Annotated in this window: 43 protein-coding genes and 1 pseudogene; 25 read left to right on the top strand and 19 right to left on the bottom strand. The window is 71.8% G+C overall.

Annotated features, from left to right (window positions below; genetic code table 11):
• From ACGFI8_RS21760 to ACGFI8_RS21745, 4 genes and pseudogenes are all read right to left on the bottom strand, one after another.
• Window positions 1–338 (bottom strand): annotated as a pseudogene (locus ACGFI8_RS21760) (hypothetical protein); the annotation flags it as partial.
• Complete coding sequence (locus tag ACGFI8_RS21755; protein WP_392807353.1) at window positions 335–1,213, bottom strand: carbohydrate ABC transporter permease; 879 nt, start codon at window positions 1,211–1,213, stop codon at window positions 335–337. The gene ACGFI8_RS21755 and the pseudogene ACGFI8_RS21760, both read right to left, overlap by 4 nt.
• On the bottom strand, window positions 1,210–2,157 hold the full coding sequence (locus tag ACGFI8_RS21750; protein ID WP_392807351.1) for a carbohydrate ABC transporter permease: 948 nt from the start codon (window positions 2,155–2,157) through the stop codon (window positions 1,210–1,212). Before ACGFI8_RS21750 ends, ACGFI8_RS21755 begins: the two co-directional genes overlap by 4 nt.
• A 1-nt stretch (window position 2,158) precedes the next feature.
• Window positions 2,159–3,526, bottom strand: coding sequence for an ABC transporter substrate-binding protein (locus ACGFI8_RS21745; RefSeq protein WP_392807348.1), 1,368 nt, complete (start codon window positions 3,524–3,526; stop codon window positions 2,159–2,161).
• A 267-nt stretch (window positions 3,527–3,793) separates the two neighbouring features.
• Between ACGFI8_RS21745 and ACGFI8_RS21740 the strand changes: the two genes are divergently transcribed.
• From ACGFI8_RS21740 to zwf, 3 genes are all read left to right on the top strand, one after another.
• The gene (locus tag ACGFI8_RS21740; RefSeq protein WP_392807347.1) at window positions 3,794–5,218 is read left to right on the top strand and encodes a dihydrolipoyl dehydrogenase family protein; all 1,425 of its coding nucleotides are present in this window, start codon (window positions 3,794–3,796) and stop codon (window positions 5,216–5,218) included.
• 81 nt (window positions 5,219–5,299) lie between these two features.
• The gene (locus ACGFI8_RS21735; RefSeq protein WP_392807345.1) at window positions 5,300–5,806 is read left to right on the top strand and encodes a DUF421 domain-containing protein; all 507 of its coding nucleotides are present in this window, start codon (window positions 5,300–5,302) and stop codon (window positions 5,804–5,806) included.
• A gap of 94 nt (window positions 5,807–5,900) precedes the next feature.
• The gene (gene zwf / locus ACGFI8_RS21730; RefSeq protein ID WP_392807343.1) at window positions 5,901–7,391 is read left to right on the top strand and encodes a glucose-6-phosphate dehydrogenase; all 1,491 of its coding nucleotides are present in this window, start codon (window positions 5,901–5,903) and stop codon (window positions 7,389–7,391) included.
• Window positions 7,392–7,422: 31 nt separating this feature from the next.
• Here zwf and gnd read toward each other — a convergent pair whose 3' ends face one another.
• The 3 genes from gnd to ACGFI8_RS21715 all read right to left on the bottom strand — a co-directional run bounded on the left by gnd (window position 7,423) and on the right by ACGFI8_RS21715 (window position 10,545).
• Window positions 7,423–8,454 (bottom strand): phosphogluconate dehydrogenase (NAD(+)-dependent, decarboxylating), encoded by a 1,032-nt coding sequence (gene gnd, locus ACGFI8_RS21725; protein WP_392807341.1) that lies wholly within the window; start codon window positions 8,452–8,454, stop codon window positions 7,423–7,425.
• Between the two features lie 12 nt (window positions 8,455–8,466).
• On the bottom strand, window positions 8,467–9,540 hold the full coding sequence (gene tal, locus ACGFI8_RS21720) for a transaldolase (RefSeq protein ID WP_392807340.1): 1,074 nt from the start codon (window positions 9,538–9,540) through the stop codon (window positions 8,467–8,469).
• 258 nt (window positions 9,541–9,798) lie between these two features.
• Window positions 9,799–10,545, bottom strand: a complete 747-nt coding sequence (locus ACGFI8_RS21715; protein ID WP_392807338.1) for an MIP/aquaporin family protein — start codon at window positions 10,543–10,545, stop codon at window positions 9,799–9,801.
• Between the two features lie 173 nt (window positions 10,546–10,718).
• Here ACGFI8_RS21715 and ACGFI8_RS21710 point away from each other — a divergent pair, with 173 nt between their 5' ends.
• On the top strand, window positions 10,719–10,922 hold the full coding sequence (locus ACGFI8_RS21710) for a hypothetical protein (RefSeq protein ID WP_392807336.1): 204 nt from the start codon (window positions 10,719–10,721) through the stop codon (window positions 10,920–10,922).
• 77 nt (window positions 10,923–10,999) lie between these two features.
• On the opposite strand, the gene ACGFI8_RS21705 is transcribed toward ACGFI8_RS21710, so the two are convergent.
• Together ACGFI8_RS21705 and ACGFI8_RS21700 are read right to left on the bottom strand one after the other, a co-directional pair.
• Entirely contained in the window at window positions 11,000–11,776 is a 777-nt protein-coding gene (locus tag ACGFI8_RS21705; protein WP_392807335.1) for an SDR family oxidoreductase, read from the bottom strand.
• A 23-nt stretch (window positions 11,777–11,799) separates the two neighbouring features.
• The gene (locus ACGFI8_RS21700; RefSeq protein WP_392807333.1) at window positions 11,800–12,237 is read right to left on the bottom strand and encodes a hypothetical protein; all 438 of its coding nucleotides are present in this window, start codon (window positions 12,235–12,237) and stop codon (window positions 11,800–11,802) included.
• A 210-nt stretch (window positions 12,238–12,447) separates the two neighbouring features.
• Between ACGFI8_RS21700 and ACGFI8_RS21695 the strand changes: the two genes are divergently transcribed.
• Window positions 12,448–13,155 carry a DUF2795 domain-containing protein gene (locus ACGFI8_RS21695; protein WP_392807331.1) on the top strand — a complete coding sequence of 236 codons (708 nt, stop codon included), beginning with the start codon at window positions 12,448–12,450 and terminating at the stop codon, window positions 13,153–13,155.
• Window positions 13,156–13,291: 136 nt separating this feature from the next.
• Here ACGFI8_RS21695 and ACGFI8_RS21690 read toward each other — a convergent pair whose 3' ends face one another.
• From ACGFI8_RS21690 to ACGFI8_RS21680, 3 genes are all read right to left on the bottom strand, one after another.
• Complete coding sequence (locus tag ACGFI8_RS21690; RefSeq protein ID WP_392807330.1) at window positions 13,292–13,948, bottom strand: SGNH/GDSL hydrolase family protein; 657 nt, start codon at window positions 13,946–13,948, stop codon at window positions 13,292–13,294.
• Window positions 13,949–14,206: 258 nt separating this feature from the next.
• Complete coding sequence (locus ACGFI8_RS21685) at window positions 14,207–15,289, bottom strand: amidohydrolase family protein (protein ID WP_392807328.1); 1,083 nt, start codon at window positions 15,287–15,289, stop codon at window positions 14,207–14,209.
• 59 nt (window positions 15,290–15,348) lie between these two features.
• The gene (locus ACGFI8_RS21680; RefSeq protein ID WP_392807326.1) at window positions 15,349–15,726 is read right to left on the bottom strand and encodes a hypothetical protein; all 378 of its coding nucleotides are present in this window, start codon (window positions 15,724–15,726) and stop codon (window positions 15,349–15,351) included.
• A gap of 129 nt (window positions 15,727–15,855) precedes the next feature.
• On the opposite strand from ACGFI8_RS21680, the gene ACGFI8_RS21675 reads away from it, so the two are divergent.
• Window positions 15,856–17,019: an epoxide hydrolase family protein gene (locus tag ACGFI8_RS21675; RefSeq protein WP_392807324.1), complete on the top strand. Its 1,164-nt coding sequence runs from the start codon at window positions 15,856–15,858 to the stop codon at window positions 17,017–17,019.
• Between the two features lie 25 nt (window positions 17,020–17,044).
• Here the strand turns inward: ACGFI8_RS21675 and ACGFI8_RS21670 are convergent, their stop codons facing one another.
• The 3 genes from ACGFI8_RS21670 to ACGFI8_RS21660 are packed head-to-tail and all read right to left on the bottom strand — an operon-like array spanning window position 17,045 to window position 20,991.
• Window positions 17,045–18,322 carry a cytochrome P450 gene (locus ACGFI8_RS21670; RefSeq protein WP_392807322.1) on the bottom strand — a complete coding sequence of 426 codons (1,278 nt, stop codon included), beginning with the start codon at window positions 18,320–18,322 and terminating at the stop codon, window positions 17,045–17,047.
• A 44-nt stretch (window positions 18,323–18,366) separates the two neighbouring features.
• The gene (locus ACGFI8_RS21665) at window positions 18,367–20,049 is read right to left on the bottom strand and encodes an FAD-dependent oxidoreductase (RefSeq protein WP_392807320.1); all 1,683 of its coding nucleotides are present in this window, start codon (window positions 20,047–20,049) and stop codon (window positions 18,367–18,369) included.
• 33 nt (window positions 20,050–20,082) lie between these two features.
• Window positions 20,083–20,991, bottom strand: a complete 909-nt coding sequence (locus tag ACGFI8_RS21660; protein WP_392807318.1) for an NADP-dependent oxidoreductase — start codon at window positions 20,989–20,991, stop codon at window positions 20,083–20,085.
• A gap of 251 nt (window positions 20,992–21,242) precedes the next feature.
• Here ACGFI8_RS21660 and ACGFI8_RS21655 point away from each other — a divergent pair, with 251 nt between their 5' ends.
• From ACGFI8_RS21655 to ACGFI8_RS21625, 7 genes are all read left to right on the top strand, one after another.
• Window positions 21,243–21,791 (top strand): RNA polymerase sigma factor, encoded by a 549-nt coding sequence (locus tag ACGFI8_RS21655; RefSeq protein WP_392807316.1) that lies wholly within the window; start codon window positions 21,243–21,245, stop codon window positions 21,789–21,791.
• A complete protein-coding gene (locus ACGFI8_RS21650; protein WP_392807315.1) occupies window positions 21,788–22,627 on the top strand; it encodes a zf-HC2 domain-containing protein in 840 nt (279 codons plus the stop codon). Before ACGFI8_RS21655 ends, ACGFI8_RS21650 begins: the two co-directional genes overlap by 4 nt.
• Window positions 22,624–23,499: an ATP-binding cassette domain-containing protein gene (locus ACGFI8_RS21645; protein WP_392807314.1), complete on the top strand. Its 876-nt coding sequence runs from the start codon at window positions 22,624–22,626 to the stop codon at window positions 23,497–23,499. Before ACGFI8_RS21650 ends, ACGFI8_RS21645 begins: the two co-directional genes overlap by 4 nt.
• Window positions 23,496–24,374: a hypothetical protein gene (locus tag ACGFI8_RS21640; protein ID WP_392807313.1), complete on the top strand. Its 879-nt coding sequence runs from the start codon at window positions 23,496–23,498 to the stop codon at window positions 24,372–24,374. The genes ACGFI8_RS21645 and ACGFI8_RS21640 overlap by 4 nt, the downstream gene beginning before the upstream one ends.
• Complete coding sequence (locus tag ACGFI8_RS21635; protein ID WP_392807311.1) at window positions 24,371–24,961, top strand: hypothetical protein; 591 nt, start codon at window positions 24,371–24,373, stop codon at window positions 24,959–24,961. The genes ACGFI8_RS21640 and ACGFI8_RS21635 overlap by 4 nt, the downstream gene beginning before the upstream one ends.
• Before the next feature lie 104 nt (window positions 24,962–25,065).
• Complete coding sequence (locus ACGFI8_RS21630) at window positions 25,066–26,037, top strand: GlxA family transcriptional regulator (RefSeq protein ID WP_392807309.1); 972 nt, start codon at window positions 25,066–25,068, stop codon at window positions 26,035–26,037.
• Window positions 26,038–26,078: 41 nt separating this feature from the next.
• Window positions 26,079–27,491, top strand: a complete 1,413-nt coding sequence (locus ACGFI8_RS21625; protein ID WP_392807307.1) for a DJ-1/PfpI family protein — start codon at window positions 26,079–26,081, stop codon at window positions 27,489–27,491.
• Between the two features lie 8 nt (window positions 27,492–27,499).
• Here ACGFI8_RS21625 and ACGFI8_RS21620 read toward each other — a convergent pair whose 3' ends face one another.
• Entirely contained in the window at window positions 27,500–28,453 is a 954-nt protein-coding gene (locus ACGFI8_RS21620; RefSeq protein ID WP_392807306.1) for a DUF5996 family protein, read from the bottom strand.
• 201 nt (window positions 28,454–28,654) lie between these two features.
• On the opposite strand from ACGFI8_RS21620, the gene ACGFI8_RS21615 reads away from it, so the two are divergent.
• From ACGFI8_RS21615 to ACGFI8_RS21605, 3 genes are all read left to right on the top strand, one after another.
• A complete protein-coding gene (locus tag ACGFI8_RS21615; RefSeq protein WP_392807304.1) occupies window positions 28,655–31,021 on the top strand; it encodes a putative bifunctional diguanylate cyclase/phosphodiesterase in 2,367 nt (788 codons plus the stop codon).
• Between the two features lie 106 nt (window positions 31,022–31,127).
• Window positions 31,128–31,673 (top strand): PadR family transcriptional regulator, encoded by a 546-nt coding sequence (locus ACGFI8_RS21610; RefSeq protein WP_392807303.1) that lies wholly within the window; start codon window positions 31,128–31,130, stop codon window positions 31,671–31,673.
• A 16-nt stretch (window positions 31,674–31,689) separates the two neighbouring features.
• Window positions 31,690–32,103, top strand: a complete 414-nt coding sequence (locus ACGFI8_RS21605) for a hypothetical protein (RefSeq protein ID WP_392807301.1) — start codon at window positions 31,690–31,692, stop codon at window positions 32,101–32,103.
• Between the two features lie 55 nt (window positions 32,104–32,158).
• Here the strand turns inward: ACGFI8_RS21605 and ACGFI8_RS21600 are convergent, their stop codons facing one another.
• Window positions 32,159–32,686 (bottom strand): GrpB family protein, encoded by a 528-nt coding sequence (locus ACGFI8_RS21600; protein WP_392807300.1) that lies wholly within the window; start codon window positions 32,684–32,686, stop codon window positions 32,159–32,161.
• 130 nt (window positions 32,687–32,816) lie between these two features.
• Here ACGFI8_RS21600 and ACGFI8_RS21595 point away from each other — a divergent pair, with 130 nt between their 5' ends.
• Window positions 32,817–33,242 (top strand): FKBP-type peptidyl-prolyl cis-trans isomerase, encoded by a 426-nt coding sequence (locus ACGFI8_RS21595; protein ID WP_392807299.1) that lies wholly within the window; start codon window positions 32,817–32,819, stop codon window positions 33,240–33,242.
• A 48-nt stretch (window positions 33,243–33,290) separates the two neighbouring features.
• Here ACGFI8_RS21595 and ACGFI8_RS21590 read toward each other — a convergent pair whose 3' ends face one another.
• Window positions 33,291–33,800 (bottom strand): hypothetical protein, encoded by a 510-nt coding sequence (locus ACGFI8_RS21590; protein ID WP_392807297.1) that lies wholly within the window; start codon window positions 33,798–33,800, stop codon window positions 33,291–33,293.
• Between the two features lie 36 nt (window positions 33,801–33,836).
• Between ACGFI8_RS21590 and ACGFI8_RS21585 the strand changes: the two genes are divergently transcribed.
• The 7 genes from ACGFI8_RS21585 to ACGFI8_RS21555 all read left to right on the top strand — a co-directional run bounded on the left by ACGFI8_RS21585 (window position 33,837) and on the right by ACGFI8_RS21555 (window position 40,189).
• Complete coding sequence (locus ACGFI8_RS21585; RefSeq protein WP_392807296.1) at window positions 33,837–34,613, top strand: hypothetical protein; 777 nt, start codon at window positions 33,837–33,839, stop codon at window positions 34,611–34,613.
• A complete protein-coding gene (locus ACGFI8_RS21580) occupies window positions 34,610–34,927 on the top strand; it encodes a hypothetical protein (protein WP_392807295.1) in 318 nt (105 codons plus the stop codon). The genes ACGFI8_RS21585 and ACGFI8_RS21580 overlap by 4 nt, the downstream gene beginning before the upstream one ends.
• A gap of 73 nt (window positions 34,928–35,000) precedes the next feature.
• Complete coding sequence (locus ACGFI8_RS21575; RefSeq protein ID WP_392807293.1) at window positions 35,001–35,798, top strand: LPXTG cell wall anchor domain-containing protein; 798 nt, start codon at window positions 35,001–35,003, stop codon at window positions 35,796–35,798.
• Between the two features lie 107 nt (window positions 35,799–35,905).
• Window positions 35,906–37,435: a bifunctional lysylphosphatidylglycerol flippase/synthetase MprF gene (locus ACGFI8_RS21570; protein WP_392807291.1), complete on the top strand. Its 1,530-nt coding sequence runs from the start codon at window positions 35,906–35,908 to the stop codon at window positions 37,433–37,435.
• 56 nt (window positions 37,436–37,491) lie between these two features.
• Window positions 37,492–37,812, top strand: a complete 321-nt coding sequence (locus tag ACGFI8_RS21565) for a PadR family transcriptional regulator (protein WP_392807289.1) — start codon at window positions 37,492–37,494, stop codon at window positions 37,810–37,812.
• Window positions 37,809–38,636 carry a hypothetical protein gene (locus ACGFI8_RS21560; protein WP_392807287.1) on the top strand — a complete coding sequence of 276 codons (828 nt, stop codon included), beginning with the start codon at window positions 37,809–37,811 and terminating at the stop codon, window positions 38,634–38,636. The genes ACGFI8_RS21565 and ACGFI8_RS21560 overlap by 4 nt, the downstream gene beginning before the upstream one ends.
• The gene (locus tag ACGFI8_RS21555; RefSeq protein WP_392807369.1) at window positions 38,633–40,189 is read left to right on the top strand and encodes a dolichyl-phosphate-mannose--protein mannosyltransferase; all 1,557 of its coding nucleotides are present in this window, start codon (window positions 38,633–38,635) and stop codon (window positions 40,187–40,189) included. Before ACGFI8_RS21560 ends, ACGFI8_RS21555 begins: the two co-directional genes overlap by 4 nt.
• 81 nt (window positions 40,190–40,270) lie before the next feature.
• On the opposite strand, the gene ACGFI8_RS21550 is transcribed toward ACGFI8_RS21555, so the two are convergent.
• Window positions 40,271–41,329, bottom strand: a complete 1,059-nt coding sequence (locus ACGFI8_RS21550) for a sporulation protein (protein ID WP_392807286.1) — start codon at window positions 41,327–41,329, stop codon at window positions 40,271–40,273.
• A gap of 224 nt (window positions 41,330–41,553) precedes the next feature.
• Here ACGFI8_RS21550 and ACGFI8_RS21545 point away from each other — a divergent pair, with 224 nt between their 5' ends.
• The gene (locus tag ACGFI8_RS21545) at window positions 41,554–42,093 is read left to right on the top strand and encodes a hypothetical protein (RefSeq protein WP_392807284.1); all 540 of its coding nucleotides are present in this window, start codon (window positions 41,554–41,556) and stop codon (window positions 42,091–42,093) included.
• The last annotated feature ends 6 nt before the right edge of the window (window positions 42,094–42,099 follow it).

Raw genomic sequence — 42,099 nt, 5'->3', positions numbered from 1 at the left:
GTGCTGTCGGTGGTGATGTGGTCGGGGTAGACCATCTCGCGGTACCAGCCGGCGCCCATCACGACGTTGACGCCGGTGGCCGCGCTGATCCGGCGCAGCGCCTCCGGGTCGCGCTTGAGCCCGATGTTCGTCGGGTCGCAGATCGTCCCGCCACCGGCCGCCGCGAACCGCCGGACCTCCTCCACGGCGATCTCCTCGTCGTCGAGGATCGCCTCGTACAGCTGGCGCAGTCCCCACCCGTCGACCATCAGATGATCGTGGGTGAGGGTATTACCCATCGCCTCCGGCTCGATGGGCCCGAGGACGGTCATGACCTTCCCGGTGAAGCTCCCGGTCATTTCACACTCCCTGCAGCGAGGCCGGTCACGATGTACCGCTGGAAGGCGAGCGCGATGAGCACCGGCGGGATGACGGTGAACATCGTCGCCGCGGCCAGCGTCGTCCAGGAGAACTGCTGGAGGTTCTGTAGGCCGGCGACGACCGGCGGCACCGTGAGGCCGTTGGTGAGTACCAGCGAATAGAAGAACTCGCTCCAGGCCTCCAGGAAGACCAGGAGACCCGCCGCGATCAGCCCGGGCCGGGCGATCGGGGTGACGATCACCAGCAGGCACCGCAGCCGGGAGGCGCCGTCGACCTCGGCGGACTCCTCCAGTTCCCGCGGCACGCTGTCGAAGTACGTCTTCAGCAGCCAGATCGCCAGCGGCAGCGTGAACGCGTTGTAGCTGATGATCAGCGCCAGCGACGTGTTCAGCAGCCCCAGCTGCCGGAACGCGACGAAGAACGGCAGCACGATGGCGATCGCCGGCACCACCCGGGAGGCCAGCAGCAGCAGGTACGCCAGCCGCGAGCCGCGGAACTCGTACCGCGAGAAGGCGTACCCCGCCGCGCCGGCGATGACCAGGTTGCTGGCCACCACCGCGACGCCGACGAACAGGCTCCGGCCGATCGCCGGCATCAGCCGGGCGACCGCGTCGGTGCTGGACACGATCCCGCCGTCCTGCCCGGTGGAGAACGGCGCACTGTTGCCGGTGAAGATGGCGACGTAGTTGGCCAGCGTAGGGTCGTGCGGCCACCAGTGGAACGGCTTCGCGCCGATCTCCGAAGGACCCATGAAGCTGCTCAGCACGGTGAAGTACAACGGGAACAGGATCCAGACGAGGAACGCCGCGAACCCGAGATACACCGCCACCGAGGCGAGCCGTGACCGTCTCATTCCACCCCCTCCGTGATGGCGTTCGAGCGGTACAGCAGCTTGACGAACACGAACCCGAGCACCAGGGCGATGCCGCCGAGCACCACGGCCGTCGCCGAGCCCAGACCGGTGTTCGTGTACACGAAGAGCTGCTGGTACAGGTAGATGGACAGCACCGAGGTTGCGTCGCCCGGACCGCCCTGGGTCAGCGCCCAGATGGTGTCGAACTGCATGAACCCGAAGATCGTGTTGACGATCACCACCACCACGATGACCGGCCGCAACCAGGGCAACGTCAGGTGCCGCAGCCGCTGCCAGGCGTTGGTGCCGTCGACCATCGCGGCCTCCGGCAGTTCCTTCGGGATCGTCTGCAGCCCGGCAAGGAACAGCAGCCCGGTGAACGACGCCTGCCGCCAGGCCCCGGCGAGGACCGCGACCACCAGCGCCCCGGTGGTGTTCGACAGCGGCGCGGCGTTGTGGTCGATCAGGCCGAGCGACGTGAGCGCGCCGTTGAGCGCGCCCACCTCACCGTCGACGAACCATTTCCAGATCATCCCGCACATCACCCACGGGCAGGCCCACGGGACGATGAGCAGGCTGCGGGCCAGCCACTGGCCGTGGAAGGCGGTGTTGAGCAGCAGCGCGAAGCCGAGCCCCAGCAGGGTGGAGACCAGCAGAAACCCGACCGCGTAGAGCACCGTCGTGGTGAGCGCGTGCCGGAACTGCTCGTCGGTGAACAGGGTCTGGAAGTTCGCCAGCCCGGCCCACCGCTCCTCGCCGGCGAAGCTGACCCGCTGCAGCGAGTAGACCGTCGTGCGGATCGCCGGCCAGGCCACCAGCCCCAACACGAAGATCAGCGCCGGGCCGGCAAGCAGCATCCCGAACCGGGCGTCGGCCCGGGCCCGCGCCGACTTGCGTCCACGCGGGGTCACCGGCCGGGAGATCGTCTCGGCTGCCGACGTCATGTTAGCGACCCGCGGCGGCGAGGCTCTTGGCGTCCGCGGCGAGCCCGTCGATGGTGTCCTTGATGCCGGCCTGGTTGAGCAGCATCGCCTGCAACCGGTCGCCGACCTTCACCTGGAACGAGGCGTACCACGGCGCGACCCGCGCCGGCACGACGTCGCTCTGGTTGGCGAAGGAGTCCTCCAGCTTCGCCATGTCGTAGTAGTCCGGGAACGCCGCCAGGAAGTCCTTGTCCTTGAACAGCCCCGGGTAGGGGCCGAGCAGCGCCGCCGCCTTGGCCCAGGAGCTGAACGTCGAGTACTTCCCGGCGTCGTCCTTCCAGCCGTAGAACTTCAGCAGCTTCCAGGCGTCCTCGGCCCGTGCGCCGCCCGACTTGGCCCCGATCTGGATGACCTCGCCGATCTGCAGCGTCTTGCCGGTGATGCCCGGGTTGCGGTACAGCATCGTGACGTTCTTCGACTCCGGGCCGTCGGTCGTCCGCACGATCTGCAGGAAGTAGTGGTGCAGCTCGAAGAACGTGGAGTTGCCCTGTGCCATCGCGGTGACGTGCGCGCCCGGGTCGGCGGTGAGCACCTCCTTGGACGTCAGCCCCTCCTGGTACATCGCCTTCCACCACTCCATGACGCTGAGCGTCTTGGCGTCGTCGGCGAAGACCGGGGCGCCCTTGGCGTCGAACGGCGTGATCCCGTCGGCCAGCAGGTAGACGAGGAAGTACTCCTCCAGGAACTGCTTGGTCCAGTAGGCCCCGTAGGGGCTGGCCACTCCGGCGGCCTTGAGCTTCTTGCTCTGCTCGTACACCTCCTCCTTCGTGGTCGGAGGGGCGGCGATGCCGTGCGTCTTGAGGTGGTTCTCGTTGTACATCAGGCTGTGCACTGCGGAGAAGTACGGGACGCTGATGATCCGGCCGTCCGCGAGCCGGTGCCGGGCCGCCGACGCCGGGAACATGTCCGCGAGCATGTCCTCGACGCCGGAGAACTTGTTGAGCGTGCCCGCCCAGCCGGCGTCGACGTACTTGGTCGAGGCGTAGGCGAAGTTGTAGAAGACGTCGATCGCCTGGCCGCCCTGCAGCCGCGTCTGCAGCGCGGGGCCGTAGCCGACGTTCGGGATGAGGGACAGGTCGACACCCACGCCGGACTGGTCCTTGAACGACGAGAGCAGCGTGCGGATCTGATCGGGGTAGGCCTCCCACGCGGTCATCGACAGCGTGCCGGGAGTGTCGTTGGTCTTCGGGGTTGAGGCACCGCCGCACGCAGCGAGCAGCGATGCCGAGGGAACGGTCAGGCCTGCCGCGAGCGCACCGCGCAGCAGGCTTCGACGGGAGATCGACGTGCTGGTGGAGAACAAACCCGGGCTCGGGCGCCGCTCATCCATGTGACCCCTCCGGTCGGCCAGATGGTTCATGTTTATGAACCTAAGTTCTGAGTTGAGCATTAGTACCAGGTCAGCGGGGCGCAAGCAAGAGGCGGCCTGATCGAGACGGGGTCGGTCGGCTGCGCTCCACCCCCGGCGAGGGCACCGAGTTCACCGTGCGGCTCCCGATCGACGGCAAGCGCCCGGAATCGTGACGCCTCGCCGGTTCGAGTCGCGCTGCCGGGGAAGTCACACCGGGCGGCACGTTCGACACTGGAGGGGTGTCTCATGGCGGATACGGCTGATGTCTTTGACGTGATCGTGATCGGTGCGGGGCCGGTCGGGGTGAGCGTCGCTGCACGCGCTGTGCGAGGTGGCCTGACCGCGGTGGTGGTCGAGGAGCGCCTGGCCGGCGGCGAGTGCGAGTACTACGCGTGTATTCCGAGCAAGGCGCTGCTGTGGCCGATGGAGCTGGCGGCCGAGGTGGAGCGGATGCCGGGGCTGCAGCTGCGCGGGCCGATCGACGCCGCCGCGGTGCTGGCCCACCGCGACGATACGGTGTCCCACCGCGACGACGGCCACGTGGTGAACTCGATCGAGAAGTTTCCGGCGACGTTCGTGCGGGGCCACGGGCGGCTGGCGGGGGCGCTGCGCGCCGAGGTCACGACGCCGGAGGGTGGCACGCGCGCGCTGCGGGCCCGGCACGCCGTCGTCATCGCCACCGGCAGCAAGCCGGCGATTCCTGGCATACCCGGACTCCAGCAGGCCCACCCGTGGACCAACCGGGAGGCGACCAGCGTCCAGCAGGTACCCAAACGGCTGGCCGTGATCGGCGCCGGCCCGGTGGCCTGCGAGATGTCCCAGGCACTGCACTCACTCGGTGCCCAGGAGACGACCATGCTGGTGCGCGGCGAGCGGCTGCTCACCCAGGCCGAGCCGTTCGCCGGCGAGCTGGTGCAGCGCTCGTTCCGGGAGTCGGGCATCGACGTGCGCTTCGGTCGTTCGGCCGTCCGCGTCGAGCGGCCGGTCCCCGGTGGCCCGGTGACCGTGCACACCGACGACGGCGGGCAGATCGACGCCGACGAGATCCTCGTCGGCACCGGCCGCCGGCCGGCGGTCGACGACATCGGGCTGGAGACGATCGGCCTGCGCGTGGACGGCCCGATCGAGGTCGACGCCAGCATGAGGGCCACCGCCCCAACCGACGGCTGGCTGTACGCCGTCGGCGACGTCAACGGCCGCAACCTGCTCACCCACATGGGCAAGTACCAGGCTCGGGTGTGCGGCGACGTGATCGCTGCCCGCGCCAACGGCGCCCGCGAGGACGCACCGGGACTGCGCGACACCGCCGACGACCGGGGCGCCCCACAGGTCGTGTTCACCGAACCGCAGGTGAGCATGGTGGGGCGCACCGAGTCGCGGGCCCGGGCCGACGGCTTCACCGTCCGCACCGTGGAGTACGACATCGGCGAGGTCCCCGGCGCCATGGTCCGCGGCGTCGGCTTCACCGGACGGGCGAAGCTGGTTGTCGACGAGGACCGCCGGGTGTTGCTCGGGGCCACCTTCGTCGCCTCGGACATGGCCGACATGCTGCACTCGGCCACCATCGCGGTGAACGCGGAGGTCCCCCTCGACCGGCTGTGGCACGCCGTCCCGCCGTTCCCGACCGTCAGCGAGATCTGGCTGCGCCTGCTGGAGCAGTACGGCTTGTGACCACCCGGCGAGCCGGACGACGGGCGGGCACCCGGCGGCCGTGCGGCGTTTGCCCCGCACCCGGATCGGGTAGCGGCGGTCGTGTCGAAAGTCTTCGGATCCCCGCACGACGTGTGGTGGGTCGCGGCCAAGGCCCTGCTGCTGTACGTCACCGCCGTGGCCTGCTTCCGCATCGGCGAACGCCGGACCCTGGCCGAGATGTCGGCGTTCGACTTCGTCGCGGCCGTCGCGGCCGGCGCCATCGTCGGCCGGGTGCCCAACGCGCACGACGCCGGTTACCTGGCCGGCGCGGCGACCCTGGTCACGGTCCTGCTCGCCCACCGGCTCATCGCCCGGCTGCGTTACCGGCCGCTGCTGGCCAAGCTGATCGACCACCCGCCGCGGCTGCTGGTCGCCGACGGCAAGGTGCTCGACGACGAGCTTCGCCGCAGCGGCTTGACCCGCCGGGACCTGTACGGCCTGCTGCGCCAGCAGGGCGTCGACGAGCTCGCCTCGGTGCGGTTCGTGGTGTTCGAACAACGGGGCCAGGTGTCGGTCGTGCGGCGCGGCGCCGGCGCCGACGCCGAACTCCTGCGCGACCTGTCATGAATCGCAGAGGCGCACTGTGTATGACCCGCCGAGCCGGGGTACGGGTGCGGGACAAACATACGTACACCCGGAACGGTCGGAGTGACCAGGGATCATGAGCGTTCGATATGCGGCGCCCGGCTCCCGTACCAGGGAGTCTGTTACGGCGCGGCGGGAGCGCAACGGCGCGCCCCGCGAGGATCACGTGATCGTGCTGTTCGGCGCCACCGGGGATCTCGCCAAACGCGAGTTGCTGCCGGGGCTGTTCAGCCTGGCGAAGGCGGGCCTGCTGCCGGCCAGGTATCGGATCGTCGGCTCGGCCAGGTCCACGCTCACCGACGACGAGTTCCGCCAGCACGCCAGGGACGCCGTGGCCGAGTTCGGGCTGGCGGAGCCGACCGGCGAGGCGTGGCACGAGTTCGCCGAATCGTTGTCCTTCGGCTCGGCGGTACCGACGGATCCGCAGCCGCTGCTCGACGCGGTGACGGCGGCCGAGAAGGCGATCGGCGGGCACCCACGCCGGCTGTTTCACCTGGCCGTACCGCCGCGGGGCTTCACGCCCACGATCGGCATGCTTGGCGACACCGGTCTGGCGAGCAACGCACGCGTCATCGTCGAAAAGCCGTTCGGCACGGATCTCGCGTCCGCCCGGGCGCTCAACGAGACCATCCACGCCATCTTCGACGAGTCCCAGGTGTTCCGCATCGACCACTTCCTCGGCAAGGAGTCGGTCGACAACATCCTGGCCCTGCGCTTCGCCAACGGGCTGTTCGAGCCGATCTGGAACCGTGACCACATCAGCCACGTACAGATCGACGTGCCGGAGACGATCGGGATCGAGGGCCGCGCCGGGTTCTTCGAGGAAACCGGCACGTTCCGCGACATGATCGTCACGCACCTGCTCCAGGTGCTGGGTTTCGTGGCGATGGAGCCGCCCACCTCCCTGGCGGCCAAGCAACTGCGAGACGAGACGACCAAGGTCTTCGAGGCGATGTCGCCGCTGGACGTCACCAGCGTGGTCCGCGGCCAGTACCTCGGCTACCGCGACGAGCCCGGGGTCGACCCCGCCTCGCAGACCGAGACGTTCATCGCCGCGCGCGTCGAGGTGGACAACTGGCGCTGGTCTGGGGTGCCGTTCTACCTGCGCTCCGGCAAGTCGCTCGGGCAGAAGCGGCAGGTGGTCACCCTCGGGCTCAAGCAGCCGGTCATGCGGATGTTCGCGCTGGATCCGGAGACGACGAACGTCACGCCCAGCAACGAGCTGGTGATCGAGTTCGACGATCCGGGCTGGATCGCGGCCCGCTTCCTGGCCAAGATGCCCGGCGCCGCCATGCGCCTCGGCGAGGCGACCATGACGTTCCGGTACGCGGACTCGTTCTGCACCCAGTACGCGCTGGCCGGCTACGAACGGCTCATCCTCGACGCGATGCTGGGCGACCAGTCGCTGTTCACCCGCGCCGACGGTATCGAGCGGCTCTGGGAGGTCTCCGCCCCGTTGCTGGACGATCCTCCGCCCGTGGAGCCGTACGCCCCCGGATCGTGGGGGCCGGACTCCATCCACCGGCTCATCTCGCCGCACCGGTGGTACCTGCCGGACGGGCGGTGACACCACCGCCCGTCCGCACGCCGGACCCGCGTCAGGCGGCCGGCCGTTCCGCGTGGCCGCCGAACTCGCTGCGCATCGCGGAGAGCACCTTGTCGGTGAACTCGCCGAGCCCGCGTGACTCGAACCGCTCGATGAGCGCCGTGGTGATCACCGGAGCCGGCACGCTCTCGTCGATGGCCGCCTGGACGGTCCAGCGGCCCTCGCCGGAGTCCGACACCCGCCCGGTGAAGTCCTCCAGCTCGGGCGAGCGGGCCAGCGCGTCGGCGGTGAGGTCCACGAGCCACGATCCGACCACCGAGCCGCGCCGCCACACCTCCGCGACCTCGGCGACGTCGATGTCGTACCGGTAGGCCTCCGGATCGCGCAACGGCGCGGTCTCGGCGTCGACGAGACGGTCCGTCTTGCCCACGTTGGCGTGCCTGATGATCGACAGCCCCTCTCCGATGGCGGCCATCATCCCGTACTCCACCCCGTTGTGGACCATCTTCACGAAGTGGCCGGCGCCGTTGGGCCCACAGCGTAGATACCCCTCCGGCGCGCTCCCGTCACGGGTGCGGCTCGGCGTCGGCTCCGCGCTGCCCCGACCGGGGGCGATGCTCTTGAAGATCGGGTCGAGCCGGGCAATCACCTCCTGCTCGCCGCCGATCATCAGGCAGTAGCCGCGCTCCAGGCCCCACACCCCGCCGGAGGTACCGCAGTCCACGTAGTGGATCCGGCGCGCGGCGAGCTGCCCGGCGCGGACGAGGTCGTCGCGGTAGTACGAGTTCCCGCCGTCGATCACCACATCGTCCGGCTCGAGCAGCCCGGCGAGCTCGTCGAGCGTGGCCTGCACCGACGCGGCCGGCACCATCAGCCAGACCACGCGCGGCCGGTCGAGCTTCGCCACCAGGTCCGCGAGCGACGTCGCGCCGGTCATGCCCTCACCGGCGAGCTGCCGCACGGTGCTCTCGGTGCGGGCGTACCCGACGCATCGGTGGCCGTCCCGGATGAGCCGGCGGACCAGGTTGGCGCCCATCCTGCCCAGCCCGACCATGCCGACCTGCATGGGTGTCTGCGTTGTCATCGTGGTTCCCCCTCAGGTGACCGCAGCGCGTTGTACGGAGATCCTGTGCACCAGGTCGTTCCAGGACGCGACGAACGACTTCGCCCCGTCGGACTGCAGTTTCGCGGCCAGGGCGGCAACGTCGACGCCGGCGTCGCGGAACCGGGCCAGGGTCGCCTCACTGTCGCCGCCGTCGGCGGGCATCGGTTCCCCCACCTCGCCGTGGTCGTAGAACGCCTCCAGCGTCGCGTCAGGCATGGTGTTGATCGTGAACGGCGCCGCAAGCCCGTGGACGTACAGCGTGTCGGAGGCCGCCGGGTCCTTGGTCCTGGTGCTGGCCCACAGCAGCCGTTGCATCCGCCCGCCGGAGTTCTGCACGCGCTGCACCCGGTCGGAGTCCATGAGCCGGCGGTACGCCCGGTAGGTGGTGAGCCCGACAGCGAGCCCGAGCTGGTCCTTCAACTCCTCCGGCACGCTCCCGGCGACCGCGGCATCCCAGCGGGACATGAAGACCGAGGCGACCGACCCCACCGCGGGATCGAGTTGGCGCTCGAGCCGGCGTTCGACGCCCGTCAGGTACGCGTCCGCGGCGGCCCGGTACTGCTCGGCCGAGAACAGCAGGGTGACGTTCACGGGTACGCCGGATGCGATGCACTCGGTGATCGCCGGCAGGCCCTCGGCCGTTCCGGGGATCTTGATCAGCAGGTTGGCTCGCGCGGCTCGTGCGTGCAGCGTCTTCGCGGCCTCGATCGTGGCCGCCGTGTCGTACGCGAGCAGCGGCGACACCTCCAGCGACGCCCACCCGTCCACGCCGTCGGTGCGCTCGTGCATTGGCAGGAACTCGTCCGCCGTCCGCCGCAGGTCCTCGAACGCCAGCTCGAAGAACAGTTCCTCGTCGGACAGCCCGGTCCCGGACTTCTCCCGGATCGCGTCGTCGTAGTAGCCGGACTCGATGGCCTTGTCGAAGATCGACGGATTCGACGTGAGGCCGGTGACCGCATACTTGTCGATGTAGTGCTGGAGCTGGCCGGAGTCGAGCATGCCCCGGGTGATGTTGTCCAGCCAGATACTCTGCCCGTGCTCGTGCAGGGTCTGGGTTGCCTTCACGTCCCCCTCCTCGCCCGGTCTGGCAGGGCCATTTGTTCTAGGCGACCTCCCCGGGCACCCCGGGAGACTCACCCGGACCGAGCGATTGTCCCGACCGGCCTGGCGGCATGCGCCGCCCCGCCGTCCGAATGGCTTCGCGGCGGGTAGCCCCGCGCCACCGTTCAGGCGGCGCGGCCGGCTCCCGCCGAGCCGCGGGCCCGGTGCGGCGGGGAGATTGCCCGCCACACCGGGGTGTACTACTGAGGGTTTGCCGACGGATCAGGCCGGGTGCGCGGCGGCGGGGCCGGCCGTTGTGCTGGTCGTCCGGGCAACCGGTGCCATCAATGGGCGTCCGGCGACGAGGACGTCGTAGACGTACACCGCGACGATGCCGCCGACGAGCGGGGCGACGGCGTAGATCCACAGGTCGCCCCACGCGGTGGTGCCACCGCCCAGCGCGACGGACAGTTCGGTGCCGAAGGTCCGGGCGAAGTTCGCCGAGGCACCCGTGATCGGCGCGAACGCGAGGATCGCGGTGCCGTAGGCCAGCCCGACGCCCGCGCCGGCGAACTCGCGACTGGTCCGTTCCTCGACGACCAGTGCGTAGTAGGCCAGCACGAGCAGGAACGCGGCGAGTGCCTCGACGACGAGGCCGACCCACACGGATCGGCCCGACTCGACGGCTGTCGCGCCGCCCAGGCCCCGGGTGATGCCCGCGCCGCCGAACGTGGCCCAGGCGAGCAGGCCGGCGAGGACGCCGCCGACCAGCTGGGCGATCACGTAGCCGGGCACGTCGCGCCAGGCGAAGCGGCCCCGGACCGCCAACGCGATGGTCACGGCGGGGTTGATGTGGGCGCCGGAGACGGATCCGAGGATCCATACAACCAGCGCGAGGGCGGTGGCGTAGGCCAGCGCCGTGCCGAGGGTTCCTCCGGTCGCCGCGAGGGTAGCGGCGGCGCCGAAGTACACCAGGAGCAGGGTGCCCAGTGCCTCAGCGGAGAGGCGCCGGACGAGGGCAGGACTCATGGTCCACCTCCAGAATGGAAGCGCCGATAGCGGTACGTCCAGCATGACACTGTTCCATCGACGACGGCGGATCATGAGGCAGAGTCGATGCCCGGGCGAGGATCGCAGCGACGTATTGACCTCGCTGGCGAGTTTCGGTCCGCGGGCTGACATCGCGGCAATACGATGACCGAATGGCCAACAAAGCCCATAAATCGGATATATCGCGCCACCGTCGGCCTCGGCGCCGGCTCCGTGTCGCGCTCGTCGCGGGCGGGATTGTGCTGGCGTTGGCCGCCGCCGCCGGGTGGGCCGCGGTGCGCACCGCTAGCCTGCGCGACGATCTCCAGGCGGCCGCCGCAGGCCTGACCAACGGCGCCTGGAAATCGGCAGCGTGAGCGATGCGTCCCGGCCCGCGGGAGTGCGGGCCGGGACGGTTCGGACGGCGTCGTTCGACACGGTCGCCGCGCGCCGGTCAAACGCCGCCGGAGACGGTCACATCGGTGCCGGTGACGTACGACGCCGCCGGCGAGACCAGCCACGACACGGCGGCGGCGATCTCGTCGGGCCGGCCCGCGCGGCCGAGCGGGCTGCTCGTGGCGGCCTGCTTCGCACCGGGCGTCGCCGCTGCCATCGCCGTGTCGATGACGCCTGGCGAGACGCTGTTGACACGGATCCCTTCGGGGGCGACCTCGTTCGACAGGCCACGGCTGAACGTCACCACGGCGCCTTTCGTGGTCTCGTACGGCACGAATCCTGATATTCCCGGGATCGCCCGGGCGGCGACCGAGGCGATGTTGACGATGGCGCCACCGGAGCCGCCGTGCGCGGTCGACATCGCCTGCACGGCGTGCCTGGCGCACACCATGGGCCCCACGACGTTGACCCGCATCAGCCGGGTCAGATCGTTGGCGTCCTGCTCATCGATACGTCCCACCTCGCCGAGTGTCCCGGCGTTGTTGACCAGCGCGGTCAGCGGTCCCATCTCCTTGCGCGCCCGGTCGAACAGGTTCGCGACGTCATCCGGTGCCGCCACGTCCGCGCGCACAGCGATGGCCTTTCCGCCGCGCCCGCGGATGGCGGAGACCACCGAATCGGCGCCGGCCTCGTCCGCCGCGTAGTTCACCACCACGCCGTACCCGTCGTCAGCCAGCTTGTTGGCGATCGCGGCGCCGATACCCCGGCTCGCGCCGGTGACGATCACCGCACCCTTGCCCTGCTTCCCCTGCTTCCCCTGCTCAGTTCTCGTCATCTCACCGACCTTCCGTCGCTGATTCACCCGGTGGTGGCTGGGGTGCGACGCTGGTGCGTCGCCACCCAAACCCCGGCGGCGGCCGCGAGGGCGACCGGCCATTCCAGCACGCCGAGCACGGCGAGCGCGCCGACGCCGCCGTAGTACAGCAGCTGCCTGGGCTGCCGGACGGCGGGCCTGATGGTGCGGTCGGTCCACTTGATGTTGGCGAGGGTGGACCGTACGTTCGGCATCTGCATGTGGACGACCGGCACCTTGAGATGCGGCATCGGCACGTCCTGCCAGGTCACCAGCTCGGACTCGGGCGCCTGCCCGGCGCGAGCCGGCTCCGCTCTCCGCTGTCTCGCGCGGGAGGGCGGCGCCTTCTTCGGCGCGGTTTTCTGCCCCGCCTGCCGACCCGGCTCGGTTGCCTTTCGCGGCGTGCCGCGGCGCTGGGCCGCGGTCTGTGTCGTCGTCGTCATGGGTCAGTACCTCCCAAAGCCAGGCGTTTACCCGGACCGCGCGCGATCAACCCGCGGATCGAGCGCGGGATCGGGTGACGGGTTCGGCAGCGGGCTCCGCGACGCCGGGGTGACGACTCCGCACGGCGGCCTGGGCTTGGACAACGCATCAGTGGGTAGCTGCGACATATGACTGCCAACCTGATCGAGGTCCAGCGGTACCTCGGCGATGTGGACTATCCGACGAGCAAGCAGAGCCTTGTCGAAGAGGCCCGTCAGCACGGTGCCGACGAGAAGGTCGTCCGGACCTTGCAGGATCTTCCGCGTGACCGGTTCGCCTCACCGAACGATGTCAAACAGGCCATCGGCAAGGCGACGCAGCAGCGGGACGTCGTGGAGATCCTGATCGCCCAGCACACCGAGATCAAGGAGCTGTTCGCGCGCGTCAGCTCCGCGCAGGGGGCACGGAAGGAGGAGCTGTTCCACGACCTGGTCAGGCTGCTGGCCGTGCACGAGAACGCCGAGGAAGTGGTCGTGCATCCGGCGGCGCGTGACATGATTCCGAACGGCGGCAAGGTGGTCAACGAACGACTCCAGGAGGAGGCGGACGCCAAGCGGGCGCTCGCCGACCTGTACGACCTGGGTGTCGACCATCGGGATTTCGACCGGCGCCTGGGCGTCCTGGCCGATTCGGTCGTGGCCCATGCGACGCAAGAGGAGCAACAAGAGTTCGCGCAGCTGCGCAAGCATGCCGACACCGAGCGGCTGCGCCTGTTGGCGGGCGCCTTCGAAGCGGCTCAGTCAATCGCGCCGACCCGGCCACATCCGGCGGCCGGGGAGTCCGCGATCGTCAACCTCCTGGTCGGCCCGCCGACCGCGGTGTTCGACAAGGTCCGCGACGCGATGCGCGACTGGCGCAAGCGCACGGGCGAGGCATGAGACAGTCAGCCTGACGGGCCGGTGACCCTGCACGTCCGGCCCTGTGCGTCACCGCCGCGGTCGCGCGGCGGTGACCGCGGCGATGAATGTCCCGCCGCAGCGCGGCCCAGCCGGAGAAGGACTGACCGCGTGACCGTCAATGGATTTCATCTGTGATGCCGAGCGCCGCGAGGTATGCGTCGGCGATGATCGCGTGGCCCGGCAGGTTGGGGTGGATGCGGTCGTCGGCCCAGTCCTCGGGCGACGACACGGCCAGCGCCCGGTCGAACGCCTCCTGGGTGCGCACGTGCACGGCATCGAACTCCTTCGCGAGCGCGCCGACGACGTCGCCGTACCGATCGCTCTCCGCGCGTTGCGGGTCGGTCAGATCGGGCTCGATGAGGTACGGATCGGCCAGGATCAGCCGGCAGCCGGTGGCGTCGACAGCGCGGCGCAGCAGGCGGCGCAGTGTCTGCTCGTATTCGTCGATCGGCACCGCCTCGTCGGGGCGGCCGGCGAAGGCGCGCCACACGTCGTTGATGCCGATCATCACCGAGAGCCAGTCGGGGCGCGCGGCCACGGCGTCGCGTTCCCATCGGTCGGCCAGGTCGCGTACGGTGTCGCCGGACACGCCGTGGTTGGTCCACCGCAGGCGCAGCCCGGGGTGGCGGGCGGTGACCAGGGCGCGGACCAGGCTCACGTAGCCGTCTCCGTGCGGTGCGACGCGATCGCGGCGCCCGGCATCGGTGATGCTGTCGCCGATGAACACGATTCGCTGCCCGGCCAACAGGTGCTGGGGAACGTCTACGCTCATCTGTCCTCTCCGTTGCGGTGGTTCCGGCCGGACTCGTCCGGCTCGGGCCCGGTGACGAACCATGATTATCCACGCCACCCGCCCGCTGCTGATGCCGCCTCGAGCGTGCTGGGGACGGACCGGTCACCGCCGACCGGCTCGTCCACGCCCTGTGGGGCGACGAACCCCCGGCAACGCGGCTGGCGCGCTGTCGGCGAAGGCCCGCACGGCGTTGCCGTGCGGGCCTTGTGGCGCTGTGTCGGCGGGCGCTTGCCCAGGTCACCTCGCCAGCTCGGCCGGGGTGTGTTCGACGCCGCCGCACCAGACGCGGGTGATCGAGCGGGTGGCGCGGATGTCGTGCAGCGGGTCGCCGTCGATGAGCACCAGGTCGGCCCGCTGGCCGGCCTCGACGGCGCCGCGGTCGGTCAGTCCGAAGTGGACGGCGGGCAGCACCGTGGCGGCGCGAAGCGCGTCGAGCGGGCTGACACCGGCGTCGACGAGGAGCTCCAGCTCGTGGTGCAGGCTGTCGCCGTGGCTGATGTTCGCCGGCGCCTCGGGCGTCGAGTTCGAGTCGGTGCCGGCCAGGATCGGCACCCCGGCGCGGTAGGCGGTGGTGACGCTGTCCCGGGCCGCCGCGTAGCTGGCGCCCGCGTACACGCCGGCGGCCCGCGCCGCCACACCCTCCATCATGGACAATGTGGGGATCAGCTCCCGGCCGTCGATCGCCATGCGATCCGCGGTGGCCCGGTCCAGCGGTCGATCCAGCGGTACGTGCGTGAGCATGTCGACCTCGGCCCGCAGCGCCATGGCGACGGCCTCCCCGGACGTCGCGTGGGCGACGACGAGCCGCCCCTGCCGATGCGCGGCGGCGACGAGCGCGTCGAGGGTGGCCTGGTCGTGGCTGGGCTCCGGGCTCCCGACAATGATCTTCAGGTAGTCGGAGCCCTCGGCGAGCCGTTCGGCCACGAAGCGTTCCGCCTCGTCGGCGCCGTGCACGATGCCCCGTGCGCCGAGGGCCGGAATGCGGGCGTGCCAGGCGCCCGGGGCGATCGCCGGGGTGCCGGCACTGCGGACGTCGGTCAGTCCGCGGGAGATCCGCATCGAGTCGACCAGCTCCGGCGGCGCGCAGCCCATGTCGAGCGCCGTGGTCACCCCGAACCTCACCAACCGCTCGAGCGTGGGCCGCCGGTCGAGGTGGACGTGGGCGTCGATCAGCCCGGGCAGCGCGACCGCGCCTTCCCCGTCGACGACGCGGGCCTCGCCCGCACCGTTGCCGAACCGTTCTCCGTTGATGACCACCGTGTCCGGCGGGCGCAGCTGCCTTCCGTCGAAGACCCGGACGTTGTGGAGGAGAGTCTTCATCGTGGCAAACTGCCCACTCTTGCCGTCGACGAACCTACGGCTGTGTCACAGCACGACGATCAGGAGTGGGCGGCGTCGCGGGGCTCGCGGGCGAGCGATGCCAGCGCGAGCAGTTGCGCGGCGACCAGTAGCGTGACCGGAAGCAGCCACCACAGCCCGAGGTCGCTGCGGATCGTGACCACCAGCAGCACGATGCCGGCAAGTGCCAGGCCGGCGCAGACCCGGCCGGTGGTGCCGCGCAGCGCTGACCGGCTGCGCCAGATCAGCCAGATCACCGGCAGCCACGCCGCAACCGCGACGACCATGCCGACGGAGTCCACAAGAGACGGCCCATGGGTCCGGCTGATCGAAAACAGTCGCGGCCCGGAGTCCGGCAGCGCGATCAGCAGGCCACCCACCGCCGACCCGGCCAGCCAGACGAGAACGCGACGTGCCACGGGCGCAACGGCCATGGCAGCACGCTTGCACAGTTCGCCGGTGGAGGCAATCACGGCGTCGCGGGTGATTTCGCGTCGCGTCGGAACCTGCCGCCGGTGCCGGCTCTCGTCCGGGGTTACGGTGGCGGCATGGGCGGCGAGGTGGCCCCGTTCACGATCAGTGTCGGCGATGACGCGCTCGACGAGCTGCGGCGGCGGCTGGCGCACGCCCGGTGGCCGGAAGCGGCGACGGCGGCGAGCTGGAGCCAGGGTGTACCGCTGGACTGGCTGCGGGATCTGTGCGGGTACTGGCAGAGCGGCTATGACTGGCGGCGCCTGGAAGACCGGCTCAACGGGCTGCCGCAGTTCACCACGGAACTGGACGGCCTCGACGTCCACTTCATACACCTGCGCTCACCCCATCCGGATGCGCTGCCGCTGATCGTGACGCACGGCTGGCCGGGCTCGGTCGTGGAGTTCCTGGACGTCGTCGGGCCGCTGGTCGATCCCGTTGCGCACGGCGGGGAGGCGCGCGACGCGTTCGACGTGGTGTGCCCGTCGCTGCCGGGCTTCGGGTTCAGCGCCAAGCCCGCCGAGCCGGGCTGGGGGCCGGAGCGGATCGCCCGGGCGTGGACGACGCTGATGACCCGGCTGGGCTACGAGCGCTTCGGCGCGCAGGGCGGCGACTGGGGAGCGATCGTGACTACGGCGCTGGCGGCGCAGCAGCCCGAGCGCCTGGTCGGCATCCATCTCAACATGCTGCTGGCAGGTGACCGCGACCAGCACGCCACCGCGGACCTGACCGACTTCGAGCGGCAGAGCCTGGCCGACGCCGCCGATCACCAGGAATGGGGCAGCGGCTACGCCCTCGAGCAGGCGACCCGCCCGCAGACCGTCGGCTACGGGCTGGTCGACTCCCCGGTGGGCCAGTGCGCCTGGATCGCCGAGAAGTACTGGGCCTGGACCGACCACGACGGTGATCCCCTCGACGCGCTCAGCCGCGACCAGATGCTCGACAACATCAGCGTCTACTGGCACACCGCAACGGCCGCGTCGTCGGCCCGCATCTACTGGGAGAACGGCTTCGCCCGGCCATCGGGCCGCAGCGCTCGCCAGCCCGTGCCGGTCGCCGTGCCGGTCGGCTTCTCGGCGTTCCCGCGGGAGATCTTCCGGCCGTCGCGGCGCTGGTGCCAGCGGTACTATCCCGACCTCCGCTTCTACGAACAGCCGCCGCGCGGCGGCCACTTCGCCGCCTTCGAGCAGCCGGAGCTGTTCGTCGACCAGGTGCGGCGCGCCTTCCGGACGATGCGCTGACGGGTGCCGCCCATCCGTGTGCCGGTCACGGCACTCGTTCGCGGGGCGGCGCGCCGGCCGCCGCCTCGGCGGCGGAGGCGACGGCGTCAATGTCGATGAGCAGGTGGCGGGGGCCGCGCAGGGTCGGGCTGGGCCGGTACGGTGGCGGGTCGGTGACGAGCCGGGGGTGCACGAGCCGGCGGGCCAGCTCGGACAGCGCGACCTGCGCCTCGACCCGGGCGAGCGGGGCCCCGTAGCAGTAGTGGATGCCGCTGCCGAAGCCGAGGTGCTGGTTGTCGGCCCGATCGGGGTCGAAGCGGTCCGGGTCGGGGAAGCGATCGGGGTCGCGGTCGCCGGCGGCGAGCATCAGCGCGAGCGGTGAGCCCTTGGGGATGGTGGTGCCCCCGAGGTCGATGTCTGCGAGGGTACTGCGGCTGGTCAGCATCTGCACCGGCGGTTCGTAGCGCAGCAACTCCTCGACCAACGGGATGATCAGGTCGGTTTCGTGGCGCAGCCGGTCGAGCACATCGGGGTGGCGCAGCAGGGTCAGCACGCCATTGGCGATGAGGTTGACGGTGGTCTCGTGACCGGCGACCAGCAGCAGCACGGCCGTGCTCAGCAGGTCGCCGCGGGACATCGGCGCGTGCGGACCGGTGTCGGTGAGCAGCCCGGAGATCAGGTCGTCGCCCGGCCGGCGGGCGTGGGCATCGACGAGCCCGTCGAGGTACTTGCCGAGTTCGGCCTGTATCCGGCTTCGCCTGCGCTGGCGCTCGGCGAACGTGCCCGTGCCCGGGTCGGTGGTGTCGATGATCGCGTCGGCCCAGTGGTGGAAGCGCGGTTCGTCCTCCCGGGGTACGTCGAGTAGGTGGCAGATCGCCGTCACGGGCAGCGGGTAGGCGAAGTCGTCGACGATGTCGACACGGTTTCGTCCGGCGAACTTGTCGATCAGGCCGTCGGTGACCTCGGCCAGCCAGGGGCGCATGCCCTCGACGCGTCCCGGGGTGCGGGGCGGCCCAAACGGCCGGATGGCCAGCTCTCGGAGCCGGTCGTGCTCGGGCGGGTCGCGGCTGATGAACGACAGCGGCAGCCCGGGCGGGCCCTCCTCCGGTGCGGGTGCGGCGCCGGTCAGCTCGGGGTGGCTGCGGGGGTCGGAGCTGACCCGTGGGTCGTGCAGCAGCGCGACGATCTCGCGGTAGGTGCTGATCACGTAGGTGCCGTCGGACTGGCGCGCCACCGGGGTCGTGCGGAGCTGCGTGTAGAGCGGGTACGGGTTGGCCCGGTTGGCGGGGTCGAGGATCTGCTCGTAGATGCTGGGCTGTGCCATGACGATGCCTTTCGTGGCTGCCACCAGGGCGCCGCCGCTCGGGTTCACCGGTGGTGGACCAGCTGCGCACGGCGCTCGCTCGGATCGTGGCCGGTCACCACGACGGTGGCGTGGCGTTCGCGGATGGTCTTGTCGGGCAGCCGCGCGGGCACCGGTTGCCGGTCGCCGGGGCGCGGCTCGGGCGGGAATGCCGCCGCCCGCTCGATCAGGCCCTGGTACGACTCCAGCCACTTGCCCTGGTTGAACCCGACCGCGGCGGTGATACGCCCCTGGTAGCCGTAGGCGGCCACGAACCGGCGCTCCTCGACCGAGCCCTGGGCGATGACGACCTGGTCGGCGAAGGTCGGCACCCCGACCGACTTGATGTTGGTGCCGAACTGTGCCGACCAGAAGATCGGGCTGGCCAGGTGCGGCCACCGGTCGCCGTGCGCGCTGATCATGTTGTGGGCGGCGACCTGGGCCTGGGCGACCGCATTGCCCCAGTGCTCGAGGGCCAGGAACTGGTAGTCGTACAGCGGGTGTGGGAAACGCGCGACGTCACCCGCGACGAAGACGTCGTCGGTGACCACGCCGTTGACGTCGAACGCCCGGCATCCGGCGTCGCAGCCCACACCCCAGTGGCCGGCGGCCAGACCCGAACCGTGCAGCCATTCGGTGTTGCGGATCGCGCCCAGCGCCACCACGGCCACCTCGGCGTCGACGGTACTGCCGTCGGACAGGCGGGCGCGGCGCAGCCGGCCGTCGCCGTCGCCCTCCAGGGCTGTGACGGTGGCGCCGCAGCGCAGGTCGACGCCGTGCTCACGCTGCAGGTCGGCGGCTACCGCGCCGATCACCCCGCCCAGCGCGCCGGCCAGCGGAGCCGGTCCCCGCTCCACGACCGTGACCGCCAGGTCCCGGTCCCGGCACACGGAGGCGACCTCGGACCCGGTGAACCCGCCGCCGATGACCAGCACCCGCCGGGGCCGGTCGGCCAGCCGGCGGCGCAGGCGGGCGGCGTCGTCGCGGGTGCGGAGCAGGAACACGCCGTCGAGGGCGGCCTCGTCGGGATTGAACCAGGGCCGGGCCCGGGTGCCGGTGGCGATCAGCAGCCGGTCGTAGCCGACCGTGCCGCCGTCGCCGAGGTGGACGCGTTCGCCGGCCAGATCCAGCCCGGTGGCGGGGACGCCGAGCAGCCAGCGGGCGTTGAGCTCGTCGGCGCGGGGCAGCCCGGTGTGGTCGGGGGGCACCCATCCGTCGAGGACCTGCTTGGACAGCGGTGGCCGGTCGTACGGCCGGCACGGCTCGTCCCCGATCATGGTCAGCGCGCCGGTGAAGCCCTCCCGGCGCAGGGTCGCCGCGGCGGCCAGGCCGGCCAGCGACGCACCCACGATCACGATCCGGCCGTGCCGCCGGAACGCCTCGATCGCCGCGTTGCGCAGGCCCGGTACGGGCGTGGATGCCTGGCTCGGCGAGGCCCCCTGCGGCGGAGCCTGCCCCGGCGGGCCTCCCGCCGCCGCGGACGCCGCCGTCCTGGCCTCCGCGGCGGCCTCCCTGTCGTCGATGCTGTCGACCCGGATGGCCTGTACCGGGCACGCCGCCGCGGCCCGCAGCACCCGGTCGCGCTGCGCGTCGTCGGGCTGCGGGTCGTACATCAGCGCCTCGTCGCCACGCATGCGGAACACGTCCGGGGCGAGGAAGGCGCACTGCGCGTACCCCTCACAGCGCGTCAGGTTCACAACAACCCTCATGAGCCGGCCTCCCGGTTCGGACACCCCCGGCGGTCAGGGCCGCAGGACGATCTTGCCTCGGGTGTGGCCCTGCTCCAGCTGCTCGAACGCCGCGCGGACCTCGTCGAGCGAGAACACCGCGGCGATCGGCACGTCCAGGTCGCCGGAGGCGGCCAGCGCGGCGAGTTCGGCGAGGACCGCCGCGTTTCTCGCGCCCTCGCTGCCCTCGGCCTTCACCCCGTACTCCTGCACGGCGGGGAAGTCGATGATCGTATCGATACGCTCCGGCGCCACGCCCAGCTCGACCGCCAGTTGCACGTAACCGTTGCCGTGCGTGTCGATGAACGCGTCGATCGGCGTCTCCCGGAGCTGGCCGGCCAGGCCCGCACCATAGGCGACGGGTGTGACCGAGTGCGCGGTCAGCCAGTCGCGGTTGTCCGGACCGGCGATGCCGATCACCTCGGCCCCCGCCCGCCGGGCCAGCTGGACGGCCATGGACCCCACGCCGCCGGCGGCGCCCGACACGGCTACCGTGTCGCCCGGCCGTACCGACACCGCGCGCACCGCGGCATAGGCCGTGCTGCCGGCGACGCCCAGCGACCCGCCGACCTCCCAGGAGACGTTCGCCGGCTTGGCCGTCAGATTCCGCGCCGGCGCGACCACGTACTCGGCGTGGCTGGCACGCTCGTCGGTGAAGCCGATGACCTCGTCGCCGGGAGCGACTCCCTCGACCCCAGGGCCGGTCTTCGTCACGATCCCGGCCACGTCGGTGCCCTCACCCGACGGGAAGGTGGCCGGCCAGATCGCGTGCAACGACCCGTCGCGGATCTTCGCCTCACCGGGATTGATCGACGCGGCCTTGACCTCGACCAACACCTGTCCCTGGCCCGGCTCAGGGATCGGCACGTCGGCCACGTGGAGAACGTCGACGCCGCCGTACTCGTCGAACCGCACCGCCTTCATGCTGGACTCCTTCACTCGGATGTCTCCTCGGCGCGATGCGCCCCGGCCCCGGTGATCCGTGCAGCCGATCTTTGAGGGCGGAAGCGCGCCCGCGGCCATGTCCTCCTCCCAGTGTGCGACGGCGGGAGGGCGCGACGATCACCCGAGCGGGCCAGGCCGTCGATACCGCACACCCGCCGCGCCGGCAGGCGGTGCCGAAATTTTCCCGCTCCGGCTCATCCGCTGGGGCCGTCCGCGGCGACAGTGAGGGTATGAGCTCGAATGCTGACGCCGGCGACGCGGATCTGCTGCGCGCCGTCGCCGACGGTGACGAGGGGGCGTTACGGCTGCTGTTCGACCGGCACGCGCCCTGGCTCGTGGCCCGGCTGCGGCGGCGGTGCGCGGACCCCGACGTGGTCGACGACGTCCTGCAGGACACGTTCGTCGCCGTGTGGAAGGGTGCCGAACGCTGGCGCGGGGACGGGGAGGTCGGGGCGTGGCTGTGGGGGATCGCCGTCCGCCGGTTGATCTCCCGGCTGCGCCGGTCGCCGGCCGCCTGGACGTTCCTGGCCGACGGTGAGCTCGACACGCCGCTCATCAGCGCCGAGGAACAGGTGCTGCTCGGTGTGGAGCACGGCGATCTCGGCACGGCGCTGCGCCGGCTGTCGCCGGAGTTGCGGGCCGTCGTCCAGGCCACCGTCCTCGACGGCCTCACCACGAAAGAAGCCGCACGGCTGCTCGGCGTGCCGCACGGCACGGTCAAGGGCCGGCTGCGGCAGGCCAAGTCCCAGCTGCGTGCCAGTCTGCTGAGCGCGTCATGAGCGGAGGCGACGTGAACCGCAAGTCCTGGCACTGCGACCGGGCCCTGCTGCGCCGGTACCTCGACGGCGACATCGATCTGGTGCCGTCCGCCTCGGTCGAGGCGCACCTGATGGCCTGCCAATCCTGCCGCGCGACGCTGGGGGAGCTGTCCGACCCGGCGGCGCTGCGACGTGCCTGGGATGGCGTACGGGCGCAGATCCAGCGTCCCGTCCTGTCTCCGCCGCTGCGGGCGCTGCGCCGGCTGGGACTCACCGAGCGCGACGCGGTGCTGCTCAACGCGTCCCAGTCGCTGCGCGGGCCGTGGGCGCTCGCTTCGGCGGCCGTGTTCGTGTTCGTCGTCGCGGCGGCTTGGTCGAGCTCGGAGCTGAGCACCGCGTGCTATCTGCTCGGGGCCCCGCTGGTGCCGCTGCTCGGCGTCGTCGGGGCGTTCGCGACCGGTGACTCGCTCGCCGCGCTCGCCAATACGACGCCGTATTCGAAGCTGCGGCTCAGCCTGCTGCGGACCGTCGCGGTCATGGTGACCACGGTGCCGTTCGTCGTCGGCTTCGGCGCGATCGTGACCGGCATGGGCTGGCTCTCCGTCGCCTGGCTCGGCCCCGGGCTCGGCCTGACGCTCACCGCGCTCGCCTTGCTCACCTGGTGGCCGCCGAAGGTCGTGGGTGCGCTGCTGAGCGCCGCGTGGATCGCCGTGATCGCCGTCGCATACGGCCGGCACGACGTCGTGCTGAGCGTACGCCCGCAGGCCCAGCTCGCCTACGTCGCACTCACCTGTGTCACCGCGATCGCGCTCGCGATCCGGATCCGTCTCGCCAGGACCCCCGGAGGCTATGCATGACCAGACTCGTACAGGCGCGCGCCTTGACGAAGCGCTACGGCAGCACCACGGCCCTCGACGCGGTCGACCTCGACCTGGACGTCGGCGTGACCGGCCTGCTCGGTCCCAACGGTGCCGGCAAGACCACCCTCATTCGGATGCTCACGACCGCGACCCCGCCGACGTCCGGCCGGATCACAGTGCTGGGCCACGACGCCACCGCCGGGCCGGCCGAGCGGGCACAGGTACGGCGCCTGCTCGGGTATCTCCCGCAAGAGCTGCAGTTCCCCCGGGGCATGACGTGCTTCGCGTTCATCGACTACATCGCGGTGCTCAAGGAGTGGACGGCCACCGCGGCACGCCATGCCGAGGTCCGCCGGGTGCTCGATCTGGTCGGGCTCGGCGATCGCACCACGCGGCGCATCCGCACCCTGTCCGGCGGGCAGCGCAGGCGCCTCGCCCTCGCCCAGTCGCTCATCGGGGACCCGCGCCTGCTCGTGCTCGACGAGCCGACCACCGGGCTCGATCCCGAGCAGCGGGCGTCGCTGCGGGCGCTGCTCTCCGAGCGCGGACGCACCGGGGCGGTCCTGCTCGCCACCCACCAGACCGAGGACGTCGCGGCGCTGTGCGATCGGGTCGTCGTCGTGGCGGCCGGCCGTGTCCATTTCGACGGCAAGGTCCGCGACTTCGTCGGCACCGCGGGCGGCCGGGTGTGGCTCGCCGACGCCGAGCTGCCCGGCGCGCGGGCGTCCTGGCGCACCGCCGACGGCAAGGTCCGCTCGGTCGGCGGGCAGCCCACCGCCGAGGCCGTCGCGGCCGAACCGTCCGTCGAGGACGCCTACCTGCTGATGCTCGGGCCCACGGCCCAGTCCCGGATGGAGATGGCAGCATGACCACGACGACCGCCACCACCGCGCGCACCGGGAGTGCGCTGGGCCAGCTCACCGCCATCGAGCTGCGCAGATACGCCAAGCATCCGCTGTTCCTCATCGGCGTGCTGCTGACCGTCGCGACGAGCGTCGGCCGGCCCGACGCGGAGACCTCCGGCTTCTTCAACGCCATCGTCCCCGCCGCGGGCCTCGGCGTCCTCGGCCTGGTCGCGATGGCCGCGCAGACCCGCAAGGCGACCAGGTTGAACCGGGCCGCGGGGGTCACCCCGGTGCCGGAGCGGGTGCAGACCGCGGCTCTCGCGCTCACGGCCCTGCTGCCGTTCACCGTCGGCCTGCTCTGGGTGGCGTGGGCAATGTGGGCGCAGCACCGGTGGCCGGTGCCGGACAACGGGTTCCCGTTCGCCCCCGCGGGCGACGGCTGGACCTTCGCGGCGCTGCTCGGTGAGGGCGGGCTCTCCGCGCTCGGCGGCCCGTTGCTCGGGATCGTGGCGGGCCGGTACCTGCCGCAGCGTGGCACGGCACCGATCGTCGCCGTGCTGCTCGTCGCGGTGAGCATCGTCTTCCAGGGCATCTTCGAGCCGCTGCGCACGATTCGGGTGGTCATGCCCTTCACGTACTGGGGCGGACCGATCGGTGTCGAGGGCGACGACATGCGGATGCTGCTGCTGAGCGGTTCACCCGGCTGGTGGGCGGCGTACCTGTGCTGCCTGTGCGGGCTCGCCGTCGTCGCCGCGCTGTGGCACGATCCCGGCGCCCGGACGCCGGCACTGCGCCTCGCGGGCGGCGCGCTGGTCGTGGCCGCCGTGGTCACCTGCCTGCTCGCGATGTTCACTGGCATCGGGCACACCCTGGTCAACCCGCTGCCGAGCGGCGCGTGACCCGATACGTGGTCCAGGCGGTCCCGTGGCGGCTGACCATCGTCGCCACGGGAATCGTCGTGGGCCTGATGACCCTCGTCGCCCGGTGGCCGGCGGTCATGTGGCCGCTGCAGGGCACGGCCCTCGGCCTGATCGCGGGGATCACCGCCTGGGCGGCCGACGAACCGGCCGCGCAGGTGGTGGACACCCTGCCCCGCCCGCTGTGGTGGCGCATCACCGCCCGTGCGGCGGTGGTGCCGCTCGCGCTCGGCACGTGGATCGCGTGCCTGCTGGCAGCCCGGAGCCGGCTGCCCGACCACTTCTGGTTCTTCGTGCTGCAGGCGGCCGGCATGGTCGGCCTCGCGCTCGCGGTCACCACCTGGCGGCGTGGCCGGGGGGTCGCCGAACCGGGCCGCCCGTTCGCCGCGATCGTCGTGCCGACGGCCACCGCGGTGGCCCTGGCCCGGCCGTTCACCCGGCAACTCCCGGTGTTTCCGGTCTGGCCTTCCGAAGACTGGCACACCAGCCGCGTCGTCTGGGTCGCCGTGACAGCCGGTTCGTTCGCCATCCTGGCTGCGGCCCTGATCCGCAGCCTGCGCAAGGCCTGACCGCGCCCTCGCCGACACCGCCGGCGACGTAGTGCCTGATCCGTCCGGTGGGAGTCCGCCGGCGCCCTGCCCGGCACCCGTCCCGGGTGGCTAGCGTCTGATGCGTGGAAAGTGTGACGACCGGTGCCGGGCGGGTGCTCGTTCTGGTGTTGCCGGAGGTGAACCTGCTCGACCTGGGTGGTCCGGTGCAGGTCTTCGACGCCGCGGCGGCGCTGGGAGCCGATCTCCGGTTGGAGTTCGTGGCCGAGGCCGAGCGGGTGCGATCGGCGCAAGGGCTGGCCCTGGCCGGGATCGGGCGGTTGCCGAAGGTCGGTCCCGGCGATCTGGTCCTGGTGCCCGGGCCGCGGCTGCGCGAGCCGGACCCGGGACAGGACCTGGTGTCGGCGCCGGTGGTGGAGTGGCTACGAGCGGCGTACAGCTGCGGAGCCCGGATCGCGGCCGTGTGTACCGGCGCGGTGGCCCTGGGTGAGGCCGGGCTGCTGGACGGCCGGCGGTGCACCACGCACTGGGCGTTGACCGAGCACATGCGCCGGCGCTATCCGGCCGCGCGGGTCCAGGACGGCGTGCTGTACGTCCACGACGGGCCGGTCAGCACGAGCGCCGGCATTTCGGCCGGTGTCGATCTGGCGCTGTCGCTGATCGAACGGGACCACGGGCCGGCGTTGGCCGCCGCCGTGGCCCGGGAGCTGGTGGTCTACCTGCGGCGGGACGGCTCCCACACGCAGATCAGCCCGTTTCTGCGATTTCGCGACCATCTGCACTCGGGGGTCCATCGGGTGCAGGACCACATCGCCGCGCACCTGGACACTCCGCACAGCCTGGCGGAGCTGGCCGCGGTGGCGCACCTTTCCCCGCGCGGACTCAGCCGCGCGTTCACCGCGACGACCGGCATCACCCCACTGGAGTACCAGCAGCAGCTCCGCCTGGAGCACGCCGCGACCCTGCTGGCCGAGACCGACCTGACCATCGAGACCGTCGCCGCGCGGTGCGGCTTCCGCGACGCCCGGCACTTCCGCCGGCTGTACTCCGCCCGCCACGGCAAACCCCCGTCGGCGGGCCGCGCCGCAAGCCGCTGACCCGTTCTCGTCCTCCCTCAGCCTTACGGAGAAAAACCCACATGCGACACGTGTTGCTTCGCCGTGCCCGGATTCTGGCCCGCGTCCTGCTCGGTGTTGTCCTGTTCGCCGTCACGCTGGCCGGCATCGGGCTGGCCGGGGTCACCGTCACGATGAACGACAGCTACCCGTCCGCGGCGCCGGCCGCCCTGGCGGGCGGATGGCCGCAGCCGGCGCGGGCTCCGGCCGGACGTACCGTCGTCGCGGTCGTCATCGGCTCCACCGGATCGGTCGTCACCGACGTGCTGGCGCCGTACGAGGTGTTCGCCCGGTCCCAGCACTTCTTCGTCTACACCGTCTCCGCCCGCCGCGCACCCGTCGCGCTGTCCGGCGGCCTGCAGGTCGTGCCCGACCACGCCGTCGCCGATGTCGACAGCGGCGCCGTACCCGCACCCGACGTCGTCGTCGTGCCGGCCGTGGTGCAACCCACCGGCCCGGCCGAGGCGACCCTGCGGACCTGGATCACCCGGCAGGCCGGCCACGGGGCTCGCATCCTGGGGGTGTGCGCCGGGTCGCAGTTCCTCGCCACCACCGGCCTGCTCGACCACCGCCGGGCCACGTCGTTCTGGGCCAACCTCGACGGCCTGCGCGGCAGCTACCCGCGCACCGACTGGATCGCCGGCCAGCGCTACGTCGAGGACGGCCCGATCACCACCACCGCCGGCGTCACCTCCGGGGTCGTCGGCGCGCTCCGGCTGGTCGAGCGGATCGCGGGCACCGAGGAAGCGGACCGCATCGGCCGCGACATCGCGTACCCGGGCTGGAAGCTGGACGGCCCGACGACCATCGCCACGCGCCGGCTCGCCCTGTCCGACCTGCCCTACGGCCTCAACGCCGCGTTCCCGTGGCTGCGCCCGACCGTCGGCATCGGACTGGTCGACGGCCTCGACGAGATCGACGTCGCCGCCGCATTCGAGCTGTACGCCGGTACCTCCTTCGCCGCCCACACGCTCACGCTCGCCGCGCACCCCGTCGTCACCACCCGGCACGGTGTCGTCCTGCTCGCCGACCCCACCGGCACCACGACCGCCAAGGTCGACCGGTTCGTCGTACCCGGCCTGCGCAACCTCGACCAGGTCGACCCCGGCCTGCGGCAATGGGCCGGCGAGCGCCACCTCGGCATCGACCTGCCGCACGCGGGCCGCGCCGCCGGGGAGTTCAGCTTCGACCCCGTCCTGCGCGACCTCGCCCGCCACACCGACCGGGCCACCGCCGTGACCACCGCCAAGTTCACCGAGTATCCCGCCGCGCAGCTGCGGCTCGCCGGCGGCGCCTGGCCCTGGCGATCCACTCTCCTCGCCGTGCTGACGCTCGTCATCGCGACCGGCGTGGCCCTGCTGCCGGCGGCCGTCACACGCCTCATGTCCCGGCTCCCGGGTCGTGGGCGCCGTCCGGCCGCCGAACCGGTCTCGTAGCCGCCCGCTCAGATCGTCGACATCGCCCGGCGATGGCTCGGCGGCATCGGTGGCGTCCATTCGAGCACGTCGCGCGGCCAATGCTGGAGCCGGGCACCCGATTCGTACGTGGTCTGGGCGAAGTCGAGGATCGCCCGGCGCGGGTCGTCCGACAGCCGGACGTCCTCGTAGCTCAGCACGAACTCGCCGAGGTCGGCGTCGAAGCGCGCCGGCGCCGGGCTGACCGGCTGGTCGCGGACTCCCGGCGGCTCCGGATAGGTGTACGAGTAGAAGATCGGCTGTTCGACACGCATGCCGTTGATCCAGGTGCCGCCGGGCCAGAAGCCGAGCGAGCTCTGCTCGGCGGTGTAGCTGAACCGGGTGATCGTGTCGGCGTTCGGTGGCGGCTCGGTGGGCCGGCCGGAGTAGCGCGTCGTGGCGAGGTCGAACGAGCCCCAGTAGAACTGGACCGGGCTCGCCTTGCCGGTGAAGCGGGCCCGGAACTCGTCCAGGATCCCCTCGACCTGGCACAGGACGCGCCAGAACCGCTCGGCCTGGGCCGGGTCGTACGTCGAATGCACGGTGTCCTCGTCAAAGGGGATCGGATTCGCTACCTCCACCGGGTGGGTCCAGATCGGCACGTGCAGCCCCAGGTCGTCGAGCGCCCTCATCGTGTCGGTGTAGAAGTCGCGCACGGGCCGGCCCAGCTCGACGGTGCGCCGCTCGCCGGCGTCGGTGTCGATGTGGAGCACATGGTCGACAAGGTCGAGGTCCATCTCGAAGGTACGTGCACCGTGCGGGAGGGCCGCGGTCCGCAGGCCCCGGGCGGAAGGCTCCAGGGCGACCTGCCACCAGTGGTTCGTCATGGGCCGCAACGCCAGCGAGATCTTACCGATGACCTGGGTGTACATGTGCAGCGTGTCGTACGTGGGCTCCCAATCGGCGACCGGGAGGGCCGCCCAGTGCTGCCGCTGATTGTTCATCTCCGCCCCCAGCGTTGCGGCGTCGGTTCGGACGAAACCATTGCTGCCCGGAACGGCCCCGATCATGCGCCGGTCGGAGGCTGCGTCACCGCTGAGGAGTGTCCTGGTGGCCAAACCGTCCCGCACATCAGTGCGCACATCGGTGAACTTCAAACGTTCGGGTGAGATCCGGTACACAACGGGCACGATATTGTCAGCGCCGTGACGCGGGAGTCGCTTCGGTCAACGGCCAGCCCCGCGGTCGATGTCGCCGGTTCGGCGGTGCACAAGGCTGCCCGGCGGTATGTGGCGGCCACCGCCGGGGTTGCCGCCCTCGGCACCGCCTGGTGCGTGGCATACCTGACCGTCGGCGCCGGTACCGAGGCGTTCGCGTACATATTCGTCCCGGTTGGCGGCGCGCTCGCCACCGCGTCCGTGTATCACATGTCCCGCAGCGGCGATCTTGACCCTGTTGCCGGGCGGTTCTGGCGCGCCGTGCTCGTCGCCGTTGCCATGATCACGATCGGCTATGGCTGGCTGGCGGTGGACATGCTGACGCACGCCGCCCAGGCTCATGTGCGCACCATGCCGGTGCCGGCCGCGGCCTGTGCGGCGATCGGCTTCGGTATCGCCATCTGGGCGATAGGCCGGGTGCCGATCGTCGCGGCCGGTGGCGTCGAGTGGTGGCGCATGTTGCTGGACCGTACGATCGCGTTCCTCGGCTGCGCGGCCGTGTTGTGGTACACCGGGCTGGCCCCGATGCTGTCCGCCCGCGAGCCGTGGAGCCCGCAGGCGATGGTGCTGGTCGGGCTCGGGTTCATGGCCGCGGTCGGCGCCGTGACGAAGGTGTCGTACGTTGCGGGCGGCCCCATCGACCGCGCTGCGATACGGCTCCTTGCGGCCAGCGGTGGGGTCACCGCCGGGATCGTTGCCGTGCTCGCGGTGCGGTTCGGTTATGACGCGGCTGTTCCCGCCCAGGCGATCGTGATGCCGCTGACCCCGGTGCTGGCCACGCTCGGCGTCGCGGCGCAGTGGCGCGCCAATCTCGGGTTTCGCCGCGACACGGCCCGCGGCGGCATGCTGTTGCCCTACCTGGCCGTGGCGGCGGTCGACGTACCGCTGATCGCGCTCGCGTTCGGCGCGCCGCTGCACTGGCCGGGTCGCGTGGTCGTGATCGCTGCCGTGGTGGTGACCGTGCTGGTCACGGTCCGGCAGTTCATCGCGTTCCAGGAGAACGCCCGGCTGCTTCGCAACGCGCGTGTCCAGGAGGAGCGGCTGCAGTACGAGGTCAGCCACGACGGCCTCACCGGCTTGGCCAACCGGGCGCTGTTCCGGGACCGGCTCACGAGCATCCTGGCCACAACGGGACGGGCGTCGGTTCTCCTCGTCGACCTGGACGACTTCAAGACCGTCAACGACCTGCTCGGTCATGGCGTCGGCGACCGGCTGCTCGTCTCGATCGCGCAGTTGCTGCGCGCTGAAGCCGGGAACGACGGCCTGCCGGTGCGGGTCGGCGGCGACGAGTTCGCGGTGCTGCTCACCGGCGCCGATGCCGACCCGGAGGAGCTGGCCGGCCGGCTGCTGGCCGCGCTCGACCGCCCGATCAGCGAGTATCGCCTGCTGGTGCAGGCCAGCATCGGCATCGCCGACGCCGTGCCCGGCGCGACCGTCGACTCGGTGCTGCGGGACGCCGACGTCGCGATGTACACGGCCAAGCAGCGTGGTAAAGCAAGCTTCGTGCGGTATGTGGACGGCATGGGGGAGCCCGTGCTGGCGCACATGCAGCTCGGCGGCGAGCTGCGGCGGGCCCTGGACGACGACGAGTTCCGGGTGGTCTATCAGCCGATCGTGCGGCTGGAGGACAACCGGGTGATCGGTGTCGAGGCGCTGGTCCGTTGGCATCACCCGACCCGCGGCGTCGTCTCCCCGGCCGAGTTCATCCCGGCCGCCGAACGGACCGGCCTGATCGTGCCGCTGGGCCGGTTCGTGCTGCGCGAAACCGCCCGCCAGGCGGCCGCGTGGTTGTCCGAGTTCGGACCGGACGCGCTGCAGGAGGCGGGACTCAACGTGTCCGCGCGGCAACTGCACGACCCCGACTTCGTGTCCAATGTGGCTGCCGCGCTCGCGGAGAGCGGGCTGCCCTGCGAGCGGCTGGTGCTCGAGGTGACCGAGTCGGCGGTGCTCCGCGGTCAGCAGGTCTCCCGGACGCTGTACGAACTCGACCGTATGGGCATCCGCCTGGCGCTGGACGACTTCGGTACCGGCGAATCGTCGCTGAGCCTGCTGCGCGCGTTCCCCGCCGAGATCGTCAAGCTGGACAAGTCGTTCGTCGACGGCATCGAGATCGACGACGGCCAACCGGCCGCGGCCGGCGCCCGGCAAGCGGTGGCCCGCGCGGTGATCCAACTCGCCCACGCGCTCGGCCTCGACACCGTTGCCGAGGGAGTCGAGAGCGCCGAGCAGGCGGCAGTGCTCCGCGAGCTCGGCTACATCCTCGGTCAGGGCTACCACCTGGCCCGGCCCATGACCGCTGAGGGCGTGTCCCGCCTGCTGGCACACCAGCAGGCCATGGCGGCCGCGGACCGCTGAGGCGACACCGACGCGGTCGCCGGCTTCTGTTCCTGTGGGGCAGCCGTTGATCACGGCCCGATGTATCTGTTAGAAATATCTGGCAGATACATCCCGGGAGGTGCCAGTGGGCCGCTCAAGCCAAACCGACATGGCGGTGCTCGGCGCGCTGAGCATCGAGCCGATGACGGGATACGCGTTACGGGAGGCCATCCGTAACGTCCTCGGACACTTCTGGAGCGAGAGCTTCGGCCAGATTTACCCGGCGCTCGCCGGCCTCGAGGCGGACGGGCACGTCACGCGCCAAGGCTCGACCCGCCCAGGCTCGTCGACCTTCACCATCACCGCATCCGGGCGGCGACGACTGCGCGAGCTGCTCTCCCAACCGATACAGCCGGTGCCGCCCCGAAACGGTCTGCTCATCCGGCTGTTCTTCGGTCACACACTCGGCGTCGAGGCCTGCCGCTCCCTGATCATGCAGGCCCGCGAGCAGGCCGCACAGCAACTGCGCGAGTACGAGGCCCTGGCCGCACAGACCGCCGGCGAGCCCCAGTACGCCGACGCCGCCCCGTTCTGGCAGCTCACCATCTCCGCGGGCCGCCACAGCGCCCAAGCCGCCATCGCCTGGGCCGACGAGTCCCTCGCCGCACTCGACGCCGTTCCCTCAGCCTGATGACAGGGAGTACCCCATGAACTCGATCGCCGGACAGCCTTCCCTGTCTCGTATCGCCGCGTTCGCCGCCACCGCCGGACTCGCCGGCATCGCGGTGTTCCAGCTCGCGCTCGCCCTGGGGGCGCCGTGGGGCCGGGCCTCGTGGGGTGGCGCATACGCCGGCGTCCTGCCGGCCGAGCTACGAATCGCCAGCGCGGTGGCGATCGGGGTGTGGACATTGGCGCTGCTGCTCGTGCTGCGCCGGGCAGGACTGGGCGCCACCACGCTGCCCAACGCGGCGGGACGCTGGGGACTGTGGGTCCTGGTCGGCGTACTCATCGTCAGCACGGTCATGAACACGCTGTCGCCGAGCCCTTGGGAGCGGTTCCTGTGGGCGCCCTACTCCCTCGTACTCGCCGGCCTCTGCGCGGTTGTCGCACGCTCCAAATAGCCGTGCACCGCGTCGACCGCCGCTGGCGCGCCCGGACGCCGACGCCGGGCGCTGGTCATTCCTCCCAGACGTCGACCAGCGGCAGGCCGCGACCGGTGCGAGCCGCATCGACCATGCGCTGGATCAGGGCGGTCTTCGCGCGGGTGTACGCCTCACCGTCGTGGCCGGCATCGGCCAGACCGCGCTTGAGCTGGGCGTACGCGGCGCGGTCGGCGGGGTGCCGACGCAGGTGGTCGCGCAGCAACCGCTCGTTGCGGGTGTCCCACGAACTCGCGGTCACCACGTGCAGGTGGTAGGCGACGGGCTCGCCTTCGCGCCGGTAGAAGAGCCGTTCGGGCATGCCGGTCTCGATCCCGTGGTACCCCAGCGCATGCAGTGCGTTCTCAGCGGCGGCGACCGCCTCGAGGGCCCCGGTCGCGGCCATCAGGTCGATCACCGGCTTGGCGGCCAGTCCCGGGACGGCGGTGCTGCCCACGTGCTCGACAACGGTGAGTCGACCAGGCAGCGCTTCCAGCAACTCGTCAGCAGCGCACCGGGCAAGGCCGGGCCAAACCGGGTCGTAGTCGCGAATCTCGATCGTCACGACCGGACTTTACCGAGCGTGCGTGCTGACGGCTGGCAGCGGACACACGTGCTGCGCCCGCCTGGTGCCGGGCTGAGCTTCGCGGGTTGCCACACATGATCGCGCGGCGATAATGCCGTACGGTGTTGCGGTGAACGATCGCGCGACCGTCCGGCAGCGTCCCGCCGCCCCCAATCGTCCCGGCACCGGCCCGGCCCTGCCGTCCAAGGCCGCCAAGGCGCGGGCCGCCGCCGCTGCCAAGCGCCGGCAGGTGCTGACCGTCGCAGGCGCGGGCGCGGCCGCGCAGGCGGGACAGACGATCACGGTGAACTACGTGGGGGTCACGCTCGCCGACGGCAAGGAGTTCGATTCGTCCTGGAATCGTTCGCAGCCGCTCAGCTTCGCCCTCGGTGGCGGCAACGTCATCCAGGGTTGGGACCAGGGCCTCGTCGGGGTCAAGGTGGGCAGCCGGGTGCAGCTGGACATCCCGGCAGCCCTGGCCTATGGCGACAACCCGAGAAGCGGGGCGCCGCGCGGCGCGCTGCGGTTCATCGTGGACGTCCTGTCCGTCGCGTAGCCGGCCGCGGCCGGGCCACGCCGAGACGCACCGCCGGGCGGGCGCGCCTCACGGCTGCGGACACAGGCGGCGTTCGATCCAGCGGCGCAGGTGCTCCTCGTCGCGGTGGCCCGCTCGGGTGCCGACCGCAGCGATCGTTACGACCAGGGCCAGCGCGCCCAGCGGCGCCGCGAGCGGCGCCAGGTCGCTCACCGACCGGACGCCGGCCAGCCCGACGATCAGGCCGGTCAGCCCGAGGATCAGCCACAGCGTGGTGAACAGCGGGACGAGCGGCTGGATGTCGAACGAGCCGATCAGCTCGCAGCCGCCGCCAGGCAGCGGCCGGAACCGGGCGCGCAGGACCGGCCGCCAGGCATTGTTGGACGAGCGGCGCTTCGAGGTCAGCCGGACCAGGTCCGGGCTGATCCGGCCGACCACGACCCGCACGCCTGACCCGCGCAGGATGGTGGCCCGGTCGGCGTTGAGGGCGGCGACCGCCTCGGCCACGCTCAACGGCGAGCGGAGCGCGAACGGCGTGCCTTGCCACCACCGCAACCAGCCGAACCACCACCGAGTCATCGGCTCATGATGCCGCCTTGGGGGGATGATCTGTCCGTGGGTACGCATGCTTCCCGCGAGTCGACGGCGTTCGTGGTCGGCGATCCGGACGCCCCCTGGGCTCTGCGGCTATGGCGCTCGTGGTGGCTGTTCCCGCCGGTCGGCCTGGCGCTGTGGCCGATCTCGCCGCTGCTGGCGGTGGTCCTGACAGCGTTGCTGTACGGGTCTGGCCTGAGCGCGCGCGGGTCGGCGCGGTACAGGCTCGCTCCGCGGCACCACCTGGTTTTCGTGCCTCATAGTGAGCGGGGCCCCTGGCACGAGGCCCAACAGTCGATGGGGCGGATCCGCGCGGCGTGGCCGGCCCTCGGCGCGATGGCCGACCCCGGCGATATCGACCCGGCAATGGATCAGGCCCGGTGGGGCCTTGCCGTGCTGCTGGTCCGGCGGGCCGAGGTGACCCAGGCGCTGGAGGAGCTCGAGGAAGCCGTGCACGGCCTGGCCGCGCAGGCGCCGCTGCGCGCGAAGGTCGCGGTCCGCCAAGCCGAGCTCGGGGACCGCCGCGACGAGCTGAACGAGCGGGTCGCCGAGCGGCTCGGGGCGCTGCGCAGGCTCGCCGAGGTTTCCGGTGAGCATGCCTATCAGCAGTACCGCACCAAGCAGGCCCGCCGGGCGCTGCGCCGGGCCCGGCGGGCGGACGAGGGCGGCACGGACGCGCCGGACGCGGTCGCCGAGATCGCCGAGCGGACCGCGGCGGTACTCGCCGCGTACCGCGAGCTGTCCGCGCTGTCCCGCGCGGACGCTGCGCCGGGAAGCCTGGCCGGTGAAACGCCGTGATGCGCAACCGGTTCCCGCTCGTCGTCGTTGCGGTGCTTCTCCTGAGCGTGGCGGCCGGCACCGCCTTCTGGCTGACCAGGACGGGAGACGGGCCGGTCACCATCGACGCGTACCGTCGCTCCGGTTCCGACGACCGGCGGCTCACGGTGCGGTTCACGCTCGGGGCGGGCGATACGATCACGCTGGCGGTTCTATCCGTCACGCTGTGGATATCTCCCATTTCGGAGCGCGGATTCCATCTCGTCCGTTCGGTCAGATCTGTCGGGGGAGTGATATCCCTCGTTGGCTTATGGGGGATTTGGCCCGAATCATGAGTGTTGCTGAACTGGGAGTTTGCTGGGAGATTCTCCGGGTCCATTCGAGACCTTGCCATCTGATAGGAATCGCATGAAGCTACGGGGGATCGCGCGGATCGCTGCGGCGACGGCCGCCACCGCCCTGCTCATCGGCGGCCTCGGCGCGCCGGCCCGCGCCGAGGAGAGCCCGAGCACCCCGGCCTCCTCGGCCCCGCCCCCGAGAACGCCCGGGGATATCTACCTGAACCTTCCGGACGAGGGCGTCTACGCCGCCACCGCGCCGAAGCAGGGCTGCACCGGCATCGACACCGGTGCGGCGGTCCCGGGCACGGACGGCTGGCTCTTCAGCAAGCCGGCCATCTATTTCGAATGGATCACGTACGTCTTCGGCTTCGGCGACGAGAAGACGAACAAGCTCACCATTCTGTACATGAGCCCCGACGGGGTCTTCATCGACGTCGTGGACGGCGCCGACGAGTCGACGCTCGCCAGCACGGTGGCCAAGCGGAAGGCCTCGCTCGTCAAGAAGTCGGCCGCCGGGGACCTCCCGCAGCGGGCGCCCGACGGCTGGACCGGCTACATCACCAAGGACGGCACCTGGATCAAGACGCCGGCCGGGCTGCTGCTCCTCGGCGGCTTTGCGCTCACCGTCCCGACCTACACGGACGAGCAGGACGTGCCGTTCGAGCTCGTGCGGGCGTGCGCGCCGCCCGGCGCTGCGATCTCGCCGTCGGCCTCGCCGTCGCCGTCGCCGGGCGCCGGGCCGCCGCTGCCGGTGACCGGCACCAACGTGTGGGTGCTCACCGGGGCGGGCGTCGCGCTCATCGCGGTCGGGGTGGTGCTGTTCATCGCCTACCGTCGCCGGCAGAACGTCAAGTTCGTCGCCTGATCCTGCGGTACCAAACCGGGAGGGCCGTCACGCGGGAACACCGCGGGGCGGCCCTTCCGCCTTGCCGGCCGATCGAGATATTGGCCTGTCGGGATGATGATTGTGGGGTGAGGCGGGCAAGCGCGTGGTCGGCGGCACTGGTCCTGGTGGTCACCGCGCTCGCGCTCGGGCGGGCGGGTGGTGCCTGGATCCCGGGTGGCGCCCTGCCGGCTGTGGATCGGATTTCGCTCGCCGTCATGCTGCTGCTGCTCGCGCATGGGTTGGTCGGACGCCGGCGGCTCGCGTTACGGGTCACCCTGGCGCTCGCCGCGGTCGCCGCGGTCGTACCGCCGGTGCATTGGCAACGGCTGGTCCTGCCCGTCGCGGCCGCTGTCATCCTGGTGCCCGCTCGCGGCAATTACGTCGTGCGGGCGGACTCGCGGCGGTTGCGGGCCGCGTCCGCGATTGCGGTGGTCGCGCTCGTCATTACGCTGGGCGACGGTTTCTGGGTGTCGGCCCGGCATGGAGAGCCGCTGAGGCGGGCCGCCTATGCCGCCCTGCCCTTCTCGCCGGCAGCCTCGGACCGGTCCGCCCACATCCTGGTCCTGATGGTCCTCGCCGCCCTGGCCGTGTCGCTGGCGGCGGCGCCCGCGCCACCGCCGTCGGGCGAGGTCGACCGGGCCCGGGTGCGTGACCTGGTCCAAGACCCGAGCGCGGGGAGTCTCGCCCCGTTCGTGACCCGCGCCGACCGCACCTACGTGTTCAGCCCCGGCGGCGAGGCTGCGGTCGGCTATCGGGTGCGCTTCGGGGTCGCCCTGGCCGGCGGCGACCCGGTCGGCTCCGCTCCGGCCGAGGCGATCGCCGCGTTCGTAGCGGTCTGTGCGCAGCACGGCTGGCGGCCCGCCGTGCTCGGCGCCGACGCGGCGGCCACCGGCGAACTCTGGCGCCGGGCAGGCGTGCGTCGTGCAGTCGAGATCGGTGACGAGGCGGTCCTGGACGTGGCCACGTTCTCGCTGACCACGCGTCGGATGCGCAACGTACGCCAGGCGGCCCACCGGGCCGACAACGCGGGCGTACGCGTGCAGGTCGGTGCCCTTGACCCGGCTCTCGTGCCGCTGCTGCAGGAGGTCCTGAACGACTGGCTGCGCGGCCGGCGCGAGCGGGGCTTCGCCATGAACCTCGACGCGATCCTCACACCGCGTACCGACGCCGTCTATGCCGTGGCCCGCGACGCCGCCGGCAGGCCGGTCGCGTTCGCCCGCTTCCCGGTGGCCGCGGGCGGCCGGATCCTCACCCTCGACGTGGCCCCGCGCCGGCGCGACGCTCCGAACGGTGTGGTCGAGCGCATGATCGTCGCAGTGGTCGAGCACGCGCGAACCACCGGCGCCACCGAGGTGACGCTGAACTTCGCCGGCATGCGCCGCGTCTACAGCGGGGAGATGCGCGGGGCACGGCTGTTCCAGCTGCCGCTGCATGCCTTGGACCGGTGGATCGAGCTCCGATCGCTGTATCTGTTCACCGGCAAGTTCCATCCCCGCTGGCGCCCCCGCCAGCTGCGCCTGCGCTCCTGGTGGGAGCTGATACCGGTTGCCGCCGCCGCGCTGACCGCCGAATTCAGCGCCGACCCGAGCCCGGCGGCCGCGGCGCCGGTGAGGTGACATCGGTACTTCGTTATGCGATGCTACGTCCGACGTAGTAATCGTTCGGAGGTGGCATGTCGGCGCTCACGGAGTTCGGCCGGTTCTCGGAGCCGGCATTGCTCATCCTGGTCAGTCTCGCCGAGGGCCCCAAGCACGGATACGCGATGCAGGACGACATCGCCGTCCTCACCGGGGATCGCCCCGGCCCCGGCACGCTGTACGGCGCGATCCGGCGCCTGGAGGAGCAGGGATTCATCCAGCCGCTGCCGGAGCGGGAGGGGGACCGTCGCAAGCCCTACCAGCTCACCGACGACGGCCGGGCGGCGCTGCAGGCGGAACTCGCGCGGATACGAGCCGTCGCCACCACCGGCCTGCGCCGATTGGCCCTGTCGTGAGCCGCGTCGTCCGGCTGGTGCTCGCCCTCTACCCGCGTGCCGTCCGGGACCGGTACGGCGCGGAGATCGCCGACCTGCTCGCCCACTCGCGGCGGCCGGTGCGCGACCTGGCCGACGTGGCCCGGTGCGCGCTCGCCGAACGGGCGCGGGGGCTCACGTACGCACGGCTGCGCCCCCACCTCGACGCGACCGCCGGCCTGGTCGTCGCGCCCGTGGCCTTCGCCGGCGCGTACCTTGCCTTCTTCTTCCTCTGCCAGTGCCTGCTGCTCGCCGCAGCGGCCGCCGGCGCACCGGTCGGCGGCGAAGCCGCGGGTGTCGTGCAGGCGGCGGCCACCCTGCCGGTCGCCGCCGGGGCGATCTGGCTGGCGAGACACGCCCGGCTGCCGTTCAGCGCGGCGCTCGCGCCGACGGCGCTCACGGCCGGCACCCTGCCGCTGGCGCTGCTCCTCGCCCCGGCCGGTATGTCGTGGCCGACGGCCGCCGCGCTCGGCTGCTGGTGGGTGACGATCGGCGCACTGTCCACAGTGGCCGTCGCGCTGGTCCGCCGGGGCCACCGGCGCCGCGCGGTGCTCACGATGGCGCTCGGCGGCCTGGTCGCGTGTGAGCTGGCGGTCGCCGTGTACAGCCTGGCGGTCTTCGGCTCGCCGTCCCGGGCGTTCGGCACCTATCCGGTGACCGTGCTCGGCATCGATCCGCGGGTGATCGGCGACCCGGCCGGGCGGGTGGCCGACGCGCTGACGATCCTGCCCGCGCTGCTCACCGCGTGCACGGCGTACGCCCTCGGACTGGCGACCGCGCGAAGCGCAGTCATCGACGAAACCTGACTCGATCGGCACCGTGCGGGCAGCGCGGGCCCGGGCACGCCGCATACGATCGTGCGATGATTTCAGGCGGGCCGGCCGAAGCCACAGTGCCGGACATCGTTCGCCGGCGGCTCGCGGGGCCGGGGCGCTGGCCGGCGGAGCTGTGGCTCACCGCGATCCTGGTCACCGGCGTCGCGCTGATGCTGCGCCTGGTTGGCCTCGCGCATCCGCGGGAGGTCGTCTTCGACGAGGTGTACTACGCCAACGAGGCCTGGGACCTGCTGCAGCGCGGGGTGGAGTGGAACCCGGAGGAGGGCACGCCGCAGTACGTCGTGCATCCGCCGCTGGGCAAGTGGATGATCGGGCTGGGGGAGCAGCTCTTCGGGTACAACTCCTTCGGCTGGCGGATCGCGGCGGTGACGGTCGGTGCGGCCTCGATCCTGCTGGTCACGCTGGCCGCGTGGCGGCTGTTCCGCTCGACCGTCCTGGCCGGCGCGGCGGGGCTGCTGATGGCGCTGGACGGCATGCACTTCGTGCTGTCCCGCGTCGCGCTGCTGGACGTGTTCCTGATGTTCTGGATCGTCGTCGCGTTCTTCTTCCTGGTGCTCGACCGTGAGCAGCGCCGCCGCCGGTGGCTGGCGCTGCTGGAGGCCGGCGCCGACCCGGACGGGCGGCCGCGGCCGGGCTTCCCGTGGTACCGCATCCTCTGCGCCGTGTCGCTCGGCCTGGCCTGCGGCGTCAAGTGGAGCGGCCTCTGGTACCTCGTCCTGTTCGCGATCGCCGCCGCGGTCTTCGACATGGGCGCGCGGCGCAGCGCCGGGGTGCGGCGCTGGGTCGCTGACAGCATCCCCGCGGGCGTCGGCTGGTGCTTCGCGTTCGCCGGCATCGCGCTGGCGGCCTACCTGGCCACCTGGGCCGGCTGGTTCGCCTCCGACGACGGCTATTTCCGCCATTGGTACGCCGAGACCAACGGCCTGCCGCACGACCGCCTCATCGACCCGCTGGTGAACCTGTACCACTACCACAAGGAGGCGTACGGCTTCCACACCACGCTGCAGGCGCCGCACCCGTACCAGTCCTGGCCCTGGCAGTGGCTGCTGCTGGGCCGCCCCGTGCTGTTCTACTCGGTTCAGACCGGCTCGTGCGGCCTGGAGGCCTGCTACGAGCAGATCCTGCTGCTCGGCACCCCGCTGCTGTGGTGGTCGTTCCTGCCCGCGCTCGCGGCGCTCGGCTGGCTCGCGATCGCCCGCCGCGACGGCCGCGCCTGGCTCATCATGGCCGCCGCGCTGGCCAGCATCGTGCCGTGGTTCAGCGAGATGCCCGGGCACCGCACGATGTACTACTTCTACTGCCTGCCCGCGGAGCCGTTCCTGGTCCTGGCCGTGGTGTACGTGCTCGGCGCGATCATCGGCCCGCCCCGCACCCCGCGCCGGACCGTCGGCGCGGCCATCGCCGGCGCCTACGTCCTGCTCGTCGCGGCCTGCTTCGCGTACTTCTACCCGATCTACTCGGGCATGGGCGTCACCGCGGCGGAGTGGCTGTCCCGGATGTGGCTCGGATCCCGGTGGATGTAGCCATCGCGGCGGCGTACGCCGGGCGATCTCCGGGTGTCGCAGCGCGCGAGCTGGTCCGCCGCGACACCCGGGAGTAGCCGATCAGATGTCGAAGCCCTCGTCGTCGAAGCCGCCGTCGAACCCGGTGTCCGCGAACGCTTCGGTGGCCTGGTCGGCGACGTCGGGCTCGAAGGCGTCACCGATCATGTCGCTGATGACCATGCCCCCGAGGAAGCCCAGCGCGGCGCCGCCGACGCCGGCGGCGATGGCGGTGCCCATGCCGGGCCGCCGCTGGTAGCCACCGTACTGGTACGGCTGGTGACCCTGGTAGGCGTACGTACGGCCGCGGCCGTGGCCCGGCTCGCCGTACGCCGCCGGCTGGTGCGGTTGCAGGAACGCTCCCGGCGCGGCGGTCCGGCCGTGCTGCTGCAGGATCGCGGTCAGCCACCGGTCGACCTCGTTGATCCAGCCGTCTTCGTCGGTGTTGAAGCGGTCGACGTCCGCCGCGCTGAGATGGTGGCGGTCGCCCGCGCCGGGCCGGGCGGCGAGTTCGACGACGACGGTGAGGTCGTCGGCGCCCGGGACGATGAGGAACACGATCTGGGGGATGTGCGGGCCGGGCTGCTGACCTTCGGGCATGGGCGCGTAGAAGGTGACGGCCTGGGCGGCGGGGACGGCCAGGCCGGCGCTCGGGCGGAGTTCGCTGCGGACGAACCGGGCGCCGATGATGCCGAGTGCGTCCATGATGCGCTGCTGGACGGGGCCGGCGTCGAGCGTGACCGGGTCGAAGTCGCCCTTGGCGCTGCCGGAGGCGACGGTGACGTGCGTTCGCACACCGACGGTGAGGCCGGGCAGGTTGTGGCCGTAGAGGGCGGTGAACGGGGCATGGGCGGGCACGGGCAGGGTGAACGGCACCGACGAGGCGCCGCCGCTGGTGATGTGGAGGTCGGCGGCGACGCGGTGGCGGGCGAGCTCGAGCTCGCCGAGCGGACCGTTGGCCAGCAGCTGCAGCTCGATGGCGGTGACCTGGCTGTCGCTCTTGGCGCGCAGGTTGACCTGGCCGGCGATCGCGCCGCCGGGCGTCGCCGGCTGCGGGGCGATGACGGTGTCGACCTCGACACCACCGAGGCCGAGGCCGGCGAGCAGCTTCTTGAAGACCATCAGCGGTTGCCTTTCTGTAGCGGTAGCCGGCGGCGGTGTCCGTAAACCGACACTAGCACGTGGAACTGTATGGTTTCCGCACGAGTGGGGACCACGAGCAGACCGACTCGATCCGGCATGCCTGTTGGCGGATATCGGCGGCGGGTTCACCCGGGTGCGGGCAAGCGCTAGGGTCCAGCTGGGCGAATCTCCGCCCGACCCCGTCAGTTGCATAGGCGTTTGCGATGTACCACGAGCAGCACCCTGCCGCGGGCCGCGGGCGGTCTTCCCGGCACCGGCGGCCGTTCGGCCGCGGGCGGCACGCGGCGGCCCGCCGGGGCGTCGGACTGTATATCGCCGCGGCCGTCATGGCGGCCGCGACGATCGGCTCGTTGTACGCGTCCGGGTCGCCGTCCGGCCCGCCGGGCTCGGTCGCGCAGGCCGCCCCGGCGCCGCGCGACCATCCGGGCGAGACGGCGCTGGTGGGGAGGCCCTCGTCCGGCGCGGACCCGCGCGTGGGCGACCAGCCGAGCCGGCAACCGGCGGCGCCGCCCGCCGCGCAACCCAAGCCCGCACCGACCCAGCAGCGCACCACCGGGGCACCGCGCACGCTGGCGACGTCGCCGCGGCCCGGCACGGCCCATGCCGCGCCCGTCACCCCGGCCGCACCGGCCGTGACCTCGGCCCCGTCGGCACGACCGTCGCCGAGCGATGCCAGCCCCTCCGCGGCCCCGAGCCCGTCCGAAACGTTCTCGCCGTCGCCTTCGCCGCCGGCTGGCGGCTGAGTCGTC

This window comes from Dactylosporangium sp. NPDC048998, from assembly GCF_043197855.1.
GTDB lineage: Bacteria > Actinomycetota > Actinomycetes > Mycobacteriales > Micromonosporaceae > Dactylosporangium.
This window is presented reverse-complemented; position numbering and strand designations above follow the sequence as displayed.

Coding starts and splice junctions, on each gene's coding strand:
- ACGFI8_RS21705 (WP_392807335.1), bottom strand. CDS start 11,776: ATGACGAGAACTGAGCAGGGGAAGCAGGGGAAGCAGGGCAAGGGTGCG.
- ACGFI8_RS21625 (WP_392807307.1), top strand. CDS start 26,079: ATGCGACACGTGTTGCTTCGCCGTGCCCGGATTCTGGCCCGCGTCCTG.
- ACGFI8_RS21750 (WP_392807351.1), bottom strand. CDS start 2,157: ATGACGTCGGCAGCCGAGACGATCTCCCGGCCGGTGACCCCGCGTGGA.
- ACGFI8_RS21650 (WP_392807315.1), top strand. CDS start 21,788: ATGAGCGGAGGCGACGTGAACCGCAAGTCCTGGCACTGCGACCGGGCC.
- ACGFI8_RS21755 (WP_392807353.1), bottom strand. CDS start 1,213: ATGAGACGGTCACGGCTCGCCTCGGTGGCGGTGTATCTCGGGTTCGCG.
- ACGFI8_RS21665 (WP_392807320.1), bottom strand. CDS start 20,049: ATGAGGGTTGTTGTGAACCTGACGCGCTGTGAGGGGTACGCGCAGTGC.
- ACGFI8_RS21675 (WP_392807324.1), top strand. CDS start 15,856: ATGGGCGGCGAGGTGGCCCCGTTCACGATCAGTGTCGGCGATGACGCG.
- ACGFI8_RS21660 (WP_392807318.1), bottom strand. CDS start 20,991: ATGAAGGCGGTGCGGTTCGACGAGTACGGCGGCGTCGACGTTCTCCAC.
- ACGFI8_RS21690 (WP_392807330.1), bottom strand. CDS start 13,948: ATGAGCGTAGACGTTCCCCAGCACCTGTTGGCCGGGCAGCGAATCGTG.
- ACGFI8_RS21565 (WP_392807289.1), top strand. CDS start 37,492: ATGTCGGCGCTCACGGAGTTCGGCCGGTTCTCGGAGCCGGCATTGCTC.
- ACGFI8_RS21685 (WP_392807328.1), bottom strand. CDS start 15,289: ATGAAGACTCTCCTCCACAACGTCCGGGTCTTCGACGGAAGGCAGCTG.
- ACGFI8_RS21620 (WP_392807306.1), bottom strand. CDS start 28,453: ATGAACAATCAGCGGCAGCACTGGGCGGCCCTCCCGGTCGCCGATTGG.
- ACGFI8_RS21700 (WP_392807333.1), bottom strand. CDS start 12,237: ATGACGACGACGACACAGACCGCGGCCCAGCGCCGCGGCACGCCGCGA.
- ACGFI8_RS21640 (WP_392807313.1), top strand. CDS start 23,496: ATGACCACGACGACCGCCACCACCGCGCGCACCGGGAGTGCGCTGGGC.
- ACGFI8_RS21550 (WP_392807286.1), bottom strand. CDS start 41,329: ATGGTCTTCAAGAAGCTGCTCGCCGGCCTCGGCCTCGGTGGTGTCGAG.
- ACGFI8_RS21715 (WP_392807338.1), bottom strand. CDS start 10,545: ATGAGTCCTGCCCTCGTCCGGCGCCTCTCCGCTGAGGCACTGGGCACC.
- ACGFI8_RS21590 (WP_392807297.1), bottom strand. CDS start 33,800: ATGACTCGGTGGTGGTTCGGCTGGTTGCGGTGGTGGCAAGGCACGCCG.
- ACGFI8_RS21545 (WP_392807284.1), top strand. CDS start 41,554: ATGTACCACGAGCAGCACCCTGCCGCGGGCCGCGGGCGGTCTTCCCGG.
- ACGFI8_RS21745 (WP_392807348.1), bottom strand. CDS start 3,526: ATGGATGAGCGGCGCCCGAGCCCGGGTTTGTTCTCCACCAGCACGTCG.
- ACGFI8_RS21740 (WP_392807347.1), top strand. CDS start 3,794: ATGGCGGATACGGCTGATGTCTTTGACGTGATCGTGATCGGTGCGGGG.
- ACGFI8_RS21645 (WP_392807314.1), top strand. CDS start 22,624: ATGACCAGACTCGTACAGGCGCGCGCCTTGACGAAGCGCTACGGCAGC.
- gnd (WP_392807341.1), bottom strand. CDS start 8,454: ATGACAACGCAGACACCCATGCAGGTCGGCATGGTCGGGCTGGGCAGG.
- ACGFI8_RS21575 (WP_392807293.1), top strand. CDS start 35,001: ATGAAGCTACGGGGGATCGCGCGGATCGCTGCGGCGACGGCCGCCACC.
- ACGFI8_RS21710 (WP_392807336.1), top strand. CDS start 10,719: ATGGCCAACAAAGCCCATAAATCGGATATATCGCGCCACCGTCGGCCT.
- ACGFI8_RS21605 (WP_392807301.1), top strand. CDS start 31,690: ATGAACTCGATCGCCGGACAGCCTTCCCTGTCTCGTATCGCCGCGTTC.
- ACGFI8_RS21655 (WP_392807316.1), top strand. CDS start 21,243: ATGAGCTCGAATGCTGACGCCGGCGACGCGGATCTGCTGCGCGCCGTC.
- zwf (WP_392807343.1), top strand. CDS start 5,901: ATGAGCGTTCGATATGCGGCGCCCGGCTCCCGTACCAGGGAGTCTGTT.
- ACGFI8_RS21670 (WP_392807322.1), bottom strand. CDS start 18,322: ATGGCACAGCCCAGCATCTACGAGCAGATCCTCGACCCCGCCAACCGG.